The 55985-nt window shown below is 73.4% G+C and carries 57 protein-coding genes and 1 riboswitch (2 of these 58 running past the window's edge); of the genes, 17 read left to right on the forward strand and 40 right to left on the reverse strand.

What is annotated here, in order from left to right:
* Positions 1-580, reverse strand: the 5' portion of a protein-coding gene (locus ACGFX4_RS25140; protein ID WP_393078473.1) for a winged helix-turn-helix transcriptional regulator. The gene continues 320 nt to the left of window position 1, outside the view; the window shows 580 of its 900 coding nt (coding positions 1-580); it begins with the start codon at positions 578-580; the stop codon falls past the left edge of the window.
* 99 nt (positions 581-679) lie between these two features.
* Between ACGFX4_RS25140 and ACGFX4_RS25145 the strand changes: the two genes are divergently transcribed.
* Positions 680-1909: an MFS transporter gene (locus tag ACGFX4_RS25145; protein WP_393078476.1), complete on the forward strand. Its 1230-nt coding sequence runs from the start codon at positions 680-682 to the stop codon at positions 1907-1909.
* A 24-nt stretch (positions 1910-1933) separates the two neighbouring features.
* Positions 1934-2098 (forward strand): 50S ribosomal protein L33, encoded by a 165-nt coding sequence (gene rpmG, locus ACGFX4_RS25150; RefSeq protein WP_393078478.1) that lies wholly within the window; start codon positions 1934-1936, stop codon positions 2096-2098.
* Between the two features lie 10 nt (positions 2099-2108).
* Here the strand turns inward: rpmG and ACGFX4_RS25155 are convergent, their stop codons facing one another.
* Together ACGFX4_RS25155 and ACGFX4_RS25160 are read right to left on the reverse strand one after the other, a co-directional pair.
* On the reverse strand, positions 2109-2759 hold the full coding sequence (locus tag ACGFX4_RS25155) for a LamG domain-containing protein (protein ID WP_393078481.1): 651 nt from the start codon (positions 2757-2759) through the stop codon (positions 2109-2111).
* 94 nt (positions 2760-2853) lie between these two features.
* Positions 2854-3426 carry an XRE family transcriptional regulator gene (locus ACGFX4_RS25160; RefSeq protein ID WP_393078483.1) on the reverse strand — a complete coding sequence of 191 codons (573 nt, stop codon included), beginning with the start codon at positions 3424-3426 and terminating at the stop codon, positions 2854-2856.
* A 133-nt stretch (positions 3427-3559) separates the two neighbouring features.
* Between ACGFX4_RS25160 and ACGFX4_RS25165 the strand changes: the two genes are divergently transcribed.
* Both ACGFX4_RS25165 and ACGFX4_RS25170 read left to right on the forward strand, forming a co-directional pair.
* The gene (locus ACGFX4_RS25165; protein ID WP_393078485.1) at positions 3560-4411 is read left to right on the forward strand and encodes an EamA family transporter; all 852 of its coding nucleotides are present in this window, start codon (positions 3560-3562) and stop codon (positions 4409-4411) included.
* A gap of 94 nt (positions 4412-4505) precedes the next feature.
* Positions 4506-4922 (forward strand): YciI family protein, encoded by a 417-nt coding sequence (locus tag ACGFX4_RS25170; RefSeq protein WP_393078488.1) that lies wholly within the window; start codon positions 4506-4508, stop codon positions 4920-4922.
* Positions 4923-5013: 91 nt separating this feature from the next.
* Here the strand turns inward: ACGFX4_RS25170 and ACGFX4_RS25175 are convergent, their stop codons facing one another.
* Entirely contained in the window at positions 5014-6117 is a 1104-nt protein-coding gene (locus tag ACGFX4_RS25175; RefSeq protein ID WP_393078491.1) for a HoxN/HupN/NixA family nickel/cobalt transporter, read from the reverse strand.
* Between the two features lie 31 nt (positions 6118-6148).
* A riboswitch (cobalamin riboswitch) is annotated at positions 6149-6341 on the reverse strand.
* A gap of 80 nt (positions 6342-6421) precedes the next feature.
* Between ACGFX4_RS25175 and ACGFX4_RS25180 the strand changes: the two genes are divergently transcribed.
* The 3 genes from ACGFX4_RS25180 (at position 6422) to ACGFX4_RS25190 (ending at position 8819) form a co-directional block, all read left to right on the forward strand.
* Positions 6422-6784 carry an ArsR/SmtB family transcription factor gene (locus ACGFX4_RS25180; protein WP_393078494.1) on the forward strand — a complete coding sequence of 121 codons (363 nt, stop codon included), beginning with the start codon at positions 6422-6424 and terminating at the stop codon, positions 6782-6784.
* Between the two features lie 138 nt (positions 6785-6922).
* Positions 6923-7972, forward strand: a complete 1050-nt coding sequence (locus tag ACGFX4_RS25185; RefSeq protein ID WP_393078497.1) for a phosphatidylinositol-specific phospholipase C domain-containing protein — start codon at positions 6923-6925, stop codon at positions 7970-7972.
* Between the two features lie 151 nt (positions 7973-8123).
* Positions 8124-8819 (forward strand): N-acyl homoserine lactonase family protein, encoded by a 696-nt coding sequence (locus ACGFX4_RS25190; protein ID WP_393078500.1) that lies wholly within the window; start codon positions 8124-8126, stop codon positions 8817-8819.
* Positions 8820-8837: 18 nt separating this feature from the next.
* Here the strand turns inward: ACGFX4_RS25190 and ACGFX4_RS25195 are convergent, their stop codons facing one another.
* The 5 genes from ACGFX4_RS25195 to ACGFX4_RS25215 form a co-directional block, all read right to left on the reverse strand.
* Positions 8838-9683: a hypothetical protein gene (locus tag ACGFX4_RS25195; RefSeq protein ID WP_393078503.1), complete on the reverse strand. Its 846-nt coding sequence runs from the start codon at positions 9681-9683 to the stop codon at positions 8838-8840.
* 36 nt (positions 9684-9719) lie between these two features.
* Entirely contained in the window at positions 9720-10406 is a 687-nt protein-coding gene (locus ACGFX4_RS25200) for a DUF6445 family protein (protein WP_393078506.1), read from the reverse strand.
* A gap of 68 nt (positions 10407-10474) precedes the next feature.
* On the reverse strand, positions 10475-12133 hold the full coding sequence (locus ACGFX4_RS25205; RefSeq protein WP_393078509.1) for a peptide-N4-asparagine amidase: 1659 nt from the start codon (positions 12131-12133) through the stop codon (positions 10475-10477).
* A 74-nt stretch (positions 12134-12207) separates the two neighbouring features.
* Complete coding sequence (locus ACGFX4_RS25210; RefSeq protein WP_393078512.1) at positions 12208-12672, reverse strand: hypothetical protein; 465 nt, start codon at positions 12670-12672, stop codon at positions 12208-12210.
* Entirely contained in the window at positions 12669-13175 is a 507-nt protein-coding gene (locus ACGFX4_RS25215; protein WP_393078514.1) for an RNA polymerase sigma factor, read from the reverse strand. Before ACGFX4_RS25215 ends, ACGFX4_RS25210 begins: the two co-directional genes overlap by 4 nt.
* A gap of 147 nt (positions 13176-13322) precedes the next feature.
* Between ACGFX4_RS25215 and ACGFX4_RS25220 the strand changes: the two genes are divergently transcribed.
* Positions 13323-13751, forward strand: a complete 429-nt coding sequence (locus tag ACGFX4_RS25220) for a DUF3995 domain-containing protein (RefSeq protein ID WP_393078517.1) — start codon at positions 13323-13325, stop codon at positions 13749-13751.
* Positions 13752-13887: 136 nt separating this feature from the next.
* Here ACGFX4_RS25220 and ACGFX4_RS25225 read toward each other — a convergent pair whose 3' ends face one another.
* The gene (locus ACGFX4_RS25225) at positions 13888-14694 is read right to left on the reverse strand and encodes an Fpg/Nei family DNA glycosylase (RefSeq protein WP_393078520.1); all 807 of its coding nucleotides are present in this window, start codon (positions 14692-14694) and stop codon (positions 13888-13890) included.
* A 5-nt stretch (positions 14695-14699) separates the two neighbouring features.
* A complete protein-coding gene (locus tag ACGFX4_RS25230) occupies positions 14700-15332 on the reverse strand; it encodes a CGNR zinc finger domain-containing protein (protein ID WP_393078523.1) in 633 nt (210 codons plus the stop codon).
* 101 nt (positions 15333-15433) lie between these two features.
* On the opposite strand from ACGFX4_RS25230, the gene ACGFX4_RS25235 reads away from it, so the two are divergent.
* Together ACGFX4_RS25235 and ACGFX4_RS25240 are read left to right on the forward strand one after the other, a co-directional pair.
* A complete protein-coding gene (locus ACGFX4_RS25235) occupies positions 15434-16171 on the forward strand; it encodes a metallophosphoesterase (protein ID WP_393078526.1) in 738 nt (245 codons plus the stop codon).
* The gene (locus ACGFX4_RS25240) at positions 16168-16761 is read left to right on the forward strand and encodes a LysE family translocator (protein ID WP_393078529.1); all 594 of its coding nucleotides are present in this window, start codon (positions 16168-16170) and stop codon (positions 16759-16761) included. Before ACGFX4_RS25235 ends, ACGFX4_RS25240 begins: the two co-directional genes overlap by 4 nt.
* A gap of 24 nt (positions 16762-16785) precedes the next feature.
* On the opposite strand, the gene ACGFX4_RS25245 is transcribed toward ACGFX4_RS25240, so the two are convergent.
* The 13 genes from ACGFX4_RS25245 to ACGFX4_RS25305 form a co-directional block, all read right to left on the reverse strand.
* Positions 16786-17586 carry an AAA family ATPase gene (locus tag ACGFX4_RS25245; protein ID WP_393078531.1) on the reverse strand — a complete coding sequence of 267 codons (801 nt, stop codon included), beginning with the start codon at positions 17584-17586 and terminating at the stop codon, positions 16786-16788.
* Positions 17587-17660: 74 nt separating this feature from the next.
* Entirely contained in the window at positions 17661-18104 is a 444-nt protein-coding gene (aroQ, locus tag ACGFX4_RS25250) for a type II 3-dehydroquinate dehydratase (protein ID WP_393078534.1), read from the reverse strand.
* The gene (aroB, locus tag ACGFX4_RS25255; protein WP_393078537.1) at positions 18101-19192 is read right to left on the reverse strand and encodes a 3-dehydroquinate synthase; all 1092 of its coding nucleotides are present in this window, start codon (positions 19190-19192) and stop codon (positions 18101-18103) included. The genes aroQ and aroB overlap by 4 nt, the downstream gene beginning before the upstream one ends.
* Positions 19189-19704 (reverse strand): shikimate kinase, encoded by a 516-nt coding sequence (locus ACGFX4_RS25260; protein WP_393078539.1) that lies wholly within the window; start codon positions 19702-19704, stop codon positions 19189-19191. Before ACGFX4_RS25260 ends, aroB begins: the two co-directional genes overlap by 4 nt.
* A complete protein-coding gene (aroC, locus tag ACGFX4_RS25265) occupies positions 19701-20885 on the reverse strand; it encodes a chorismate synthase (protein WP_345700274.1) in 1185 nt (394 codons plus the stop codon). Before aroC ends, ACGFX4_RS25260 begins: the two co-directional genes overlap by 4 nt.
* 178 nt (positions 20886-21063) lie before the next feature.
* Positions 21064-21894: a shikimate dehydrogenase gene (locus ACGFX4_RS25270; protein WP_393078542.1), complete on the reverse strand. Its 831-nt coding sequence runs from the start codon at positions 21892-21894 to the stop codon at positions 21064-21066.
* A gap of 150 nt (positions 21895-22044) precedes the next feature.
* On the reverse strand, positions 22045-22833 hold the full coding sequence (locus ACGFX4_RS25275; RefSeq protein WP_393078545.1) for an ABC transporter ATP-binding protein: 789 nt from the start codon (positions 22831-22833) through the stop codon (positions 22045-22047).
* Positions 22824-24515: an endolytic transglycosylase MltG gene (gene mltG / locus ACGFX4_RS25280; protein WP_393078548.1), complete on the reverse strand. Its 1692-nt coding sequence runs from the start codon at positions 24513-24515 to the stop codon at positions 22824-22826. Before mltG (ACGFX4_RS25280) ends, ACGFX4_RS25275 begins: the two co-directional genes overlap by 10 nt.
* Positions 24516-24623: 108 nt before the next feature.
* Positions 24624-25799 carry an endolytic transglycosylase MltG gene (gene mltG / locus ACGFX4_RS25285; RefSeq protein WP_393078551.1) on the reverse strand — a complete coding sequence of 392 codons (1176 nt, stop codon included), beginning with the start codon at positions 25797-25799 and terminating at the stop codon, positions 24624-24626.
* A gap of 85 nt (positions 25800-25884) precedes the next feature.
* The gene (ruvX, locus tag ACGFX4_RS25290) at positions 25885-26370 is read right to left on the reverse strand and encodes a Holliday junction resolvase RuvX (protein WP_393078554.1); all 486 of its coding nucleotides are present in this window, start codon (positions 26368-26370) and stop codon (positions 25885-25887) included.
* A complete protein-coding gene (alaS, locus tag ACGFX4_RS25295; RefSeq protein ID WP_393078557.1) occupies positions 26370-29039 on the reverse strand; it encodes an alanine--tRNA ligase in 2670 nt (889 codons plus the stop codon). Before alaS ends, ruvX begins: the two co-directional genes overlap by 1 nt.
* Positions 29039-29458 (reverse strand): DUF6167 family protein, encoded by a 420-nt coding sequence (locus ACGFX4_RS25300; protein WP_393078560.1) that lies wholly within the window; start codon positions 29456-29458, stop codon positions 29039-29041. The genes alaS and ACGFX4_RS25300 overlap by 1 nt, the downstream gene beginning before the upstream one ends.
* A 5-nt stretch (positions 29459-29463) precedes the next feature.
* Positions 29464-29943 carry a DUF948 domain-containing protein gene (locus tag ACGFX4_RS25305; protein ID WP_393078563.1) on the reverse strand — a complete coding sequence of 160 codons (480 nt, stop codon included), beginning with the start codon at positions 29941-29943 and terminating at the stop codon, positions 29464-29466.
* 201 nt (positions 29944-30144) lie between these two features.
* On the opposite strand from ACGFX4_RS25305, the gene ACGFX4_RS25310 reads away from it, so the two are divergent.
* Positions 30145-32310: an ATP-binding protein gene (locus tag ACGFX4_RS25310; protein WP_393078566.1), complete on the forward strand. Its 2166-nt coding sequence runs from the start codon at positions 30145-30147 to the stop codon at positions 32308-32310.
* Between the two features lie 64 nt (positions 32311-32374).
* Here the strand turns inward: ACGFX4_RS25310 and rpsD are convergent, their stop codons facing one another.
* Together rpsD and ACGFX4_RS25320 are read right to left on the reverse strand one after the other, a co-directional pair.
* Entirely contained in the window at positions 32375-32989 is a 615-nt protein-coding gene (rpsD, locus tag ACGFX4_RS25315) for a 30S ribosomal protein S4 (protein ID WP_035860039.1), read from the reverse strand.
* 314 nt (positions 32990-33303) lie between these two features.
* Positions 33304-34653 (reverse strand): replication-associated recombination protein A, encoded by a 1350-nt coding sequence (locus ACGFX4_RS25320; RefSeq protein WP_393078569.1) that lies wholly within the window; start codon positions 34651-34653, stop codon positions 33304-33306.
* Between the two features lie 73 nt (positions 34654-34726).
* Here ACGFX4_RS25320 and ACGFX4_RS25325 point away from each other — a divergent pair, with 73 nt between their 5' ends.
* Positions 34727-35227 carry a VOC family protein gene (locus tag ACGFX4_RS25325; protein ID WP_393078572.1) on the forward strand — a complete coding sequence of 167 codons (501 nt, stop codon included), beginning with the start codon at positions 34727-34729 and terminating at the stop codon, positions 35225-35227.
* Between the two features lie 49 nt (positions 35228-35276).
* Here the strand turns inward: ACGFX4_RS25325 and ACGFX4_RS25330 are convergent, their stop codons facing one another.
* Both ACGFX4_RS25330 and ppk2 read right to left on the reverse strand, forming a co-directional pair.
* Positions 35277-35882 carry a hypothetical protein gene (locus ACGFX4_RS25330; protein WP_393078575.1) on the reverse strand — a complete coding sequence of 202 codons (606 nt, stop codon included), beginning with the start codon at positions 35880-35882 and terminating at the stop codon, positions 35277-35279.
* Between the two features lie 52 nt (positions 35883-35934).
* A complete protein-coding gene (gene ppk2 / locus ACGFX4_RS25335) occupies positions 35935-36756 on the reverse strand; it encodes a polyphosphate kinase 2 (protein WP_393078577.1) in 822 nt (273 codons plus the stop codon).
* A gap of 200 nt (positions 36757-36956) precedes the next feature.
* Here ppk2 and ACGFX4_RS25340 point away from each other — a divergent pair, with 200 nt between their 5' ends.
* Positions 36957-37892, forward strand: coding sequence for a LysR family transcriptional regulator (locus ACGFX4_RS25340; protein WP_393078579.1), 936 nt, complete (start codon positions 36957-36959; stop codon positions 37890-37892).
* Here the strand turns inward: ACGFX4_RS25340 and ACGFX4_RS25345 are convergent.
* The 4 genes from ACGFX4_RS25345 to ACGFX4_RS25360 all read right to left on the reverse strand — a co-directional run bounded on the left by ACGFX4_RS25345 (position 37865) and on the right by ACGFX4_RS25360 (position 42275).
* Positions 37865-38371 (reverse strand): GNAT family N-acetyltransferase, encoded by a 507-nt coding sequence (locus ACGFX4_RS25345; RefSeq protein WP_393078582.1) that lies wholly within the window; start codon positions 38369-38371, stop codon positions 37865-37867. The genes ACGFX4_RS25340 and ACGFX4_RS25345 overlap by 28 nt on opposite strands.
* A gap of 129 nt (positions 38372-38500) precedes the next feature.
* On the reverse strand, positions 38501-40297 hold the full coding sequence (aspS, locus tag ACGFX4_RS25350; RefSeq protein WP_393078585.1) for an aspartate--tRNA ligase: 1797 nt from the start codon (positions 40295-40297) through the stop codon (positions 38501-38503).
* Positions 40294-41556 carry a histidine--tRNA ligase gene (gene hisS, locus ACGFX4_RS25355; RefSeq protein ID WP_393078587.1) on the reverse strand — a complete coding sequence of 421 codons (1263 nt, stop codon included), beginning with the start codon at positions 41554-41556 and terminating at the stop codon, positions 40294-40296. The genes aspS and hisS overlap by 4 nt, the downstream gene beginning before the upstream one ends.
* Positions 41557-41567: 11 nt before the next feature.
* The gene (locus ACGFX4_RS25360) at positions 41568-42275 is read right to left on the reverse strand and encodes an MBL fold metallo-hydrolase (protein WP_393078590.1); all 708 of its coding nucleotides are present in this window, start codon (positions 42273-42275) and stop codon (positions 41568-41570) included.
* 219 nt (positions 42276-42494) lie between these two features.
* On the opposite strand from ACGFX4_RS25360, the gene ACGFX4_RS25365 reads away from it, so the two are divergent.
* Both ACGFX4_RS25365 and ACGFX4_RS25370 read left to right on the forward strand, forming a co-directional pair.
* On the forward strand, positions 42495-43286 hold the full coding sequence (locus ACGFX4_RS25365) for a peptidylprolyl isomerase (RefSeq protein WP_393078593.1): 792 nt from the start codon (positions 42495-42497) through the stop codon (positions 43284-43286).
* A 223-nt stretch (positions 43287-43509) separates the two neighbouring features.
* On the forward strand, positions 43510-44739 hold the full coding sequence (locus ACGFX4_RS25370) for a DUF349 domain-containing protein (protein ID WP_393078596.1): 1230 nt from the start codon (positions 43510-43512) through the stop codon (positions 44737-44739).
* Between the two features lie 67 nt (positions 44740-44806).
* Here ACGFX4_RS25370 and ACGFX4_RS25375 read toward each other — a convergent pair whose 3' ends face one another.
* Positions 44807-46081, reverse strand: coding sequence for a tannase/feruloyl esterase family alpha/beta hydrolase (locus ACGFX4_RS25375; RefSeq protein WP_393078599.1), 1275 nt, complete (start codon positions 46079-46081; stop codon positions 44807-44809).
* Positions 46082-46281: 200 nt separating this feature from the next.
* On the opposite strand from ACGFX4_RS25375, the gene ACGFX4_RS25380 reads away from it, so the two are divergent.
* Positions 46282-47406, forward strand: coding sequence for a sensor histidine kinase (locus ACGFX4_RS25380; protein ID WP_393078602.1), 1125 nt, complete (start codon positions 46282-46284; stop codon positions 47404-47406).
* Positions 47403-48026 (forward strand): response regulator, encoded by a 624-nt coding sequence (locus ACGFX4_RS25385; protein ID WP_393078605.1) that lies wholly within the window; start codon positions 47403-47405, stop codon positions 48024-48026. The genes ACGFX4_RS25380 and ACGFX4_RS25385 overlap by 4 nt, the downstream gene beginning before the upstream one ends.
* A 33-nt stretch (positions 48027-48059) precedes the next feature.
* Here the strand turns inward: ACGFX4_RS25385 and ACGFX4_RS25390 are convergent, their stop codons facing one another.
* The 7 genes from ACGFX4_RS25390 to ruvB all read right to left on the reverse strand — a co-directional run.
* On the reverse strand, positions 48060-48836 hold the full coding sequence (locus tag ACGFX4_RS25390) for a hypothetical protein (protein WP_393078608.1): 777 nt from the start codon (positions 48834-48836) through the stop codon (positions 48060-48062).
* Between the two features lie 76 nt (positions 48837-48912).
* Positions 48913-51333 carry a RelA/SpoT family protein gene (locus tag ACGFX4_RS25395; RefSeq protein ID WP_393078660.1) on the reverse strand — a complete coding sequence of 807 codons (2421 nt, stop codon included), beginning with the start codon at positions 51331-51333 and terminating at the stop codon, positions 48913-48915.
* Positions 51334-51349: 16 nt separating this feature from the next.
* A complete protein-coding gene (locus ACGFX4_RS25400) occupies positions 51350-51901 on the reverse strand; it encodes an adenine phosphoribosyltransferase (protein WP_393078610.1) in 552 nt (183 codons plus the stop codon).
* A 25-nt stretch (positions 51902-51926) separates the two neighbouring features.
* On the reverse strand, positions 51927-53039 hold the full coding sequence (gene secF / locus ACGFX4_RS25405; RefSeq protein ID WP_393078613.1) for a protein translocase subunit SecF: 1113 nt from the start codon (positions 53037-53039) through the stop codon (positions 51927-51929).
* A gap of 3 nt (positions 53040-53042) precedes the next feature.
* Positions 53043-54857 (reverse strand): protein translocase subunit SecD, encoded by a 1815-nt coding sequence (gene secD, locus ACGFX4_RS25410; protein ID WP_393078615.1) that lies wholly within the window; start codon positions 54855-54857, stop codon positions 53043-53045.
* Between the two features lie 150 nt (positions 54858-55007).
* A complete protein-coding gene (yajC, locus tag ACGFX4_RS25415; protein ID WP_393078618.1) occupies positions 55008-55412 on the reverse strand; it encodes a preprotein translocase subunit YajC in 405 nt (134 codons plus the stop codon).
* A 167-nt stretch (positions 55413-55579) separates the two neighbouring features.
* Positions 55580-55985 carry the final stretch of a Holliday junction branch migration DNA helicase RuvB gene (gene ruvB / locus ACGFX4_RS25420; protein ID WP_393078620.1) on the reverse strand. 674 nt of this gene lie beyond the right edge of the window, so only the last 406 of its 1080 coding nucleotides appear in the window; its start codon lies beyond the right edge, outside the window — the gene reads right to left on this strand; its stop codon occupies positions 55580-55582.

A 55985-nucleotide genomic window follows, 5' to 3' on the forward strand; every position in this document is an offset into this window, starting at 1 on the left:
GGAAGGTGCGCGCCTCCAGGGTGCAGCCGGGCGCCCCCGGCACCGCACCCCAGCCCGGCGGGTACGCGTCGGGGCGGACGAACGCGCCGGGGAAGCAGTACAGGACGGTCCAGGCCCCGGCCGCCAGCGGGTCGCCGGGCGCCGCCCCCGGGTCCGTCGAGTCCGCGAGGGCCAGCGCCGGCAGCCGGGTGCTGCGCAGGGCGTGCACCCGGGCCGCCTCCCGGGAGTCCTCGGCGGCGGTGGCACTCGCCTCCCCGTCGCCCAGCACCCAGGTGTCGCCCCAGTCCTGCAGCGCCACCAGCACCGGCAGCAGCGCCCGGCCGCGGGCGGTCAGCCGGTAGTCGTGGCGCACCGGCCGGTCCTGGTACGGCTCGCGGACCAGCACCCCGTCGTCCACCAGCAGCCGCAGGCGCTCGGCGAGCACCTTGCGGGACAGGCCCAGCTCGGCCTGGAAGCCGTCGAAGCGGCTCACCCCGCGCGCCGCGTCGCGGACGATCAGCAGCGTCCACGGGTCGCCCACCACGTCCAGCGCCCGGGCGATCGCGCAGTCCGCGTCACCCGCCTCGCCCCGCCTGACCATCCGCTCACCCCGGGGTGTGTGTCTCGGATCCCTGTTGACCCCAGTCCTACCAGGTTGGCATAGTCAGTTCCCCAAAGGAACTTACTCAGGGGGCAAGCGGTGCGCACCGTGCCACGGCCGGTCTGGCTGCTGTCGGCGGGCAGCTTCGTCAACATGCTGGTGACCTTCACCTTCGTCTACCTCTTCGTCTACCTGACCGAAGGACGCGGACTGCCGGTCACCACCGCCGGCACCATCGCCGGGATCGGCGGCATCGGCCTGGTCGCGGGCAACTTCACCGGCGGCTGGTTCGGCGACCGCTACGGCCACCGGCGCACCCTGCTGGCCGGCTCGGCACTCTCCGGCGCCGGCCTGCTCCTGCTGCCCGAGCTGCCCACCCCGGTCCTGCCCGCGCTGCTCGCCCTCGCCCAGTACGCCGCCGGCGCGGCCCGCGCCGCCAACAGCGCACTGGTCGCGGTCGCCATGCCGCCCGGCGCCCGCCGCCAGGGCGTGGCCGTGATGCGCTTCGCCGCCAACGCCGGATTCACCCTCGGCCCGCTGCTCGGAGCGCTGATCGCCGCGCACTGGTCGTACGAGCTGCTCTTCCGCCTCGACGGCGCCGGCACCCTGCTGTTCGCCGCCTACGCCGCGCGCGTGCTCGGCGCCGACCCGCCGCGCCGCGCCCCCGCCGCCGGGCCGCAACGGGCGGGCGGGCCCGGGCCGGGCCTGTGGGCGATGCTGCGCCGCCGGCCGGCCCTGCTGGCGCTGCTGCCCGCGATCGTCGTGGTCGACACCGCCTACCGCCAGCAGTACTCCACCCTGCCGGTCTTCCTCGCCGACCACGGCCACTCCACCGGCGTGTACGGCGCGCTGCTCGCCGTCAACGGCGGCGCGATCCTCTGCCTGGAGATCCCCGCCGCCCTCGCGCTGCGCCGGATCGCCCCGCTGCGGATCATCGGCACCGGGCTGCTGCTCGTCGGCGCCGGCTTCTCGGTCCTGGCCGGAGCCGCCTCGGTGGCCGCCGCCGCGGCCATGATGCTGCTGGTCACCCTCGGCGAGATCCTCTACAAGACCCCGGCCACCGCGTACGTCGCCGACTGCGCGCCCGAGGGCTACCAGGGCCGCTTCCAGAGCCTGTACGCCGGCGCCTCGATCAGCGGCAGCGTGCTCGCCCCGCCGCTCGGCGCCGCGCTGTACGACCACGCGCCCGGCCTGCTGTGGCCGGTCTGCGGCGCGCTGGCCGCGCTGGCGGGCATCGCCGTGCTCGGCGCCGGGCGGCTGCGGGCCGGCGGGAATGCCCAGGCCGACCCGGCGGTTGAGGCGAAGGTGGAAACGGTTCCCGTTTCCTGAAACACCGCGAACGAGGAGGACCCCATGGCCGCCAGCGACCTGCGCCCCGTCGTCAAGCTCCGCTCCACCGCCGGGACGGGCTACACCTACGTCACCCGCAAGAGCCGCCGCAACGACCCCGACCGGCTCACCCTCCGCAAGTACGACCCGGTCGCCGGCCGGCACGTCGACTTCCGCGAGGAGCGCTGACGCCGCACAACTACACCAGCCAGTCCGCCGTGGCGGGGAAGCCGGGGCCGCCCTGGGCCTTGATCCGGGCGGCCTCGGCCGCGGACACCGCGCGGTCGAAGACCTGCACGTGCCCGACCGCCCCGGCCCACGGCTCGGCCCAGGCACCCCCGCGCCGGCCCCGGCCGAGCTCCAGCGGCCCGCCGCCGGTCGGCCCGGCCGCCAGCTTGGCCGAACCCGCCGCCGTACCGTTCACGTACAACGTGACCGTGCGCTGCCCCGCGTCGTACGCCGCCGTCAGCAGCGTGAACTCCCCCGTGACGGCGGCGCCCGGTACGGCCGCCCGCGCCGTCGCGGCGTCCGCCGCCCCCGGCCCGGTCTGCACCCGGAAGACCCACGCCTTCTGACCGCCCGCGTCCTCCCGGCCCAGCGCGAACACCGAGGCGGCGCCGTCGCCCTGGCTGACCGCGGTCCGCGACCCCGACGCGGCGTCGTTCACCACCCACGCGGAGACGGTGAAGCTCCGCGAGGTGTCCACCACCGCGCCCAGCGCCTGCGCGTACGAGCCGGCCGTGCCCCGGCCGCCGAACACCCAGCCGCCCGGCACCTGCTTCACCGTGGCGTCCGGGCCCAGCGTCAGGTTGCTCCCGCCGGTGTGATCGACGATCAGCCGAGGCCGCACCGGACGCCTCCAGGGCCGGCGCCACGTCCAGCGCCGACGACCCGTCGATCAACAGTCCCCCACCCGAACATCCGAACCCACCGGTGGTCGGCGGTCAGGCCGGGGGCGGGACGAGCACGACCAGGGTGAGGCGGACCGGGTCGGTGCCGGTGTTGCGGTAGGCGTGGGCGGTGCCGGCCTCGTAGGAGGCGGTGGAGCCGGCCGGGACGAGGTGGTCGCGGCCGTCGAGGGTGAGGGTAAGGACGCCCTCGTCGACCCGGGCGATCTCGACGGTGCCGGGCGGGTGGGGGTCGGAGGTGTGGCCCTCGCCGGGGTTGAGGCGCCAGGTCCAGAGTTCGAGCGGGCCGGGGGCCTCGATGCCGTTGAGCAGGGTGCCACTGCCGCCGTCGGGGCCGGTCCAGAGCTGGACGGCGTCCTCGGCGGGGACGATCCGCACGGTGGAGGTCTCGTCGTAGTCGAGCAGCCGGGCGATGGAGACCCCGAGCGCGTCGGCGAGCCGGACGACGGTGCCGACGCTCGGGTTGGTGCGGGCCTGTTCGATCTGGACGACCATGCCGCGGCTGACGCCGGAGCGGGCGGCGAGCGCGTCCAGGGTGTGGCCGCGCTCGGTGCGCAGGCGCTTGAGGTTACGGGCGAGGGCCTGGGTGACGAGGTCGGGGTCCGGCACGGCGCAGTATCAGCCTCAGTTCAAAATATTGGCTCGGAAAGTTCAGCAGAGTGAACTACCCTTGCCCTTGCAAGCAGAGTCCACCTGACTGTACTGCGGAGTCCACCATGCTGTCCCGAATCGTCGCGCACCCGTGAGCGCCGCCCTCGCCCTCACCGCCAGCCTGCTCTGGGGTGTGGCCGACTACGGCGGCGGCGCACTGACCAGGCGCCTGCCGGCCCTCACCGTGGTGGTGGTCTCGCAGACGGCCGCCGCGGTCCTCCTCACGGGCGCCGTCCTCGCCACCGGCGGCCTCACCGACCTCTCGCCCAAGCTGTGGTTCGCCGTCGCCGCGGGCGTGATCGGCCCGTTCGCACTGCTCGCCTTCTACCGGGCACTGGCCCTCGGCCCGATGGGCGTGGTCTCGCCGCTGGCCACCATCGGCGTGGCGGTGCCGATCGGCGTCGGGCTGTTCCTCGGCGAGCGCCCGGGCGCGGTCCAGGCGGCGGGCATCGCGGTGGCGCTGGCCGGCGTGGCCCTGGCCGGCGGACCGCAGCGCGGCGGCGGAGGCATCGGCCGGGAGGCGCTGCTGCTCACCCTGGGCGCGGCGATGGCCTTCGGCGCCGTGCTGGCGCTGATCGCGCACGGCTCCAGCGGCGGCGGGCTGCTGCTGACACTGTGCGTGCAGCGGCTGTGCAACGCCGCGGTCGGGGCCGGGATGCTGGCGTACGCGGCCCGGCGGCGACGCGAGCCGCTCGGGCTGGCGGACGCCCGGCGCAGCCTGGCGGCACTGACCGCGGTGGGCCTCGCGGACGTGGCGGCGAACGGCGCGTTCTCGGCCGCCTCGCACCGCGGTTCGGCGGCGGTGGCGGCGGTCCTCGCCTCGCTGTACCCGGTGGTGACCGCGCTGATGGCGCGCGGCCTGCTGAAGGAGCGGCTGCGCCGGGTGCAGGTGGTCGGCGCCGGCCTGGCGGTCGCCGGGACGCTGCTGCTCGCCGCGGGTTGACGCGCGCCCGGGAGCCGCCGCTGGAAGGATTCTGCGGAGCGGGACCACTCCTACGCGACCACTCCTGCGCGACCGCTCCTGCGAGGTGAGTCCGATGCCGAAGTTCCTGATCATGGTCCATGCGACCCAGGCCGACTACGACGCGATGACCGGCAGTCCGACCCCCGGGTACCCGGCCTGGGACCGGGAGACGCTGACCGCGACGGTCGAGCACATGGACGGGATCAACCGGGAGCTGTCCGAGGCCGGCGAGCTGGTGGACGCCCGGGGCCTGGCCGAGCCGGCCCGCGCGGTCGTGGTCACCGCCGGTCCGGACGGGTCACCGGCCGTCTCCGACCGCCCCTACGGCGTGGACCGGCCGGTGCTCGCCGGCTACTGGGTGATCGAGTGCGCGGGCCCCGACCGCGCGGTGGAGATCGCCCGGCGCGCGTACGCCGCCCCGATGCCCGAGGGCAGCACGCCGACCGACGTGGTGGTCTGCCCGATCGAGGACGAGCCGCCGGGGATGTGACCGCCCGCGGGGCGGGCCGGGAGACGGACCGGCGCCGGGCCCTCCCCCCACGGGAGCCCGGCGCCGGAGACTGTGCGCGGCCGACGGTCCGTCAGCCGCGGGCCGTCCAGCGCTGTTCCACCCGGGCGAGGCGCCAGTAGCCGATCGCCGCCGCCCAGACCACCACGAACAGGCCGACGATCGCGAAGCCCACGTTGTCCAGGCTCAGTCCGGCGATCCAGCCGGTCACCGGGTCGGTCAGGTCCAGCTTCTCGTGCAGCACCGCGACCAGTTCGATGGTGCCGATCACGAACGCCACCGCGATCGACAGGCCGGTGATGGTCAGGTTGTAGAACACCTTGCGGACCGGGTTGGAGAACGCCCACTGGTAGGCGAAGTTCATGAAGGTGCCGTCCAGGGTGTCGAACAGGCTCATCCCGGCGGCGAACAGCAGCGGCAGGCAGACGATCGCGTACCAGGGCAGGCCGGCCGCCGCGCCCGAGCCCGCCATCACCATCAGCGTCACCTCGGTGGCGGTGTCGAAGCCCAGGCCCAGCACCATGCCGACCGGAAACATCTGCCCCGGGCGGGTGATCGAGCGGGTCGCCCGGCCGAGGATCCGGTTCATCAGGCCGCGCGACTCCAGGTGCTTCTCCAGCTCCTTCTCGTCGTACGTGCCCTCGCGCATCTTCCGGAACACCCGCAGGATGCCGGTCAGCGCGGCCAGGTTCAGCGCGGCGATCAGGTACAGGAAGACGCCCGACGCGGTGGTGCCGACGGTGCCCAGCACCTGGTGGGTGGTGGACTCGTCGTCCATCAGCACGCCCGCGAGCTGGGCGCCGCCGGCCACCAGGGCCGCCATGAGCACCACCATCGAGGAGTGCCCGAGGGCGAACCAGAAGCCCACCGACACCGGCCGCTTGCCGTCCGCCATCAGCTTGCGGGTGGTGTTGTCGATCACCGCGATGTGGTCCGCGTCGAAGGCGTGCCGCATGCCCAGGGTGTACGCGGTGATGCCGAGGCCCACCCCGAACACCTGGGTGCCGACCTCGTAGCGCTCCGGCACCACCAGCAGGAACAGGGTGCCGAAGGCCGCCAGGTGCATCAGCACGATGACGGCCATCAGACCGGCCGTGCGGACGGTGTCCTCGCGGCGCCAGCGGAAGGACGGAAGGGCACCGGCCGCGGCGGGCACGGCGGTTTCGGGCAGGCTCATCTGCGGGTCACGCTCCAGCACCTCGTGGAATCACTTCGTGAGCTGCCGTGGCCGGTCTCCTGGCTGACGGGGTGCTGAGCGCCCGTACCCCGCCTTCCCAGGCGCGGTGCGCCCAGTGGCAGATGAGGGGTACGGACATTCCCCGATCACAGTGGCGAGGGCCGCTCCGGTCTTGCACCGGTCTTCCCGAACACCACGGCTGGACCACCCTAGAGCTGACGGTTCGACGGCTGCAAGCCTGCACAGCTGCGCAGGTGTGACGGGTGGCGAAGATCACCACCGGGCCGCCTGCGAGAATGCCCCCATGCACCTCGTACCGGCCGACCGCGCCGCCCACCGGCCCATCGACGGCCACCGGGTGTGCGAGGCGATCGCCGCGATCGGCGACGCCGAGCACGTCCGGTCCTGGGCCGAGCGCTTCTCCCTGCTCGCCGACCCCGGGCGGCTCTCGCTGCTGCTCGCCCTGCACGAGACCGGCCCGCTCGCCGTCACCGACCTCGCCATCGCCACCGGCATGCGCGACCCGGCGGTCTCCCAGGCGCTGCGGCTGCTGCGGGCCGCCGGGATGGTCGTCGGCGAGCGGGACGGGCGGGTGGTGCGCTACCGGCTGGTCGACCTCGCCGTCGCCGAGGTGCTCGCGCACGGCGTCCTGGGCGAACGGGACTGATCTCTACTCCCGAGTAGCTGTATTCGGACAGTCTTTCTTGTCATGTCATCAGAAGGACGCCCGGATCCCCCATGCTCTCCTCGGCGGTTGCCCGGCGGAAAACCCCGCCACCGCCCGGTACCTGACGAGGAGACACCCGTGACCGTACGCCGCGCCATCGCCGCCGGACTGCTCACCGCAACCGCCCTCGCCCTCACCCTGGTCCCCGGCACCACCGCCGAGGCCGCCGGGACCGGCGACCTGCCGTTCGGCTCCGCGACCACGGTCGGCCTGCACAACACCTACGACCCCGCCGCCTTCCCGTACCTCGCCCAGGGCCTCGACACCGGCACCGGCATGATCGAGCTCGACGCCTGGACCGACACCGTCACCACCGAGTGGAAGGTCAGCCACTCCAACCCGCTCGGCAACGCCAACAACTGCGTCACCGCCACCACGCCCGCCCAGCTCTACACCGGCGGCGCCAACAAGAACCTGGAGACCTGCCTCGACGACGTCCGGGTCTGGCTCGGCGCCCACCCCACCGGCGGCCCCCTCGTCATCAAGCTCGAACTCAAGGGCGGATTCGCCGCCAACCGCGGCATGGGCCCCGCCCAGCTGGACTCGCTGATCGCCGCCCACCTCGGCTCCACCGCCTTCCGCCCCGCCGACCTGCTCGCCAAGCCCGGCGGCGGCGCCTACGCCACCCTCGACGACGCCGCCCGGGCCGGCAACTGGCCCAGCCGCACCGCCCTCGCCGGCCGCGCCCTGGTCTACGTCATCCCGGGCTCTTTCGAGGAGGGCAACCCCTTCGACACCCTGCACACCGACGTCGAGTACGGCCGCCACCTGCGCGACCTCTCGGCCGCCGGAAAGATCGGCCAGGCCCAGGTCTTCCCCGCCTACCACGGCGCCACCGGCGGCGACCCGCGCTCGGTCTACGAGGCCAACGTCCGCCCGTGGTTCGTCGTCTTCGACGGCGACGCCGCCGCGTACACCGCCATCGACACCTCCTGGTACGACACCCGGCACTACCTGCTCACCATGACCGACGCGCAGAACGTCGCCCCCGCCATCAGCGGCACCACCCCCACCGCCGACCAGGCCACCGCCCGCACCCGGCAGCTCGCCGGCGCCCACGCCTCCATCGTCTCCAGCGACTGGCGCTCGCTGCCGACCGTCCAGTCCCTGGTCCTGCCCCGCGGCTGACCCCGCGTCACCGGGGTCCTGGGGGGGGGGGGGGGGGGGGGGGGGGGGGGGGGGGGGGGCGCCGCCGCCGCCCCCCGCCCCCGGGGGGGGGGGGGGCCCGCGGGGGGCCCCCCCCCCCCGGGACCGGCCGTACCCGGACGACGATGGCGGGATGGACCAGAGCATCCGGATACACCGCCTCGACCTCGGGTACTTCGTCCGCCCCTCCTCCGAGACCGGCGGCCCGCACCCCCGCGTCGAGCCCGCGCTCGGCTACGCCGTCCGCCACCCCGACGGCGTCGTCCTCTTCGACACCGGCATCGGCGACGCCGGCCCGGAGACCGACGCCCACTACCGCCCCCGCCGCCGCCCGCTCGACACCGCCCTCGCGGACGCCGGCCTCACCCGCGACGACATCACCCTGATCGTCAACTGCCACCTGCACTTCGACCACTGCGGCGGCAACCCGCTCTTCCCCGGCGTCCCGATCCTCGTCCAAGCCGTCGAACTGGCCACCGCCCGCCGCGGCGGCTACACCGCCGACCACCTCGTCGACTTCCCCGGCGCCACCTACCGCGAGCTCCACGGCGAGGCCGAACCCCTCCCCGGCCTGCGCGTCCTCCCCACCCCCGGCCACACCGACGGCCACCAGTCCCTCGCCGTCACCACCCCCGCCGGCACCCACGTCCTCGCCGGCCAGGCCCACGACACCGCCACCGAGTACGCCGCCGCCCACCTCGCCCGCCGGGCCGCCCTGGCCGGCCTCGAACCGCCCCTCCCGCCCCACCCCGCCTGGCACGACCGGCTCGCCGAACTCGCACCGCAACGCGTCCACTTCGCCCACGACCACTGCGTCTGGGAGCCCTGAGCCCGACGGCAGACCGTCTCAGCCGCGGCGGACCTGCGCGGGGCGGTGGGTGTAGTGCGGGGCGCCGCGTTCCAGCCAGATACCGGTGAGAGCGGGGTTGTCGACCAGGGGGTGCAGGTCGCCGTCGGCGACGGTGCTGGATCCGGTGACGGCAACCTCGCGGAGGCTCGGGTGGCCGACGAGGGGCGCCAGGGTGGGGAGCGGGCCGCAGTTCTCGAGGGTGAGGTCGGCGAGAGCCGGAAGGCCCGCGACGAAACCGAGGTCGGCGGGCTTGGCGCCGATCAGGCTGAGCTCGGTCAGCTCGTGGAGCGCGGTCAGCCGGGAGGTGTCGGAGAGCCGACCGTCGTAGATCCACATCCGGCGGACCGCCGGCATGGCCTCGGCGCCCGCGAGCGAGAGCGTGCCGTTGCGGCGGCACTCGATCCGGAGGAACTCCAGCCGCGGCTTGGCGCCGAGGAGTTCGAGGCTGCCGCTGCGCCAACCGGGGACGTACAGCTCGCGCAGCTCCCGCAGGTCGGCGACCGTCTCGATGCCGACCTGCGGCGGGGCCTGCAGGTCGGTGAGGCCGGTGAGGCGGGAGAAGTCGACCCGGCCGCGCTGGTCGAGGCCGATCTGGACCCGGGTGAGCCCGGGGCAGTCGCCGATCGGCCCGGGGTCGGCGATGCCGAGGCCCAGGCGGACGGAGCGCAGGCCCGGCACGTCGCGGACGAACCCGATGTCGACCGTGCCGCGGCCCGGCCCGGCGGTGCCGAGCAGGAGGCCCTCGCAGTCACCGGCGGCGAAGCGGTCGGCGTACGCCGCGTCCCACTCCTCGCCGTCGAGCTGCATCTCGCGCAGGCCGGGGGCCACTGTCCTGATCTTCACCCGCCCAGTGTGCCTGCCAGGTCGGACAGCGCGCGGCTACGCCATCCAGAAGAAGACGGCGGTCATCCGCTTGTCCTCCAGGGTGCTGCCCCAGTAGCCGGTGGCGGTGTGCATCAGGTTGGCGCTGTAGAGGAGCAGCCGGTTGTAGCGGTGCGGGACGGCGAAGTCCTCGGTGAAGGAGTCGGCGGGGACGTACCGGGTGCCGAGCGCCTCGACCAGGTTGTTGTGCGGCGGCAGGACGACGTTGCCGCCGAGGCGGCCGCCGGGGAGGCTCTGCCGGTAGAAGCTGGTGCCGGCCTGCTTGGGGACGCCGGGGTTGAGGTAGAGGACCGCGGCGTAGCGGCACAGGGCGCGGGAGTCGGTGTGCGGGCGGGGTTCGCTCTCGCCCTCGCCGACGACCTGCACGCAGTTGTGGTTGAAGGTGCCGCCCTCGGCCTGCCCGAGGGCCCAGACCCGGTCGACGCCGACGGTGCGGGCGACCAGGGCCTCGACGTGGGCGAGTTCGTCGGGTTCGAGGGCGGGCATGGCGCGCATGCCGGGCCAGGCCTCGGGCTTGTGCGGGTAGCCGAGGTCCCAGTCCTGCTTGGCCAGGCAGCGGGCGCGGATCTCGTCGACGTTGGGGAGGACGTCGTCGAGGACCCAGTAGTCGCGGCCGCGGGTGGGCTTGCGGTACGGCAGGACGGGCAGCGCGGGCCCGGGCGGCCGCCGGAGCTGTGGGGGCATGCGGCGAGGTTAGGAGCCGCATGCCCCACGACTCTCCCCCGATCCGGTCAACGCTCGGTCAAATTGTCCTAGGTCAGCCAGCCGTCGAGGGTGGTGATGGTGCGGCGGTACGGGCCCTCCGGGCCGGTCGAGCGGTAGTCCTCGTACGAGGATCCGGTGCGGACGGTGGCCGCTCCGTCGGCGCGGTGGGCGCTGGGGCGCAGCACGTGGTCGACGGTGGCGCGGGTCAGCACGTGCGCGCCGGTGGCCTCGGTGGTGTCGCGGTGGTAGCCGAGCTCCATGGCGGTGCGCTGGTCGCTGCCGCCGGCGGCGTCGTGGGCGTAGCGGTAGGTGACGTCGAGCGGTTCGCTCTCGTGCACGGTGGTGGTGCGCCGGGGGCCGCCGCCCCAGGTGGCGACGGTGTGGGTGAGGTCGGCGGTGTTGTGCAGGACGAGGTCGTTGCCGCTGTCGCGCAGGGTCTGCCGGGAGGTGAAGGCGAGGTCCTCGCGGACCTCGGTGGTGATCCGGCCGTGCGAGGTCTGCACCCAGCCGCGGGCGAGGTCGTGCCGGGCGGCGGTGACCTGCCAGTCTCCGCTGCCGCCGCCGTGGTCGGTGAGGGCGGTGGAGACGGCGGCCCGGTCGGCGACCGCGTGCTCGGTGAGCGCGCCGGTGGTGCGGGCGCTGCCCCGGTCGAGGCCGGCCAGCAGGTTGACCTGACCGGTCCACAGGTCGTTGGACTGGCTCTCGGCCGCGTTGACCTCGATGCCGATCCGGTGCGGGCGGCCGTCGGTGAGCAGGCCGACGTACGGGGTGAGGTCGAGGCGGTAGGCGGGCAGCTCGAAGGCGAAGATGCCCTGGGTGGGCCGCCACAGCAGCGGATCCCAGCCGCCGGTGTAGATCACCGGGTAGGGCTGGACGGCGCCGGCGGTGCGGCCGTCGACGGAGAGCCGCAGTTCGCGGAACGGGCCCTTGCCGCACCAGCCGAGGCCGGGATTGGCCCGGACGAACTCGTCGGGGGCGGAGGCGTACGCGAACTCCTCGCAGGCGCCGCCGCCGCGGGCGTACACCTCCGCGGTCAGCCGTTCCAGGTTGGGCGGGAACACCAGGTCGGAGGAGCTCGCCGGGGCGGCCTGGGTCAGGCCGAACGGCGCGGTGGTGAGCACCCGGTCGGCGGTGCGGGCGGCGGGGTGCGCGGCCGAGGCGGTGGAGAAGGTGAGGGTGGCGGTGATCGTGAAGACGCCGGTGTAGGTGTCGTCGACGACGTTGGCCAGGTCGAAGGCGAACGGCTGCGGGCCGTCCAGGAGCGCGGCGTACCGGGTGAGGTCGTGCTCGGTGTGCCACTCGATGCCGTCCTTGGACGGCTCGGGGGTGGAGGAGAGCAGGACCTCGACGCCGCCGATCCGGACGGTGAACAGCCGGTCGAACTGACGGCCCGCCACCGAGCCGCGCAGGTCGAGGACGACCATCGACCACGGCCCGGGGCAGTCGGCGGGCGGGCCGACGGTGGCGGTGTACGGGGTGTCCGGCGGGCTGCCGTAGCCGCTGCGGAACGGCCGGTCGTGCATCGCCTCGACCGTGCAGGACCGGGTGTCCGGCCTGGTCAGCGGCTTGGCCGCGGTGACGGGGTCGTGGTAGTCGGTGCCGAAGTCGGCGTGGGCGGGTGCCGCGCCGCCCAGGGCGGCGGCGAGGGCGAGTGCGGCGGTCACGAGGACGCGGCCGGCGCGCTGGGCGAGGGTCGGTAATGCCACGACGGGCCTTCCTGGCTGGGGACGGTCGCGGCATCCTCCCGCCGATGGCATGGCAGCGTCAACGGCCTCGGGGGTCAGCGCCGCTCACCGACCAGGGCCTCGAAGCGGCGCAGCGAACGGACCCCGAGCGGGCGGAGGGCGGGGGCGAGCAGCCCGGCCGCGGGCAGCCGCAGGGTGCCCAGGAAGGCGAAGCGGGTGCCCTCGCCGTCGGGGCGGGCGGCCATCCCGCCGAGCACGAAACGGCTCTGCATCAGGCACCAACCGGGCTCCAGCCGGACGTCGAACCGGGCCCGCAGGCGCGAGTGGCCGACGATCAGCGCCTCGGTGGCATCGGCGTTGGCGCGCACGGTGCGGATGTCCGGCAGCCAGCGCGGCAGGGCGCCCTCCAGGTCCGCGGCCACCTCCCAGACCCGCTCGAACGGCTCCGCCAGCACCGCCTCGTGGAGGCTCGCACCGGGTACGGTCGCCGCCAGCACGCGCAGCCGCCGCACCGGGTCGAAGTCGGCGACCGGCCAGTCGGGGTGCATCGGTTCGGTCACTGCTGCCACGCCCTTCGGAAGCTCAGCCGGGCCCGGGAGAGCCGCGACTTCACGGTGCCGGCCGCCACGCCGAGCAGGTCGGCGGTCTGCCGCTCGTCCAGACCCTCCAGGTCGCGCAGGACCAGCACCGCCCGGTGCTCGGGGGTCAGCCGGTCCAGGACGTCCCGGATGTCGGCGGCGAGCTGCGGGTCCCCCGGCGCGGGCACCTCCGCCAGCTCGCTGGGGACGCTGCGCGCGGTACGCCGGACGTGCCGGACCGCCTCGCGCACCGCGATCACCCGGACCCAGCCGAACAGTGCGGCCGGGTCGTCGAGCTGGCGCAGCTTGCGGAAGACCGCGATCAGCGCCTCCTGGGTGGCGTCCGGGCCGTCGTCCAGCGCGATCGGGCCGCACAGCCGGCGCACGTACGGAGTGACCAGCTCCAGCAGCTCCGCCAGCGCCAGCCGGTCGCCCCGCTGCGCGGCGCGCACCAGCTCGGCGGTGCGAGCGGGCGTCGGTTCCACGGCAGCCTCCTTCCGGTTCTCCCAGGGGAGGCCGGTGACGGGCCGGAGGTTCCCCCCGGATTTCGTGACGCTGATCACAGGAACGGACCGGGGCGGCCACGGCTCCTGGGTGTGTCGGATCGTCAGAACACCGGAGGGGAGCCTCGGATGAGGAAGAGTCGGATCGCACTGGGACTGGCGGCAGTGCTCGGCGCGGACAGCGCGGCGCACCTGTACTGGACCACCGGCGCGACCTGGCCCGCCGCCGACGTGGCGGGCCTGTCGCAGGCGGTGCTGGGCGCGGACGTGCCGTTCACCCCGCCCGTGCTGGTGCCGCTCGCGACGGTGCTGGCGGGCGGGGCGGCGCTGGTGCTCGCGCAGGGCGGGCTGGTGCGGCTGCCCGGGCCCGCGGCGCTGCCGCGGTGGGCGACGCGCGCGGTCGCCGCGGGGCTGGCCCTGCGGGCAGCCGCGGGGCTGGTCTGGGCGACCGGGATCGGCACGGACACCGGGTCGGCGTTCTACGCGCTCAACGTCGCGCTGTACACGCCCCTCTGCCTGGCCGCGGCCGCGGCGGCCTGGCACCTGAGCCGGGCCTGACCACGCAATCGGCGCACCGCCGGGGGCGCGTGGGGGTACCTCCCGGCCGAAGGCCGGGGGAGAACTGCGCGAAGGGGGACGTGACCGCCCGTCGCCTCCCGCCTCGCGCAGCTCCCCGCACCCCCGGCGGTTGCCCCTAGGCGGCCTGGCAGCTCGCGCACCAGAAGAGGTTGCGGGAGGCGTGCTCCTCCGTGCTGACCGGGGTCTCGCAGACCAGGCAGGGCTGCCCGGTGCGGCGGTAGACGTACACCTCGCCGCCGTGGTCGTCGACGCGCGGGGGGCGGCCCATCGCCTCGGGGGTGTGCTCGGGTCGGACGGTGTCGATCCGGCCGGCGGCGACGCCCTCGTGCATCAGGGCGACGAGGTCGGCCCAGATCGCGTCCCACTCGGCGCGGCGGAGCCGGCGGCCGGGGCGGTGCGGCCGGATCCCGTGGCGGAACAGCACCTCGGCGCGGTAGACGTTGCCGACGCCGGCGAGGACCTTCTGGTCCATCAGCAGGGCGGCGACCGTGGTGGAGCTGCTGGAGACCCGCCGCCAGGCGGTGTCGGGGTCGGCGTCGGCGCGCAGCGGGTCGGGCCCGAGGCGGCGCTGGACGGCGGCCTTCTCGCCGGGGGTGAGCAGCTCGCAGGTGTTCGGCCCGCGCAGGTCGGCGTAGCCGTCCTCGCTCTCCAGGCGGAGCCGGATCAGGCCGACCGGCTCGGGGGCGGGGCCGGTGCCAAAGGTGAAGCCGCCGTAGAGGCCGAGGTGGATGTGCAGCCAGGCGTCGCCGAAGCCGAGGAAGAGGTGCTTCCCGTGGGCCTCCGCCGCGTCCAGCACCCGGCCGTCGATCAGGGCGGCGCCCTCGGCGAAGCGGCCCTGCGGGCTGGTGACCCGGACCGGGCGGTCGCCGAAGGCGGCGTGGTTCTGGCCGGCCAGGCGGTGGATGATGTGGCCCTCGGGCACGGGCGTCAGCTCCTCGGGAGTTCCGTTGCGATGTCCCCAGTCTCCCAGTCGGCACTGACAGCCTTCTGCCGCCGGTAGTGCCGGGCGACCCGGGCGCGGTTGGAGCAGGAGGGCTTGCAGTACTCCTGGCGGCCGTGGCCCTTGAGGAAGTACCGGACGCAGCGCGGGGCGGTGCAGGCCCGCAGCTGTTCGCGCCCGGGGCCGGCGAGGAACTCGGCGGTGGCCCGGGCGAGGGCGGCGGTGATCCGGGTGAGCGGGTCGGCGGCGGCGCCGAACTGCACGAGCGCCGGCGGCGCGTCCTCGACCCACTCCAGGCGGGGGGCGACGGGCCGGCGGGCGGCGGCGGTGTTGATCCGTTCCAGGGCCAGGTCGAGCGGGAGCAGGCGGTGGGCGTCGGCGGGGCTGGGCGGGGCGGGGCTGACGGCGCGGGCGAACAGCGCCCGGACGGCCTCGCGCAGGGCGCGCACCTCGGCCAGCGCGGCCTCGTCCGCCGCGAAGCCCTCGGCGTCCAGCGCGTCGGCCCGGTCGCGGACCCAGGTGTCCAGCTCGGCGGGCGTGGTGAGGTCGTCGGCGACGCCGCCGTGCCCGTCGTGGCGGACGGTGCTCGCCAGCTCCAGCGCCAGGACCCGTTCGGTCACGCGTTCCTCCCGTCTCTCACAACCCACTTGATCGATTACCGAGCCATACTCTACCGTCCTAACGCATCCAACCGTAACAACCGTTAGGACGGATCACCGCCATGGTTCTGCTCGCCCAGCTCAGCGACCTCCATCTGGACGGCACCGCACGCACCGCCGACCGGGCCTCCCGGGCCGTCGAGCACCTGCGCGCCCTGCCCACCCCGCCGGACGCGCTGCTGGTCACCGGCGACATCGCCGACCACGGGGCGCTCGCCGAGTACGAGCTCGCCGCCCGGCTGCTCGACCTGCCGTTCCCGGTGCTCACCTGCCCGGGCAACCACGACGTGCGCGCCGCCTTCCGCCAGGGCCTGCTCGGCGAGGCCCCGTCCGACGGGCCGATCAACCGGCTGCACCTGGTCGGCGGGCTCGCGGTGCTGATGTGCGACGTCACCGTGCCCGGCCGGGACGAGGGCGTGCTGTCCGAGGAGACCCGGGAGTGGATCGACGAGGCCCTCGGCGGCCTCGCCCCCGGCACCCCGTCGGTGCTGGCCTTCCACCAGCCGCCGGTCCCGATGCACCACCCGCTGCCCGACGAGGGCCGCCTGCGCGAGCCGGAGCGGCTCGCCGCACTGGTCGAGCGGCACCCCGACGTGGTCGCGGTGATCACCGGCCACGCGCACACCGCGGCGGCGGCGCACTTCGCCGGCCGCCCGCTGATCGTCGGCCCGGCCACCACCTGGACGCTGCGCCTGCCCTGGGAGGGCCCGGACGCCGCCGACCGCGACCAGCCGCCCGCGCTCGCCTACCACGTGGTCGAGGACGGGGAGCTCACCACGCACTTCCGCGTCCTGCCGTGACCGCCCGGATCGCCGGCTTCCTGCTGGCCGTCCTGCCGCTGGTCGCCGTCCCGGGCGCCAGTCTGACCCTGCTGGTCTCGCAGGTCGCGGCGGGCGGACGGCGGCGGGCCGTCCCGGTGGTCGCGGGGACGGTCTGCGGGCTGGCCGTGCACGCCGCCCTCGCGCTGGCCGGGCTGTCCGCCGCGGTGATGCACTCCGCCGAGGCGTTCACCGCGGTCCGGCTGGCGGGCGCCGCCTACCTGCTGGGCCTGGGCCTGTGGACGCTCCGCCCGCCCCGGGCCGCCCGGCCGCGCCGGGCCCGCGGCTCGGCGTTCACCCAGGCACTGCTCGGCAACGTGCTCAACCCCAAGGCGGCGTCGATCTTCCTGACCGTGCTGCCGCAGTTCCTCGACCCCGCCCGCCCGGTGGCGCCGCAGGTCGCCGTGCTCGCGGGCGCCCAGGCGCTGCTGGTGGCCGGCTGGCTGCTCGGCTGGACGGCCCTGCTCGCCACCGCCGAGCGCGCCCTGCGCGACCCGGCGGTGCGCCGCCGCGCCGGGCAGCTCGGCGGCGCCGTGCTGATCGCCCTCGGCGTGCGGGCCGCCCTCGCCTGACGGCGGCTCAGTGCCGGCGCGGGCTCAGCGGCCGGTCAGCCGGGACATCACCGCGTGGTCCAGCGCGGCGGCCGTCTCCTCCACGGTGAGCTGCGAGTTGTCGATGATCGGCAGGCCCGAGGTGCGCCAGCCGGCCATCCGGCCGTGGATCCGGGCCACTTCCTCGTCGCTGAGCCGCCGGTTGCCGCTGCGTTCGGCGTTGCGGGTGAGCACCCGGTCGAGGCCGGGCAGCAGGACGACGGGCAGCATGCCGGGGCCGATGTGCCGCTTCCAGCCGCCGAGGCCGATGGCCGGGCGGTCGGGGAAGACGGCGTCGTCGATGATGCAGGAGATGCCGTTGGCGAGGTAGTTGCGGCAGGCGAAGCCGCAGGTGCGGCGGGCCAGCCGGTACTGCGCCTCGGAGGCGGTGTTCCAGCCGGACTGCGGGTTGGCGAAGCCGGACTGCACCCACTCGCGGACGTCGTCCAGGCTGATGTGCGCGGTCGGCGTCGGGCGGCGCTCCGCCCAGTAGCGGGCGACGGTGGTCTTGCCGGCGCCCGCGGGGCCGATCAGCAGCACGGCGACCGGCGGGCTCGGCAGGGGCTGCTGCGGCGGGTACGCGGGCAGCTGCACGGGCGCTCCGGCGGGAAGCATGAAGTGTCCGGTCGCCCCTGCGGGCACCGGGGGCACGGCCTTGAGCGGCACGGTCGGCCGGTCCCGGCGGACCGGCTGCGGCTGGTACCCGGGCTGCGGCACGCCCGCTCTGGCGGGCTGCCCGCCGGTCGGGTACGGCGGCGCGAGCGGCCGCGGCGGCACCGCCCCTCCTGCTGCGAACTGCTGCGACACGGTCACCTCCCGACGTGAATCTACACGTCGACCCGGTGGCAGGCACAGCCCACCACCGGGTCGTTGACCTGCCGTCAGCGCGTGGTGAGCTGCTCGGCGAGGGCGCGCAGGGCCAGTTCGTACGAGCCGATGCCGAATCCGGCGATGGTGCCGGAGGCCACCGCGGCGATCACCGAGGTGTGCCGGAAGGTCTCCCGCGCGTACGGGTTGGAGATGTGCACCTCGATCAGCGGCGCGGTCCGCTGGGCGGCCGCGTCCCGCATGGCGTACGAGTAGTGCGTGAACGCACCGGGGTTGATCACCACCGGGACCTGTCCGTCCGCCGCCTCGTGCAGCCACTGCACCATCTGCAGTTCGGAGTTGGTCTCGTGCACCTCGACGTCCAGGCCGAGCTCGGCGCCGAGCCTGGTGCAGCGGTCGACCAGCCCGGCGTACGAGGTGGCGCCGTAGACGTCCGGCTCGCGGCTGCCGAGCCGGCCGAGGTTGGGGCCGTTGAGCACCATCACCCGGGTGGTCATCCGGAGACCTCCGCGTACGCGGCGACCAGCAGGGACGGGTCCGGGCCCTCCAGGATGGAGGTCTTGGCGAGGCCGTCCAGGACGACGAAGCGCAGCAGGTCGCCGCGGGACTTCTTGTCGATCTTCATGGCGTCCAGCAGCTTGGGCCAGGCGTCCGCCCGGTAGGTGAGCGGCAGGCCCACCGAGCCGAGCACCGCCTTGTGCCGGTCGGCGGTCTCGTCGTCCAGCCGGCCGGCGAGCCGGCCCAGCTCGGCGGCGAACACCATGCCGATGGAGATCGCCGCGCCGTGCCGCCACTTGTAGCGCTCGTTGCGCTCGATGGCGTGGCCCAGGGTGTGCCCGTAGTTGAGGATCTCCCGCTTGCCGGCCTCCTTGAGGTCGCCGGAGACCACGTCCGCCTTGACCTGGATGGCCCGCCGGATCAGCTCCAGCGTGTGCGGGCCGGCCGGCGTGGTGGCGGCCTCCGGGTCGGACTCGATCAGGTCGAGGATCACCGGGTCGGCGATGAAACCGGCCTTGATCACCTCGGCCAGGCCGGAGACGTAGTCGTGCTTGCCCAGCGTCTCCAGGGTGCCCAGGTCGGCCAGCACGCCCGCGGGCGGGTGGAAGGCGCCGACCATGTTCTTGCCCTCGGCGATGTTGATGCCGGTCTTGCCGCCGACCGCCGCGTCCACCATGCCGAGCAGGGTGGTCGGCATGGAGATCCAGCGCACCCCGCGCAGCCAGGTGGCCGCGACGAAGCCCGCCAGGTCGGTGGTGGCGCCGCCGCCGAGGCCGACGATCACGTCGGAGCGGGTGAACCCGGTCTGGCCGAGCACCGACCAGCAGTACGCGGCCACCTCGGCGCTCTTCGCCTCCTCGGCGTTCGGCACCTGCAGGGCGATCGCCTCGTAGCCCTCGGCGGCCAGGTCCTCGCGGATCGCCTCACCGGTGGCCTCCAGCGCCTCCGGGTGGATGATCGCGACGCGCTTGGCCTTCGTGCCGATCAGCGGCGCCAGCTCACCGAGCAGCTGGTGCCCGATCAGCACGTCGTAGGGGTCGTGTCCGGCGCTGCCGCCGACGTGGATCCGGACGATGTCAGTGGTCATGACTGCTTGAGCTCCAGTGCTTCCAGTACGGCGTCCGCGACCTGCTCGGGGGTGCGGCCCTCGGTGTCGACCACGGCGGTCGCCACCTCCAGGTAGAGGGGGCGGCGGGCCTCCATCAGCTCGCGCCAGCGGGCCCGCGGGTTGATCGCCAGCAGCGGGCGCGGCGCGTCCAGGCCGACCCGCTTCACGGCGTCGCCCAGCGCGACCTCCAGGAACACCACCGGCAGCTCGCGCAGCAGTTCGCGGGTGGCGTCCGCCATCACCGCGCCGCCGCCGAGCGCCAGCACCCCGGCGTGGCCGGTGACGGCGTCGCGGACGGCCCGCACCTCCAGCTCGCGGAAGTGCGGCTCGCCCTCGTCGACGAAGATCTCCGGGATCGGCTTCCCGGCCAGCTGCTCGATGTCCGCGTCGGTGTCCCGGAAACCGACGCCCAGGCGCTCGGCGAGGACCCGCCCGACGGTGGACTTGCCACTGCCGGGCGGGCCGACCAGCACGACGACCGGCTGCGTCATCGGACGATCAGGTTGTCGAGGTAGCTCTGCACGTTGCGGCGGGTCTCGGAGACGTTGTCGCCGCCGAACTTCTCCGCCACCGCGTCCGCCAGCACCAGCGCGACCATCGCCTCGGCGACGATGCCGGCCGCCGGCACGGCGCAGACGTCCGAGCGCTGGTGGTGCGCCTTGGCCTCCTCGCCGGTGCGGGTGTCGATGGTCCGCAGGGCGCGCGGGACGGTCGCGATCGGCTTCATCGCGGCGCGCACCCGCAGCAGCTCGCCGGTGGACAGGCCGCCCTCGGTACCGCCCGAACGGCCCGAGGTGCGCTTGACGCCCTCCGGGCTCGGGACGATCTCGTCGTGCGCCTGCGAGCCCGGCACCCGGGCCAGGTCGAAGCCGTCGCCGACCTCGACGCCCTTGATCGCCTGGATGCCCATCAGCGCGGCGGCGAGCCGCGCGTCCAGCCGACGGTCCCAGTGCACGTGCGAGCCGAGGCCCACCGGCACGCCGTACGCCAGCACCTCGACGACACCGCCGAGGGTGTCGCCGTCCTTGTGCGCCTGGTCGATCTCGGCGACCATCCGCTTCGACGCGTCCGCGTCCAGGCAGCGCACCGGGTCCTCGTCGAGGCGGGCCTCGTCCGCGGGCAGCGGCAGCACGCCGGCCGGGGCCTTGGCGGCGGCCAGCTCGACCACGTGGCTGACGATCTCGATCCCGCAGGTCTCCTTGAGGTACGAGCGGGCGACCACGCCGAGCGCGACCCGGGCCGCGGTCTCGCGGGCGCTGGCGCGCTCCAGGATCGGGCGGGCCTCGTCGATCGAGTACTTCTGCATGCCCGCGAGGTCCGCGTGGCCCGGCCGCGGCCGGGTCAGCGGCTCGTTGCGGGCCAGGCCGGCCAGCACCTCGGGGTCGATGGGGTCGGCCGACATGACCTGCTCCCACTTCGGCCACTCGGTGTTACCGACCATGATCGCCACCGGCGAGCCCATGGACAGACCGTGGCGGACACCGCCGAGGAAGGTCACCTCGTCCTGCTCGAACTTCATCCGCGCGCCGCGGCCATAGCCGAGCCGGCGGCGGGCCAGCGCGTCGGCCACCATCTCGGTGGTGACCGGCACACCGGCCGGCAGGCCCTCCAGCGTCGCGACCAGAGCGGGGCCGTGCGACTCCCCCGCCGTCAGCCAGCGCAACCTACCCAACGGAGCTCCTTCGTCAGCGGTCCGGTCCCGCGCAGGCGGGCCGGGCCGAGCGTCTCAACTGCTCCGATCCTTTCACGTCCGACCCGCACGAGGCGGCACGGTCCGCGTTGCGGACAGCAACCGTCCGTGAAAACGGCGGCAGTCTGTCAGGTGGGACGGGCCGCGGACGGCCGGGCGGTCACTCCCCCGCCAGCGCCGCCTCGCCGGCCGCCCGCATCGCCGCCAGCGGCCCGGAGGCGACCCCGGTGAACTGCTCGAACTGCAGCACCGCCTGGTGCACCAGCAGGTCCAGCCCGCCCAGGACCGGCGCGCCCGCCCGCGCCACCGCCGCCGCCAGCGCGGTCGGCCACGGGTGGTACAGCACGTCGAACAGCGCGCCCGGCGCCGCGGGCAGCTCCTCGGCGAACGCGTCTGTGGCGCCGACCGGCGTGGTCGAGACGGTCAGCGGGCCCGCCAGTGCCTCGGCGCCGCGCTCCCACGCCGCCACCCTCAGCTCCAGACCGAGGCGCTCGCCCAGCTCGCGCATCTCCGCCGCCCGCTCGGCGCTGCGCACGTACACCGTCACCGGGCCCTCGCACACCACCGCGAGCGCCGCCAGCGCGGACGACGCGGTCGCGCCGGCACCCAGCACCGCCGCCTCGGCGACCCGCTCGACACCGCGCTCGCGCAGCGCGTTCACCAGGCCCGGGACGTCGGTGTTGTCGCCGCGCAGGCCACCCTCCGGGGTGAACACCACGGTGTTGACCGCGTCGACGGAGCGGGCGGTGTCGGTCACCGCGTCCAGCAGCGGGAGGATCGCCCGCTTCAGCGGCATGGTCAGCGACAGGCCCGCCCACTCGGCGCGGTCCAGGCCCGCGACGAAGCCCGGCAGCCCGGCCTCGTCCACCTCGAACCGGTCGTAGCGCCACGCGTCCAGCCCGAGCGCGGCGTACCCGGCCCGGTGCAGGGTCGGCGACAGCGAGTGGGCGATCGGCGAGCCGAGCACGGCGGCCCGGTGGACGGTGGTCACAGGTGGCACCTCTCCTGGGGCGCCCGACAGGGGCGCGTGGCACTGCCCGACGTGCGGCTCCGCCGCTGGGCGCGAATCGGAAGGGAGCCTACCGGGCGGCCGCGGACGGACCCGGGCCCGTCCGACGGGCGGTCGGCGCCGCGCGGAAGGTCAGCGCTGCGTGCGGGCCGCCCAGCGGCCGTCCTCGCGGGTGATCCGGATCGGGTGCCGGAAAGCGTCGCTCACCGGCCCGCTGCGCAGCACCTCGTCGGCCGTGCCGCAGGCCACCGCCTCGCCGTCGCGCAGCAGCAGCGCGTGCGTGGTGGAGGCCGGCAGCTCCTCCAGGTGGTGGGTGACCAGCACGCTCGCCAGCTCCGGGTAGCGGCCCCGCAGGTCGTCCAGCGCCCCGAGCAGCTGCTCGCGGGCGGTGAGGTCCAGCCCGGTCGCGGGTTCGTCGAGCAGCAGCAGCCGCGGCAGCGGCATCAGCGCCCGCGCGATCAGCACCCGCCCGCGCTCCCCCTGCGACAGCGTGGGCCAGGCCGCCTCGGCCCGGTGCGCGACGCCGAGGGTGTCGATCAGCTCCTCCGCGTGCGCCAGCTGCTCGGCCGACGGCTTGCGGAACGGGTCGGGCTCGATCGTGCCGGTGGCGCCGGTGAGGACGACCTGCCGCGCGCTGAGCGGCGAGCGCAGCGGGTGCCGCGGGTCGACGTGGCCCAGGTGCGCGCGCAGGTCCCGGATGTCGACCCGGCCGAGTTGCCGGCCGAGCACCTTCACCGTGCCCCGGGTGGGGTGGTTGACGGCGCCGAGCAGGCCGAGCAGCGTGCTCTTGCCCGCGCCGTTGGCGCCGAGCACGGCCCAGTGCTGCCCGGCCTCGACGGCGAGCGTGATCCCGCGCAGCAGGTACCTGCCGTCGCGGACCACGTCGACCCCGTCCGCTTCGAGCAGCCTCACTACTTGCACTGACCGGCCTTCTGGTCGAAGCCCTTGCCCTGGCCGGTGCACCACTCCTGGACGTTCTTCAGGTGCTCGTCCCAGGTGCCGGCGAAGCGGGTCTCCTGCGGGTTCATCGCGATCCAGTAGATCCAGTTGCCCGGTGTCGGGTTCAGGACGGCCTTGATCGCGTCGTCGCCGGGGTTGGCGATCGGGGTCGGCGGCAGGCCCTTCCGCTTGTACGTGTTGTACGGGGTGTCCCGGTCGTGCTCCGCCGCCGTGAAGTTGGCGCGCCCCAGCTCGTACTGCAGGGTCGTGTCCAGCTCGAGCCGGCCCCACGTCCCGCTGGGCGGACCGGCGTTGGTGTTGAGGCGGTTGGACATCGCCCGGGCCATCTTGCCGAAGTCCGCCGAGTTGTTGCCCTCGGCCTGGAGGATGCTGGCCTCGACGATGACCTCGTAGCCGCTCTTCAGGCCGATCTTCTGGGCGCCCTCGTCGAGCTTGAGCTCCGCGTAGTGCTGCGTGGCGTTGGCCACCATCTGCTTGAGCAGGTCCTCGGGCTTCATCCCCTCGGTGATCGAGTACCGGGTGGGCCACAGGAAGCCCTCGGGGTTGCCGTTGGCGTACGCGGGCAGGCCGAGCGAGGCGACCTGGTCCTTGGCGACGGTGGCGGTGGTGCCCTTGGCCAGCTTCAGCTTGGTGTCGATGGTGGCGAAGATGTCGGCGGCCTTGCGGCCCTCCGAGATGATCAGCACGTTGCCGCCGTTGGACTCCACCAGCCGCTGCACGGCGTCCGTGCCGGACATCTGGTGCTGCATCGTGTAGATGCCCGGCTGGATGGTGCCGGCCTTCGGGTTCTTGCCGAACGCGGCGGTGAACGCCTCGACGCTCTTGACCACGCCGGCGTTCTTCAGCGTGAGACCCATCTGGGTACCGGTGCCGGCCTTGATCTCGACGTTGACCGAGCCGTTGCCGGCGCCCACGTAGTCCGGCGGCGGACCGAAGTGGTCCTGGTAGAAGCCGTAGCCCCACCAGCCCGCGCCGGCGACCCCGCCCATCAGCACCAGGGCGACGACCAGGCAGGCACCGCTGTTGCGGCGTCCGGACTTCTTGCCCTTCTCCTTGCGCTTGCGCTCGGCCTCGCGCGAGTTGTCCTGCTCGCCGCCGAAGAAGGAGTCGTCGTCCGAGGCCTCGTCGGCCTCGTCCTCCCAGTCCTCCGGCTCGGGCTCGGCCTCGCGGGCGGGCGCCGGGGCGTCCAGCGCGGCGGCCTCGGCCTCCCAGTCGATCCCGTCCGGGCCGGGCCCGGACGGCGGCGCCGGCCGCCGGACCTGCTGCGGCGGCTGCGGCCGCTGCTGCATCGGCTGCTGCTGGGGAGACTGCTGCTGCGCGGGCTGCTGCTGGCCGTACTGCGGCTGCGGCACGCCCTGCTGCTGCTGGTACGGCTGCTGGGGCATCGGCTGCTGCTGCTGGGGGTAGCCCTGCTGCCCGTACTGCGGCTGCTGCTGCATCGGCTGCTGCCCGTACGGGTCGCCGTACTGCGGGTACTGCTGCTGCGGGTAGCCCTGCTGCCCGTACTGCGGCTGCTGCTGGCCGTACGGGTCGCTGTACTGCTGGGCCTGCTGCGGCTGCTGCGGATAGCCCTGCTGTTGCTGCTGCTGGGGGTACCACGGCTGGTCGCCCTGGGCCGCGAAGCGCCCGCTCTGATCAGTCATCGAACCCCTTACAGCGTTCCGGCACCTGTCGAACCGGCGTGCTACCGCAGCACTCGGTGGGAGACGTTACCGTACCGCAGAAGGGCAAAAAGCCCAGCGCACTCGGGGTCAGTGGCCCGCTGCGGGGGGTGAGGAACCCTGCTGCGCCTGGTAGGCGTTGAACTCTGCGACGTTCTTCGCGTGCTGGTCGGCGCTGTCGGTGAAACGGGTGTCTCCGGGTTTCACCGTGACGAAGTAGAGCCAGTCACCCTCCGCCGGGTCCAGGGCGGCGCGCAGCGCGTCCCGCCCCGGGTTGCCGATCGGGGTGGGCGGCAGCCCGGGGTGCAGGTAGGTGTTGAACGGCGAGTCGAGCTTGGTGTCGGCCTCCGTGGTGGTGAGGGTCGACCGGCCGAGCGCGTAGTTGATGGTCGAGTCGAGCTGCAGCGGCATGTTGCGGTGCAGCCGGTTGTAGACGACCCGGGCGACCCGGGCCATGTCCTCGGGGTTGTCGGCCTCGGCCTGGGCGAGGCTGGCGACGGTGACGAGGCCTTCCGGGGTGGTGCCGTTGTTCTTGGCGGCGGCCTCGACCTGGCCGTACCGGGTGACGGCTTCCTTGACCATCTGCTGGAGCAGGCCGAGCGGGGTGGTGTCGCCGGTGACCGGGTAGGTGGCGGGGAAGAGGTAGCCCTCGACGTGGCCGCCGGCCGCGGCGGGCAGGCCGAGCCGGTCGAGCTGCTGCTCGGCGGCGGCCTTGGTGGTGCCGGGCTGGGCCTTCAGCCGCTCGTCGACGGCGGCGTAGATCCGGTCGGCGCGCCAGCCCTCGGGGATGGTCAGGGCGTTGGCGTTGGCCGGGTCGAGCAGCACGTTGAGCGCCGAGGCGGCGGACATCTTCTGCTTGAGGGTGTAGGTGCCGGGCTGGATCCGGTCGCCGGCCGGGCTCTTGGCGGCCGCCTCGGTGAAGGCCCGGGTGGAGGCGACCACGCCGCCGTCGACCAGGGCCTGGCCGATCTGGGTGAGGCTGGCGCCGCGGGCGACCGAGACCTGGGCCTGGCCGTTGCCGTTGCCGGGGAAGTCGGCGGCCGGGGGCCTGCCCTCGGGCCAGAGGAACAGCACGACGAGGGCGGCGGCGCCGAGCACGGCGAACAGGCCGGCGAAGGCCAGGCAGCAGGCGGCGCCGGTGCGCAGCCGCCGCGGGTCGGGCGGTTCGACTCCGTACGGCTGCCCGGGCGGCGCACCCTCCGGTTCGGGCGCGGGGGCGCCCAGGTGGCCGGGGGTGAGTCCGGGTGCGGCGTACGGGTCGGTCAAGGCAGCCCTTCCAGCGGGGACAACAGTCGGGGGCCCGTGCGGACGCGTCCGCACGGGCCCCCAAAAGGAAGGTATGCCAGGTCGATCAGATGACCGGCTCGACACTCTCACCGGGTGCGCGGCCGCTCACCCGTTCGGTCTCAAGCGCGTTCTGCAGGATCACCACGGCGGCCGCCTGGTCGATCACCGAACGGCCCTTCTTCGACGAGCGGCCGGAGGCCCGCAGGCCCGCCGCCGCCGTCACCGTGGTCATCCGCTCGTCGACCAGCCGGACGCCGACCGGGTAGAGCCGGCCGGCCAGCCGCCCGGCGTACTCCCGGACCTTGGCGGCCGCCGGGCCCTCCTTGCCGCTCAGCGAGCGGGGAAGGCCGACGATCACCTCGATCGCGTCGTACTCCTCGACGATCGCCTGGAGCCGGGCCTGGGAGCGGCCCCCGGCGGGCACGGTCTCCACCGGCGTGGCGATCAGCCCGTCGGGGTCGCAGGACGCGACCCCGATCCGGGCGTCCCCCACGTCGACGGCGATCCGCCGGCCCCGCCGGAAGACCTTCTCCTCGGGCTGCTCGTCCATCAGGAGGCGCGCTCCGCGACCAGGGCACGCACGGCCTCGATCGCCTCGGCGACCGCGGCCGGGTTGGTGCCGCCGCCCTGGGCGACGTCGTCCTTGCCGCCACCGCCGCCGCCGAGGGTCTTGGCCGCGACGCGGACCAGCTCGCCGGCCTTCACACCACGGCCGCGGGCGTCCTCGTTGGTGGCGATCACGGTCAGCGGGCGGTCGTTCGCGACGGTGAACGCGGCGACCACGGCCGGGCGGGCGCCCAGCCGGCCGCGCACGTCCAGCACCAGCTTGCGCAGCTCGTCCGCGCCCACGCCGTCGGCGACCCGGGCGGCGACCACGGCCACGCCGCGGACGTCCTCGGCACCCTCGGCCAGGCCGGCGGCCGCCGCGAGGATCTTCTCGGCGCGGAAGCGCTCGATCTCCTTCTCGGCGTCCTTGAGCTTGGTGAGCATGCCGGCGATCTTCTCCGGCAGCTCCTCCGGGCGGCCCTTGACCAGCTCGGTGAGCTGCGAGACCACGGTGTGCTCGCGGGCCAGGAACTTGTACGCGTCGACGCCGACCAGCGCCTCGACGCGGCGCACGCCGGAGCCGATCGAGGACTCGCCGAGCAGCTTCACCAGGCCCAGCTGGGCGGTGTTGCCGACGTGGGTGCCACCGCACAGCTCCTTGGAGAAGTCGCCGATGGTGACCACGCGGACCGCGTCGCCGTACTTCTCGCCGAACATGGCGATCGCGCCCTGCTTGCGGGCCTCGTCCATGGTCATGACCTCGGCGGTGACGTCCAGCTCGCGGACCAGCACCTCGTTGATCTTCTGCTCGACGTCGACCAGCACCGAGCCGGGGACGGCGGTCGGCGAACCGAAGTCGAAGCGGAAGCGGCCCGGCGCGTTCTCGGAGCCGGCCTGGGCGGCCGTCGGGCCGAGCGCGTCGCGCAGCGCCTGGTGGGTCAGGTGGGTCGCCGAGTGGGCGCGGGAGACCGCGCGGCGTCGGTCGATGTCGATCGTGGCGTACGCGGACGCGCCCAGCACGACCTCGCCGAACAGCACGCCGCCGGAGTGCACGGTGACACCCGGGACCGGCTGCTGCACGTCGCGGATCTCGACGACCGCGCCGGAGTCCAGCCGGATCCGGCCGTGGTCGGCGAGCTGGCCACCGCCCTCGGCGTAGAACGGGGTGCGGTCGAGGATGATCTCGACCTCGTCGCCCTCGGTGGCGGCCGGCGCCGGGGCGCCGTTCACCAGCAGGCCGACCACGGTGGCCTCGCCCTCGGTGGCGGTGTAGCCGGTGAAGACGGACGCGCCGGACTTGTCGGCGACCTCGCGGTACGCGGCGACGTCGGCGTGGCCCATCTTCTTCTTCTTGGCGTCCGCCTTGGCGCGGTCCCGCTGCTCCTGCATCAGGCGGCGGAAGCCGGCCTCGTCGACCTGGAGGCCCTGCTCCTCGGCCATCTCCAGGGTCAGGTCGATCGGGAAGCCGTAGGTGTCGTGCAGCTTGAACGCCTGGTCGCCGGAGAGCACCGCGCCACCGGACTGCTTGGTCTCGGTGACCGCGGCGTCCAGCAGGCTGGTGCCGGACTTCAGGGTCTGCAGGAAGGCGTTCTCCTCGGCGACCACGACCGTCTCGATGCGCTTGCGGTCGGCCTCCAGCTCCGCGTACTGCGGGGCCATCGCCTTGATCGAGATGTCGATGAGCTCCTTGGCGACCGGCTCGGTGGCGCCCAGCAGGCGCATGTTGCGGATCGCGCGGCGCAGGATGCGGCGCAGCACGTAGCCGCGGCCCTCGTTGCCGGGGGTGACGCCGTCGCCGACCAGCATCAGCGCGGTGCGGAAGTGGTCGGTGACCACGCGCAGCGAGACGTCCGACTTGTGGTCGGCGCCGTAGGTGTGGCCGGTGAGCTCGGCGGCGCGGTCGAGGATCATCCGGCTGGTGTCGATCTCGAAGAGGTTGTCGACGTCCTGCAGGATGGCGGCGAGGCGCTCCAGGCCGAGGCCGGTGTCGATGTTCTTGCTCGGCAGGTCGCCGAGGATCTCGAAGCCGTCCTTGCCGTCGCCGTGGCCGCGCTCGTACTGCATGAAGACCAGGTTCCAGATCTCCAGGTAGCGCTCGCCGTTGACGGCCGGGCCGCCCTCCTCGCCGTACGCGGGGCCGCGGTCGTAGTTGATCTCCGAGCACGGGCCGCACGGGCCGGGGACGCCCATCGACCAGAAGTTGTCCTTCATGCCGAGGCGCTGGATGCGGTCGGGCGAGACGCCGATGACGTCACGCCAGATCTGCTCGGCCTCGTCGTCGTCCTTGTAGACGGTGATCCAGAGCTTGTCCTTCTCCAGGCCGTAGCCACCGTCCGCGACGGGCGTGGTGAGCAGCTCCCACGCGAACTTGATGGCTCCTTCCTTGAAGTAGTCGCCGAAGGAGAAGTTGCCGCACATCTGGAAGAACGAGCCGTGCCGGGTGGTCTTGCCGACCTCCTCGATGTCGAGGGTGCGCACGCACTTCTGCACGCTGGTGGCGCGCTGGAACTGCGGCTTGATCTCGCCGAGGAAGTAGGGCTTGAAGGGCACCATGCCGGCGTTGACCAGCAGGAGGGTCGGGTCGTCGGCGACCAGCGAGGCCGACGGTACGACGGTGTGGCCGCGCTCCTCGAAGAAGCGCAGCCAGCGGCGGCGGATCTCTGCCGACTCCATCAGAGGTGGTCCTTCCGGTTGTTCGCGCCGCCCGGCAGCGCCTGGCGCTGTGCGGACGTCGCATCAATGGCTTGGGGGGTCTTGCGCGTCTGGGGGAGGGCGACGCCCGGGGAGCCGGGGGCCGCCGAGATAGCTCGGTACGTGGGCTCGCCACGCAGAGCTCGGCGGGCGCGCGGCGGCTCGACCACTGCGGTGCCGTCCAGGCCGAGGTCGGCGCGCAGCTCGGCCTCGCGCTCGGCCATGCCGGCGCGGACGTCGGCCGCGAAGCGCTTGGCGGCGTCGCCGAGGTGCAGCGCGCCGCGCGCGGCGGTGCCGGACAGGCTGTCAGGGGTGAGCCGGTGGACGGCCTCGTTGGCCTTGTTCATGGCCCAGACGGTCGCGCCCGCGCCGACCGCCATCCAGAAGATGCGTCGTACCACTGCGTTCAGCCCCTCACCGCGCGGCGCACCCGGGAGAGCAGGCCGGTGCCGCGCGGCGCGGTGGCGGCCCGGACCTCGGCGCGGATCATCCTGGCCAGCGCGTCGCGCTCGGCGCTCTGCTGGGGGACCGTCACCGCGGCCTGCTGCTTGCTGACGGCCTTGCGGACGCCGTAGCTGAACGCGGCCATCTTGACCAGCGGCCCGCCCAGGGTGGCGGCGACGGTGGAGGAGAGCGCGTTGGCGTTGGCGGCGGCGTCCTGCACGTTGGCGGTGATCTCGTCCACCCGCTCCAGCTGCTCGTTGGCGCTGCGCACGGCGGCGGAGGCGTCGGTGAGCAGCGGCACGGCCTGCTCGGTGACGGCGGAGACCAGGACGGTGGCCTCGCGCAGCACCTTGGAGAGCCGCACCAGCACCACGGCGAGCAGGGTCACCAGTACCGCCCAGAAGACGGCGACCAGCAGACCGGCCAGCTCTCCCACGGACACCTTGCGCGCTCCCTCGCTGTTCGTTCCTCGAAACAGAACCCTAGCGGATGCGACCCCCGCCCCAGGTGGGACATTGCCGGTGGCGGCTCGGCCCTGTGTGCGAACACCCTGCGTAACCTACCGAGCGGTCACCTCGTTGGGCCCGATGGCCCGCGGATCGCGGGCGACACGTTTCGGGTTCCCAGAGACGGGGGCGTCAGGTTGTCCAGCGGATCGGCACCGGTGCAGCGGCACGGCAGGCTGCCCGCCGAGCTCACCAGCTTCATCGGCCGGGAGGCCGAACTCCGGTCGGTGGCGGAGTTGTTGAAGGTGTCACGGCTGGTCACCGTGACCGGCCCCGGCGGGGTCGGCAAGACCCGGCTGGCGCTGCGCGCGGCCGCGGCGGCGGCCGCGGACCATCCGGACGGCGCACACCTCGCCGAGGTCGGCCCGGTGCAGGACCCGCTGCTGCTCGGCCACGCGGTGCTGGAGGCCCTGCGGCTCACCGACCACACCGCCCGCCCGCCGCAGGACGTGCTGGTCGAGCAGCTCGCCGACCGCCGGCTGCTGCTGGTGCTGGACGGCTGCGAGCACCTGGTCGACGCCTGCGCCGAGCTGGTGGACGAGCTGCTGCGCGCGGTGCCGGGCCTGTCGGTGCTGGCCACCAGCCGTCAGTCGCTGCGGGTGGACGGCGAGCACCTGGTGCCGCTGGCGCCGCTGCCCGCCGAGCCGGCCTTCCCCGGCGCGGAGGCCGAGGCGGTGACGCTGTTCGCCGACCGGGCCGCCGCGGTGGTGCCGGGCTGGCGGCTGTCGGCGGCCAACCGGGCCGAGGTCGCGCTGCTCTGCCGCCGCCTCGACGGCATCCCGCTGGCCGTCGAGCTGGCCGCCGGCCGGCTGCGCGCGCTGTCGGTGGAGCAGATCGCCGCCCGGCTGGACGACCGCTTCCGGGTGCTCACCGGGGGCTCGCGCTCCGCTCCCCCGCGCCACCACACGCTGCGCACCACGATCGGGTGGAGTCACGAGCTCTGCACGATGCAGGAACGTTTACTCTGGGCCCGCCTCTCCGTCTTCGCGGGCGGCTTCGACCTGGACGCCGCCGAGTACGTGTGCGCCGGCGACGGCCTGGAGGCCGACGAGGTCCTGGAGCTGCTCGACTCGCTGGTCGACAAGTCGGTCCTGCTGCGGATCGACGACCCCGGCGGCATCCGGTTCCGGATGCTCGACACCCTGCGCGAGTACGGCGGCCAGTGGCTGCGGGCCGGCGGCGAGGACCACCGGCTGCTGTGCCGGCACCGCGACTGGTACCTGGGCGTCGCCACCTGGGGCGAGGTCGAGTGGTTCGGCCCGCGCCAGGCCGAGACCGCCGAGCGCACCCGGCTCGCCCACTCCAACCTGCGCGCCGCGCTGGAGTTCTGCCTGGCCGAACCGGGCGAGGAGCAGCTCGCCCTGGTGCTGGCCGGCACGCTCTGGTTCTACTGGGTCGGCTCCGGCCACCTCGGCGAGGGCCGGCACTGGCTGGACCGGGCACTGGCGCTCGCCCCGGAGCCCACCGAGGCCCGGGCCAAGGCGCTCTGGGTGACCGGCTACATGGCCACCCTGCAGGGCGACCTGACCCGGGCCCGCCCGGCCCTGGAGGAGTGCCGGCGGCAGGCGCTGGACACCGGCGACGACCGGGCGCTGGCGTACGCGGTGCACCGGCAGGGCTGCGCGGCGCTGATCGGCGACGAACCGCAGCGCGCCGCCGAGCTGTTCGAGGAGGCGCTGTGGCACTACAACACCATCGGCGAGCTGAACAGCAACGTGCTGATGGCAATGTTCGAGCTGGGCGTGGCCTACCTGTTCCTCGGTGACACCGACAGCGGCGACGCCTGGATCGAGCGGGTCCGGGAGATCTGCGAGGAGCACGGCGAGCAGTGGGCGTACGCCTACGGCCTCTACGCCATGGCCTACTCGAAGTGGACCAGCGGCGAGATCCGCCTGGCCCGGGCCTTCGCCCGGGAGTGCGTGCGGCTCAACCACCTCTTCCGCGACCTGCTGGGCATCGTGCTGGCGATGGACGTGCTCGCCCTGCTGGAGACCGAGGGGCCGGACACCGACCTGGTCGAGGCCCGGGTGCTGCAGGGCGCCGCGCACCGGCTCTGGCAGGCGGTCGGCACGCCGTTCTTCGGCTCGCGGACCTTCGGCGGCCCGCACCGCGAGTGCGAGCAGCGGGCCCGCGCCGGGCTGACCGACCAGGAGTTCACCGAGGCCTTCCGGCTCGGCAACGGCCTCGACCTGGACGCGGCGGTCCGCCGGGCGCTCGGCGGCGAGCTGTCCGGCCCGCCCGGCGGCGAGGGCCGCTCCGGCCCCCGCCCGCCCGTCCGGCCCTTCCCCGTCCCGGCCCGCTGAGGCCCGGGGAACGGGAAAAGCCCCCGTCCGGTCCGAGGACCGTACGGGGGCTTCCGCTCGCGGGTCAGCGCGAGTAGTACTCGACGACGAGCTGCTCGTCGCAGACGACCGGAACCTCGCGGCGCTGCGGCGCGCGGTCCAGACGGAAGGCCAGGGCCTTCAGGTTGACCTCGAGGTACTTCGGGGTCTGGCCCTCGCCGGCGTTGCCACCCTCGCGAGCCACCTGGAAGGGGACCTTCTCCTTGGACTTTTCCTTCACCGTGACGACGTAGCCCGGCTTCATCTGGAACGACGGCTTGTTGACCTTCGAGCCGTTGACCTCGATGTGACCGTGCACGACCATCTGGCGAGCCTGGTAGATGGTGCGGGCGATGCCCGAACGCAGGACCAGGGCGTCGAGGCGGACCTCCAGCAGGGCGACGAGCGCCTCACCGGTCTTGCCCTCGACCTTCTTGGCGGCCTCGAAGGCACGCGCCATCTGCTTCTCGCTGAGGTCGTACTGCGCGCGCAGACGCTGCTTCTCGGTCAGACGGACCTTGTAGTCAGAGTTCTGCTTGCGGCCACGGCCGTGCTGGCCGGGCGGGTACGGGCGGGCCTCGAAGTACTTGACGGACTTCGGGGTCAGCGGGACGCCAAGCGCGCGAGCGATCTTGACCTTGGGGCGCTTCTGGTTCGCCATGGAACCAATACCTCTTTCGGTTTTGCGAATACGGCTGTCACCAGGTGTTGACGGAGGACGCTTCTCGCGGTCCGGAGAAAAAACCGTCCGTCGCCGGATGGTCAGCCGCTCTCCGCGACCGGGCACTATGTGCTTGCACACAAGCGGCCCACCGACCGGGAAGGTGGTGGGCTGCCCGCGACACCGAAGACCGGTGCGCGCCGCTCCCGGGGAACCCCCTCGCGGAGGACCCCATTCGCTGCCCCGCTGGTGCGGTCGGTGGCTCCTCGCGGAACCCCGGACCCGGGACACACTCCCCGCAGTCTACAGGGCGATCACTCCCCCTTGAGCCGACCCCTGGTCCACTCCACGATGTCCGCGTACCGCGCCTCCCCGCCCCGCCGGGTCGGCCGGTAGTACTCCTTGCCGTGCACCGTGTCCGGCGCGTACTGCTGCGCGGCGATGCCCTCCGGCAGGTCGTGCGGGTACTGGTACCCCTTGCCGTGGCCCAGCTTGCCCGCGCCGCCGTAGTGCGCGTCCCGCAGGTGCGGCGGCACCGCCCCGGCCAGGCCCTGCCGGACGTCCGCCAGGGCCGCGTCGATCGCCAGGTACGCGGCGTTGGACTTCGGCGCCAGCGCCAGCGCGATCGCCGCCTGGGACAGGATGATCCGCGCCTCCGGGAAGCCGATCAGCGCCACCGCCTGGGCCGCCGCCACCGCCGTCTGCAGCGCGGTCGGGTCGGCCAGCCCGACGTCCTCGCTGGCCGAGATCATCAGCCGCCGGGCGATGAACCGCGGGTCCTCCCCCGCCTCGATCATCCGCGCCAGGTAGTGCAGCGTGGCGTCCACGTCGCTGCCGCGGATCGACTTGATCAGCGCGCTCGCCACGTCGTAGTGCTGGTCGCCGTCCTTGTCGTAGCGCACCGCCGCCTGGTTGACCGCCGTCTCCGTGGTCGCCAGGGTGAGCTCCGCCTCGCCCTTCTCCAGCGCCGCGCCCGCCGCCGCCTCCAGCGTGGTCAGCGCCCGGCGCGCGTCACCGCCCGCGAGCCGCACCAGGTGGTCCTCCGCCTCCTGGGTCAGCTCCACGCTCCCCGCGAGCCCCCGCTCGTCCGTGACCGCCCGGCGCAGCAGCGCGCGGACGTCCTCGTCGGTCAGCGACTCCAGGGTCAGCAGCAGCGAGCGGGAGAGCAGCGGCGAGATCACCGAGAAGTACGGGTTCTCCGTGGTCGCCGCGATCAGGGTCACCCAGCGGTTCTCCACGGCGGGCAGCAGCGAGTCCTGCTGGGCCTTGGAGAAGCGGTGGATCTCGTCCAGGAACAGGACCGTCTCGCGGCCGCTCATCCCGACCGCCCGGCGGGCGCCCTCGATGACCGCGCGGACCTCCTTCACGCCGTGGGTGATCGCCGACAGCTCCACGAAACGGCCCTCGACCGCCTGGCTGATCACGTGCGCCAGCGTCGTCTTCCCCGTCCCCGGCGGGCCCCAGAGGATCACCGAACTGGTCGCCGCCGGCCCCCGGGAGCCGGCCACCAGGCGGCGCAGCGGCGAGCCGTCCTTGAGCAGCTGGCGCTGGCCCGCGACCTCGTCCAGCGTGCGCGGCCGCATCCGCACGGCGAGCGGGGCGCGGCCCGGCTCGGAGGTCTGGCGTTCCTCGGCGGCGGCGGTGAAGAGGTCGGGTTCGTCCACGGGGGAAGCCTATGCGAGGGGGACGACACCACCGGTAGTTCGAATTTGAACCTGAACCGCGTACGCTGGGGACATGTCTGTACGCCGCCTCAACCACGCAGTGCTCTGGATCCGCGACCTCGACCGGTCGGTGGAGTTCTACCGCGACGTCTTCCGCTTCCAGGTCGACCACCTGATCCCGGGACGGGCCGCGTTCCTCTCCGCCCCCGGCAGCCTCAACGACCACGACCTCGGGCTCTTCGCCATCGGCGCCGGCGCCCCCGGCCCCGAGCAGGGCCGGGTCGGCCTCTACCACCTCGCCTGGGAGGTCGGCACCCTCGCCGAACTCGCCGAGCTCGGCGCGGAGCTCGCCGAACGCGGCGCGCTGGTCGGCTCCAGCGACCACCTCGTCTCCAAGTCCTTCTACGCGAAGGACCCCGACGGCAACGAGTTCGAGCTCATGTGGCGCGTCCCCCGCGAGGACTGGCCCCCGGCCGACAGCGACCTCCGCCCCGGCCCCCTCGACCTCGCCGGGTCCATCGACCGCTGGGGCCCCGACCTCGCCACCGGCTCCGCGGCAGGCTCCGCAACCTGATTCCCAGGGGCTCGTGGAGGCACCCCCCCGAGCCCCTGAAAGCAGTCCCCTACGGCCGGTGCAGCAGGGCTACGTCGAACTCCTCGATGCTCCGCACCCGCACGCCGGCCGCCTCCGCGGCCTTCGCCCGGAGCAGCGCCTGCGGCCCGCGCGAGGCGTCGAGCGCCGCCCGGTCGCGGAAGATCACGCCGACGGTTCCGACGCCCTTCTCACGGTCGATCAGCAGCGCCCCGCCGATGAACCCGTCGAGCGCCTCCAGCCCCTTCACCGCCGTCGCCTCGAACGTGCTCACCAGCCGGTCCGCCCCGCTCCCCGGCTCGAACTCGAGCCGGACCAGCCGGAACGCCGCGCCCTCGACGGGGTCGCCGCGCCGGGCGACGGCCGCCTCCCAGACGTCGACGGTCGCCGTGCCGCCGAACGCGCCGAGGACGTCCTCCCGCCAGCCCTTCATCGCCGTCAGGCTGGCCTGCTCGGCCTCCCGGGTCTCCCACCAGGAGCCGAGCAGGATCGTGCCGACCGTCCGGTCCACGAAGATGCTGGCGCCCCGGTACCCGTCCTGCTCGGTCAGCAGGCCGACGGCGTCGTCCTTGATCCGCTCGACGGTCCGGTCGACGCGTGCCGGATCGCCGGTCAGGTAGATGGTGCGGACATACATGATGTGGCCTCCCGTCCTGCCACTTCCATGGCACGCCCGCCCCGCCCGCCGGTCAACCGCTGAGCGTCGCCGCGTGGTCGGGGACGTACTTCTGCTGGTCGCGCGGGGGTCGCTGGTAGCCCCTGGACGGCGGCCGGGCCGGCAGTTCCACCTCGGGCCGGGCGATCTCCCGGTACGGCACCGAGGCGAGCAGGTGGGCGATCATGTTGATCCGGGAGCGCCGCTTGTCGTCGCTCTCCACCACGTTCCACGGCGCCTCGGGGATGTCGGTGTAGACGAACATCTCGTCCTTGGCCCGCGAGTAGTCCTCCCAGCGGGAGATCGACTCGACGTCCATCGGGGAGAGCTTCCACTGCCGCATCGGGTCGCCCAGCCGGTCGCGGAAACGCTTCTCCTGCTCGACGTCGCTGACCGAGAACCAGTACTTGCGGACCAGGATCCCGGCCTCGATCAGCATCCGCTCGAAGGTGGGGCACTGGTGCAGGAACTGCCAGTACTCCTCGTCCGTGCAGAAGCCCATCACCTTCTCCACCCCGGCCCGGTTGTACCAGGAGCGGTCGAACAGCACGATCTCGCCGCGGGCGGGCAGCTGCTCGACGTACCGCTGGAAGTACCACTGGCCGCGCTGGCGTTCGGTGGGGGCGGGGAGGGCTGCGATCCGGGCGACGCGCGGGTTCAGGTACTCCGTCACCCGCTTGATGGCGCCGCCCTTCCCGGCCGCGTCCCGGCCCTCGAAGACCACCACCAGCCGGACGCCCTCGGCCCTGACCCACTCCTGGAGCTTCACCAGCTCGTACTGCAGCCTGAGCAGTTCGCGCTCGTACGGCTTCTTGGCCAACCTCGCCGGCCGCCGCTTCTTCCCCGGATCCGCCACCCGTCACCCTCCGATCGACAAGCCGCTGACGATCACTCAGGCTACGTCCGGGGCGGCCGTACCGCAGGCCGGACACGCGTGCGGGGCCGGCACCGGCAGCCCCCCGTACCGCCGGTGCCGGTCACTCCCCCGGGTTGGCTGAGCAACTCTGGTACAGCCCCGCCCTCCGGGTCCAATTACCCCTTCCATAGCCTTGGGGCATGGACATGGACACCCGGCTGCTGCGGTACTTCGCCGCGGTCTGCGAGGAGGGGCAGCTGACCGCCGCGGCCGCCCGGCTGCGGATAGCCCAGCCCACCCTGACCAAGCAGATCCGCCGCCTGGAGGAGCAGCTCGGGGTGCAGCTGTTCCGGCGCTCCCGGGCGGGCATGGTGCCCACGCCGGCGGGCCAGGTGCTGGCCGGACGGGCCGGCTTCCTGCTGGCCGGCTGGGACGAGGCGCTGCGTGCCACCCGGGAGGCGGCGAACCGGGCCGGCGGGGTGCTGCGGGTCGGGTTCGAGGGGGCGACCATCAACCTGGTCGGCCGGGCCATCGTCGAGGAGTTCGCCCTCCGGATGCCGGGCTGGCAGGTGCAGATGCGGCAGAACAACTGGTTCGACGAGACGTCGGGGCTGCTCACCGGGGACATCGACCTGGCGCTGTGGCACGCCCCGCCGAGCATCACCGACCGGTACGGCTGCGCCGATCTGGGGACGGAGGAGCGCTGGGCGGCCCTCGCCGCCGACCATCCGCTGGCGGCCCGCGCGGAGCTGGACTTCGCCGAGCTGCTGGACGAGGAGTTCGTGGCGATCCCGCAGGAGGCGGGCCACTGGCGGGACTACTGGCTGGGCGTCGAGGAGCGGCGCGGCCACCCGGTGCGGATCGGCGCGGTGGCGCACAACGCGGACGAGTGGCTGGCGGCGGTGGCGTGCGGGCAGGGCATCGGGTTCGCCCCGCAGTCGATGAGCCGGCTGGCGGCCCGACCGGACGTGGTCCACCGTCCGGTGCGCGGGCTGAGCGCGAGCCGGGTGGGCCTGTACTGGCCGCTGGACCGGCCGCTGACCCCGGCGATGGCGGCGTTCGCGCGCTGCTGCCAGGGGCACATCGAGGTCCAGCACCGGCCGTCGGATCAGACGGCGGCGAACGGGGTCGGGTAGCGGCAGACACCCTTGGGCGTGCCGTCGTACCCGGGGAGCTGCAGGGTCTGGAAGTATGCCCCGTCGACCGGGAACGGGCCGCTGACCCCGTGCCGGGCGGCCGGGCCGAAGCCGAACCGGGCGTAGTACGCGGGGTCGCCGAGCACCACCACCAGCTTCTCGCCGGCCTGTTCGGCGGCGTCCAGCGCGGCCCGGACCACCAGGGTGCCGATGCCCTTGCGCTGCCACTCCGGCGCGACCGCGACCGGCGCCAGCGCCAGGCCCCGGCCGTTGCCGATCTTCAGCCGGGTGAGCAGCGCGTGGCCGATCACCACGCCCCGGGCGTCCACCGCGACCACCGAGAGGTCCGGCAGGAAGGCCGGGTCGCGGCGGAGCGCGTCCACCAGGTCGGCCTCCTCCGGCCCGGGGAAGGCCGCCATGTGCACCCGCCTGGTCTCGGCGGTGTCCGACGGAAGTTCAACTCTGGTTCGTACGGTCATCGTTCGACCCCTCTTACGGTCTGCACGGCACTGTGCAGCACGCCGGCCCCGGGCGGTGCGAGCCTACCGTGAAGCAGGTCACACCGGCCGGGGCCGGGGAAATCGTGGCGGGCAAATCGTTACCCGGGGTCAGCTCTCGCCGGCCTCGGCCTTGGCGGCCTCCTTGGGCTCCTTGGCCTTCGGCTGGGCGTCCACACCGGCCTCCCGGCGCTGCGCCGGGGTGATCGGGGTGGGCGCGCCGGTCAGCGGGTCGCCACCGGTGGACGTCTTCGGGAAGGCGATGACGTCGCGGATGGTGTCGTAGCCGCCCAGCAGGGTGACCACGCGGTCCAGGCCGAGGGCGATGCCGCCGTGCGGCGGCGGGCCGTAGTTGAAGGCGTCCAGCAGGAAGCCGAACTGCGAGGCCGCCTCCTCCTCGGAGAGGCCGATCGCGTCGAAGGCCCGCTTCTGCACGTCCCGCTGGTGGATACGGATCGAACCGCCGCCCAGCTCCGAGCCGTTGAGGACCAGGTCGTAGGCGTTCGACAGGGCGGAGCCCGGGTCGGTGTCGAAGGTGGCCAGCGACTCGGCGGTCGGCGCGGTGAACGGGTGGTGCACCGCGTGCCAGCCCTGGAACTCGCCCTTGTCGTCCTCGATCGGCTCGAACATCGGGAAGTCGACCACCCAGAGGAAGGCCCACTGCGACTCGTCGATCAGGTTGCAGCGGCGGCCGATCTCCAGGCGGGCGGCGCCGAGCAGCTCCTGCGAGGGGGTCTTCTTGCCGGCCGCGAAGAACACCGCGTCGCCCGGCTTGGCACCCGCGGCGGCGGCGAGGCCGGCCAGGTGCTCCTCGGAGAGGTTCTTGGCGACCGGGCCGCGCAGCTCGCCGGTCTCGGCGTCCACCAGGACGTACGCCAGGCCGCGGGCGCCGCGCGCCTTGGCCCAGTCCTGCCAGGCGTCCAGCTGCTTGCGCGGCTGCGAGGCGCCGCCCGGCATGACCACGGCGCCGACGTACGGGGCCTGGAACACGCGGAACTCGGTGCCCTTGAAGTACTCGGTGAGGTCGGTCAGCTCCTGGCCGAAGCGGACGTCCGGCTTGTCCGAGCCGTAGCGCGACATCGCGTCGGCGTAGGACAGGCGCGGCAGCGGGTTCGGGACCTCGTAGCCGTGCGTCTCCTTCCAGATCCGCGCGACGATCTTCTCGCCGAGGGCCAGGATGTCCTCCTGGTCGACGAAGGAGGCCTCGATGTCCAGCTGGGTGAACTCCGGCTGCCGGTCGGCGCGGAAGTCCTCGTCGCGGAAGCAGCGGGCGATCTGGTAGTAGCGCTCCATGCCGGCCACCATCAGCAGCTGCTTGAACAGCTGCGGCGACTGCGGCAGGGCGTACCAGTGGCCCGGCTGCAGGCGGACCGGCACCAGGAAGTCGCGCGCGCCCTCGGGGGTCGAGCGGGTCAGGTACGGGGTCTCGATGTCGAGGTAGTCGTTCTCCTCCATCACCGTGCGGATGATGTGGTTGACCTTGGAGCGCAGGCGCAGCGCGCGGGCCGGGCCCTCACGGCGGAGGTCCAGGTAGCGGTAGCGCAGGCGCACCTCCTCGTTGACCGAGCCGGGCTCGTACTCGGCGACCTGGAACGGCAGCGCGGCCGCCTCGGAGAGCACCTCGATGGACTCGACCACGACCTCGACCGAGCCGGTCGGGATGTCGGGGTTCTCGTTGCCCTCGGGGCGGACCCGCACGTCACCGACGACCTTGACGCAGTACTCGGAGCGCAGCCCGTGCACCGACTCCAGGTCGCGGACCACGATCTGCACGGTGCCGGAGGCGTCGCGCAGATCGATGAAGGCCACACCGCCGTGGTCACGGCGGCGGGCGACCCAGCCGGCCAGGGTGACGGTGGTGCCGGCGTGCTCCGCGCGGAGCGTGCCCGCGTCGTGCGTGCGGATCACAGCTGCTTCTCCTTCAGGGTGGGTACGAGCGCCTCGAGGGCGACGGGGGTCTGCTCGCCGGACTCCATGTCCTTGAGCTGGACCACGCCTTCGGCGAGGTCCCGGTCGCCGGCGACGACGGCGAACCGTGCGCCGGACCGGTCGGCGGACTTCATGGCGTTCTTGATGCTCTTGACGCCGAACGCCAGGTCGGTGGCGACGCCGGCCCGGCGCAGCTCGACGACCTTGGCGAACAGGACGTTCTTCGCCTCCTCGCCGAGCGCGACGGCGTACACCGCGGTGGCGGCGGGCAGGTCGAGGGCGACGCCCTCGGCCTCCATCGCCAGGAAGGTGCGGTCGACGCCGAGCGCCCAGCCGACCGACGGCAGTGCCGGTCCGCCGATCATCTCGGACAGGCCGTCGTACCGGCCGCCACCACCGATCGCGGACTGCGCGCCGAGGCCGCCGTGCACGAACTCGAAGGTGGTGCGGGTGTAGTAGTCGAGGCCGCGGACCAGCTTCGGGTCGTCGGTGAAGGCCACCCCGGCGAGGGTCAGCAGCTCGCGGACCTTCTCGTCGTACGCCTTGCACTCCTCGCAGAGGAAGTCGCGCAGCATCGGGGCGTCGGTGAGCTGGGCCTGCACCGACTCGCGCTTGTCGTCGAGGACCCGCAGCGGGTTGATCTCGGCGCGGCGGCGGGTGTCCTCGTCCAGGTCGAGGCCGGACAGGAAGTCGATCAGCGCGGCGCGGTAGACCGGGCGGCACTGCTTGTCGCCGAGGCTGTTGAGCAGCAGCGAGTAGTTCGACAGCCCGAGCGAGCGGAAGGCGTCGTCGGCCAGGATGATCAGCTCGGCGTCCAGCGCCGGGTCCTCGGCGCCGATCGCCTCCGCGCCGACCTGCGAGAACTGGCGGTAGCGGCCCTTCTGGGCGCGCTCGTAGCGGTAGTACGAGCCGGAGTACCAGAGCTTGACCGGCAGGTTGCCCTGCTTGTGCAGGTTGGCCTGGAGGGCGGCGCGCAGCACCGAGGCGGTGCCCTCGGGGCGCAGCGCGAGCTCGTCGCCGCCGCGCGTGGTCAGGTTGTACATCTCCTTGGTGACGATGTCCGTGGACTCGCCGACACCGCGGGAGAACAGCTTCACGTCCTCGAAGACCGGGGTCTCGATGTAGCCGTAGCCGGCCCGGCGCGCGGGCGCGGAGATCGCCTCGCGGATCGCCAGGAACGTCGCCGAGCTGGGCGGCAGCAGGTCGTAGGTGCCCTTGGGGGCGGTGAAGGTGTTCAACTTCTCTTCCGTCACATTCCTCGTCGCGGGAAGGCCGGAGCGCTCTGCGCTCCCGCCGCCTGCTTGAGGTAGGGGTTGGAGGCGCGCTCTCGGCCGATGGTGGTCTGGGAGCCGTGGCCGGAGAGGACCACGGTCGCGTCGTCGAGGGGCAGGCACACCCGGGCCAGCGACCGCATGATCGCCGCGCTGTCCCCGCCCGGGAGGTCCGTGCGCCCGATGGAGCCGGCGAACAGCAGGTCGCCCGAGAACAGCACCGGTGGGATGTCGTTCTGCGAAGGCGTCCGGAAGGTCACCGACCCCTTGGTATGGCCGGGCGCGTGGTCGACGGTGAGCTCCAGGCCGGCGAGCTCCAGGACGCTGCCGTCCTTCAGCTCGCGGACGTCGTCCGGCTCGCCGACCGTGATCGAGCCCATGATCTGCTGGCCGAGCGAGCGCCCGAGGCCGCGGGCCGGGTCGGCCATCATGTAGCGGTCCTCGGGGTGGATCCACGCCGGGACGTTCCGCGCGCCGCAGACCGGCACGACCGAGGCGATGTGGTCGATGTGCCCGTGGGTGAGCAGCACCGCGACCGGCTTCAGCCGGTGCTCGCGGATCAGCTCCTCGACGCCCTCGGCCGCCTCGTGGCCCGGGTCGACGATCACGCACTCCTCGCCGGCGGCGGGCGCAACCAGGTAGCAGTTGGTGCCCCAGGCCCCGGCAGGGAATCCGGCGACGAACACGGCGGGTCCTCGTATCGATTCGGTAGCGGTCGGTGTGGTCTCCCCGCAGCCTACCGGCGGGACGGCGCCGGTAGCGAACCAGATGTCGGTGCGCCAGTCAGGGGATTCTCATTCACGGCTGATCTCGTACTTACGCACGGGATCCCTACACTTGGCCGCCGATGGGTGCGATGATCCGCACCGCAAGGATTTTCGTCAGCTATGTAGGAGACACGGCCGGTGGTCACCAGCGAACAGCGGCGGCGGCAGCTCGCCCGCGAGAAGTACGAGCGCCAGACGGAGCGCCGGGCGCAGGCCGCGAAGCAGCGCAAGCAGCGCAGCGCGATCACCGGCGGCGTGCTCGCCCTCGTGGTCGTCGCGGGCGTCACCGCCGTGGCGACGGGCGCCTTCTCCTCGGACGACAAGAAGGACTCGGGCGCGCAGGCCGCCCCGACCGCGGCGGTCACCCCGGTCAAGGGCTGCTCCGCCCCGGCCGCCGGCCAGCCGAACGGCAAGCAGTGGCAGACCGAGCCGGCGATGTCGGTCGACGCCAAGGCGACCTACACCGCGACGCTGGACACCAGCTGCGGCAAGATCACCGTCCAGCTGGACGCCGCCAAGGCCCCGCACACGGTCAACAGCTTCGCCTTCCTCTCCGGCGAGCAGTACTTCGACCACACCAAGTGCCACCGCCTGACCACCGAGGGCATCTACGTCCTGCAGTGCGGCGACCCGCAGGGCACCGGCATGGGCTCCCCCGGCTACAAGTTCGCCGACGAGAACCTGACCGGCGCGACCTACCCGGCCGGCACCCTGGCGATGGCCAACTCGGGCCCGGGCACCAACGGCAGCCAGTTCTTCCTGGTCTACAAGGACACCCAGCTGCCGCCCAGCTACACCCCGTTCGGCAAGATCACCGGCGGCATGGACGTGCTGCAGAACATCGCCGCCGGCGGTGTCCAGGGCGGTGGCGGCGACGGCGCCCCGGTCGCCAACGTGGCGCTCAACGCGGTCACCACCGCCAAGGGCTGAGCCACCGGCTCAGCGCCGCGCGAAATTCGACCAGCGCCGGATGCGGACAGCACCGGCGCTGGTCGCCTATGTTGCTGTTGTATAGGGTGCCCAGACCGTCGGCCGTCACCCTCGGCACAACAACCACGACGGCTCGGACGGCGGGCTCCATCGGTCCGCCGCACATCAACTGTGGACGACGTCCGCGATCCCGCGGGACCGGACGTCATGTGGAGGAGGCGCTGTGAGCAGCGATCCGTGGGGCCGTGTCGACGAGCAGGGGAACGTCTACGTCAGGACGGCCGAGGGCGAACGCCTCGTCGGCTCCTGGCAGGCCGGCTCGCCCGAGGAGGCCCTCGCCTACTTCGAGCGCAAGTACCAGGGCCTGGAGGCCGAGATCGGCCTGCTGGAGCACCGGGTCCGCAAGACGGACCTGGCCGCCAAGGAGGCGCACACCGCGCTCGAGCACCTGCGCGCGCAGGTGGTCGAGGCCCACGCGGTCGGCGACCTGGACGCGCTCGCCAAGCGCCTCGACACCCTGAACGGCGAGATCGACTCCCGTCAGAACGAGCGCAAGGCCGCCCGCGCCAAGGCCCAGGAGGAGACCCGCGCCGCGAAGGAGGCGCTGGTCGCCGAGGCCGAGCAGCTGGCCGAGTCCCAGCAGTGGCGGGAGGCCGGCGACCGGCTGCGCGCCCTGGTGGACAGCTGGAAGGCCATGCCGCGGCTGGACCGCAAGAGCGACGACGAGCTGTGGCACCGCTTCTCGCACGCCCGCTCGGTGTTCTCCAAGCACCGCAAGGCGCACTTCGCCGCGCTCGACTCCGAGCGCGACCAGGCCCGCGCGGTCAAGGAGAAGCTGGTCGCCGAGGCCGAGGCGCTCTCCGACTCGACCGACTGGGGCAACACCGCCGCCGAGTACCGCGACCTGATGACGCAGTGGAAGGCCGCCGGCCGCGCCCAGCGCGACGCCGAGGAAGAGCTGTGGGCCCGCTTCCGCGGCGCCCAGGACGTCTTCTTCCAGGCCCGTTCCGCCGCGTTCAGCGAGCGCGACGCCGAGCAGGGCGAGAACCAGAAGGCCAAGGAGGCCCTGCTGGTCGAGGCCGAGGCGCTGCTGCCGATCTCCGACCTGAAGGCCGCCAAGGCCGCGCTGCGCGAGATCAACGAGCGCTGGGAGGCGATCGGCCACGTCCCGCGCGACGCCCGGCCGAAGCTGGACGGGCGGCTCAACACCGTCGAGCGCGCGATCCGCGAGGCCGAGGACGCCGAGTGGCAGCGCACCAACCCCGAGGCCAAGGCCCGCGCCGCCGGCATGACCGGCCTGCTCCAGGCCGCCGTGGACAAGCTCCAGGGCGACCTCGACAAGGCCCGCGCGGCCGGCAACGCGAGCAAGGTCGCCAAGCTGGAGTCCGAGCTGGCGGGCCGCAAGGCCCTGCTCGACCAGGCGCAGAAGTCCCTCGAGGAGTTCTCCGGCTGACAGCGGTCGCGGCCCGCGAGGGGCGCGGGGGGACCGTCCGGTCCCCCCGCGCCCCTCGCGCGTTCCGCTAGCGGGTCCAGGCCACCAGTTCGTCGAAGGCCGCGACGAAGTCCTGCTGCATCGGCCGGGTTCCGGCCGGGTCCAGCGCGACCAGCCCGTCGGTGTGGGTGCCGCCCTCGATCCGGTGGTACCGATGCAGCGGCCCGCGGCCCGCGTCGCGGACCATCGCGTCGTAGACGTCCCCGCTCCGGGTGATCGGCACCAGCGCGTCCAGCGTCCCCTGGATCGAGACCAGCGGCCGTCCGATCCGCCCGGTCAGCGACACCCGCGCGACCGCGTCGTGCACCCGCTCGGGCCGGGCCGCGTAGTCGTAGTCGGTGTCGCAGCCGGCCCCGGTGCCCTCCGGGCAGAACGGCGTGCCGGCCTCGGCGGCGCCGTCGTACTCGGGGTCGAGCTCCTCGCGGACGGTCCGCTGCAGCGAGTCCCACAGGACGTTCCAGTGGTAGCCCCACAGTTTCTCGCTGCCCACCGGGATCCCGGCGGCGTACATCGCCTCCTGCGCGCCGGGCTCGTGCCGGGCGTAGCGGGGGTAGGCGCGCAGCACGGGCGGCAGGTCGGCCAGCAGGCTGGGCGACTCGCGGGTGAAGAGCAGCGCGTTCCAGTCCACCCCGCCGGTGTACAGCTGCGGGTAGTGCTCCAGCTGCCAGCGCACCAGGTACCCGGCGGCCGACAGACCGGCCGCGTAGGTGCGGGCGGGCGGCCTGCCGTAGTGCCGGGCGGCCACCGCCTTCGCGGCGACGGTCAGTTGGGCGACCCGCCGGTGCCACTCCAGGATCGCGTCACCCGGCCGCTCGCCGTCCCGGTACAGCTCGGGGCCGTTGTTGCCCTTGTCGGTGGAGGCGTAGGCGAAGCCCTTGGCGAGCACCTGGTCGCCGATGATCCGGTCACTGGCGTACTGCTTGCGGGTGCCGGGCGGCCCCGCGACCACCAGGCCGCCGTTCCAGTGCGCGGGGAGCCGGATCACGAACTGGCTGTCGTGGTTCCAGCCGTGGTCGGTGTTCATGGTGGAGCTGTCCGGGAAGTAGCCGTCCAGCTGGACGCCGGGCACCCCCGACGGGTCGACCGTGCCGGGCAGTTGCAGGCCCGCCCAGTCGGCCGGGTCGGTGTGGCCGCCGGCCACCGTACCGGCGGTGGTGAGGTCGTCCAGGCAGGCGCCGACCACCCGCTCCGCGCCGGGCACCCGCAACCGGTCCGCCCGGCAGCCCTGCGCCGCCTCACCCACCGCCGGAGCCAGGCCCACGCACACCACCGCGGCCACCACCACCGCATACCTACGCCACATCACGACCTCCACGGGTCCGGGTCTCGGGAACGGCACCGACGCTAGGCGGCGGCGCCCGGCGGTCACGAGTGCCGGCCGGTCAGTCCCCGTACGCCGGAGGGCACATGACCTTCGGCCAGACCTCCGCCGGCCCCGGTTCCCCTGCTCCCCGGGCCGCGTAGGGTGTCCGGGACCGCACGCCGCGAGGACGGGGAGACCGGATGGACCCGCACGCCCGCCCCGTCCCCTGGGTGCCGCCGGTGCTGTACGCGGCAGTCCTGGTCGGCGGCGGCTACCACGCGGTGCTCGCCGGGCGGCCGCTGCTCGCCGCCGGCCCGGCCGGGTTCGCCGCCGGGCTGCTCCTGCTCGCCGCGCTCGACCTGCTGGAACGCCGGCCGGCCGCGCCCCGGGCCGCGCTGCTCGCGGCCCGCTTCCTGGCCTGCGCCGGGGTCGCCGCGCTGGACCCGTCGGGGGTCTCCCGGGCGCTGTTCGTCCTGGTCCCGTTCTCCGCGTACTTCGCTTTCGGCCGCACCGTCGCCCTCGCCACCGCCGGGCTCTGCCTGGCCGCCCTGCTGACCGGCTTCACGCTCGCCGTGCCGCACTGGTGGGAGCAACCCGCGTACGTCTCCGACCTGCTGATGTCCGTGCTGGGCCTGGCGCTGGCGCTCTCCATGGCGGGCGCGACCGTCGCCGCCCGCCGCTCCCGTGCCCGGCTGGCCCGGTACGCGGCCCGGGTCGCGGAGCTGTCCGCCGCCGAGGAGCGGGTCCGGGTCGCCCGGGAGATCCACGACAGCGTCGGCCACCATCTCACCGCCGCGGCGATCCAGTTGGAGAAGGCCGAGGCGTTCCGGCCGCTCGACCCGGCCGTGGCGGACCGGGCGGTGGCGGACGCCCGGCGGTCCGCCGGCCGCGCGCTGGAGGAGGTCCGCGCCTCGGTGAGCGCGCTGCGCGAGGCCCGCCCGTTCTCGCTCGCCGCCGCGCTCGGCGAACTGGCCGCGGCCGATCCCGCCGTCGACCTCGACCTGACCGGCGACGAGGACGGCTGGGACGGCCACGCCCTGACCGCCCTGCACCGCGCCGCGCAGGAGGCGGTCACCAACGCCCGCCGGCACGCCGGGGCCGACCGGATCGGGATCCGGATCGCCCTGGACCGTACCCGGGCCCGGCTGACCGTCACCGACAACGGCCCCGGCCTGCGGGCCGCCGCCCCCGGCAACGGCCTGCGCGGCATGCGCGAGCGGGTGGAGGCCCTCGGCGGCACCCTGCGGCTGGCCGACCGCCCGGCCCCCGGCCCGAGCGGCGCCGTGGTCACCGTGGTGCTGCCCGCCGCGGGGGCCGCCCGGTGACCGCCGCGGTACGCGTCCTGGTGGTCGACGACCAGGAGCTGGTCCGCGAGGGCATCGCCTCGCTGCTCGGCCTCCAGCCGGGCATCGCCGTGGTCGGCACCGCCCCGGACGGCGACCGGGCCGTCGAGCTCGCCGTCGAACACCGGCCCGACGTCGCCCTGGTGGACGTCCGGATGCCCGGCCCGGACGGCATCGCCACCGCGGCCGCCCTCGCCGCCCGGGTGCCGGGCTGCCGGGTCGTCATGCTGACCACCTTCGACGACCGGGCGTACGTGGCGGGCGCGCTGCGCGCCGGCGCCGTCGGCTACCTGCTGAAGAACCTCCCGGCCGCCGAGCTCGCCCGCGCCGTCCGGCTGGCCCACGCCGGGGTCGCCCAGCTCGACGCCGGCGTCCTGGCCGGGCTGGCCGAGGCCCCGACCGCCGCCCCCGCCGAGCTGACCGGCCGCGAACGCGAGGTCCTGCGGATGGTCTCCTCCGGCGCGACCAACCGCGAGATCGCCGCCCGGCTGTACGTCAGCGAGGGCACGGTGAAGAACCACGTCTCGCGGATCCTCGACCGGCTGGGCCTGCGCGACCGCACCCAGGCCGCGCTGTACGCCCGCGACCACGGCCTGCTCTGAGGCCGGGCGGCCGGTCAGACGGCGTGGGGCCGGTCAGACCGTCGTGGGGCCGCCGCCCGAGCCGGTCTTCCGCCGCAGCTCGTCCAGGTCGACCGACCGGTCCGGCGGCGGGGCGGTGGCCGGGACCGGCACGCCGAAGTCGGTGAAGTCGATGCCGCCCACCTCCGGGCCGGTGGCCTTCTCCAGCCGCAGCGGGTACGGACGGCCCTCGGTGGCGACGTACAGGGTGCCGGGCTCGCCCTCGTTGCGGCCGGTCACGGTGACCGCGGGGATGCCGCGCAGCGTGGTGCGCGGGCCCTTGGCGACGTCGACGGCGTTGCGGCCGATCGAGTCGGCGAGGTCGTCGAGGTCGCAGAGCGAGGCGACGTCGGCGAAGTCGGCGTCGTCGGCGGTGGTCCTCAGGTAGCGGTCGCCGACCAGGTCGGAGACGGCGGAGCCGCCGTGGGTGGCCCAGAACGCCGCGTCCGGCTTGATCCACAGGTCGTTGCCGATCTTGACCAGGGTGAAGCCGCCGTCCGAACCGAGGGTCATGGTGCCGGCGCAGTTGGCGCCGGTGTCCAGCGCCAGGTCGAGGCCGATCTGCTCGCCGTCGCTGGTGAGCGCCCCGGCCGCGCGGGCCGAGCGGCCCTCCTTGAGCGCCTGGACGGACCGGCCGACCAGCTGCTGCGCCGAGAGTTCGGCGACCCCGTTCTCACCGGTCGGGGTCGGGGCGGGGGCGGCCGCCTGTTCGGTGCTCTCCCCGCATCCGGCGGCGCCCAGCAGCGCGCAGCCCGCCAGTGCGAGGGTGCCCAGTATCCTGCCGCTGCCCACGGAACCTCCTCGGTGTGCCCCCGCCCCCGTCCGGCCAGTGTCGGCGGGACGGGGGCGGGGCGCACTCCGGGCTGGGCTACTTGCGGGCGGAGGTCACCCGGTACACGTCGTAGACGCCCTCGACGCCGCGGACGGCCTTGAGCACGTGACCGAGGTGCTTGGGGTCGCCCATCTCGAAGGTGAAGCGGCTCATCGCCACCCGGTCGCGCGAGGTCTGCACGGCCGCCGAGAGGATGTTGACGTGCTGGTCGGACAGCACCCGGGTGACGTCCGAGAGCAGCCGGGAGCGGTCCAGCGCCTCGACCTGGATGGCGACCAGGAAGACCGAGGACTGGGTGGCCGCCCACTCGACCTCGATCATGCGCTCCGGCTGCTCCTTCAGGGACTCCACGTTGACGCAGTCGGCGCGGTGCACCGAGACGCCGTTGCCGCGGGTGACGAAGCCGACGATCGGGTCGCCGGGCACCGGGGTGCAGCAGCGCGAGAGCTTGACCCAGAGGTCGTCCACGCCCTTGACGATCACGCCCGGGTCGCCCTTGGCCCGGCGCCGCATGGCGCGCGGCTGGTGCGGCGGGGTGGCCGTCTCGGCGAGGTCCTCGACCGCGCCCTCCTCGCCGCCCATGGCCTGGACGAGCTTCTGGACGATGTGCTGCGCGGCGACGTGGCCCTCGCCGATCGCCGCGTAGAGCGAGGAGATGTCCGGGTAGCGCATCTCGTGCGCCAGGGTGACCAGGGAGTCGCCGGTGAGGATCCGCTGGATCGGCAGGCCCTGCTTGCGCATCGCCCGGGCGATGGCCTCCTTGCCCTGCTCGATCGCCTCCTCGCGACGCTCCTTGGAGAACCAGGCGCGGATCTTGTTGCGGGCGCGCGGCGACTTGACGAAGGTGAGCCAGTCCCGGGAGGGGCCGGCGTTCTCCGCCTTGGACGTGAAGACCTCGACCGTGTCGCCGTTCTCCAGGGTCGACTCCAGCGGCACCAGGCGGCCGTTGACCCGGGCCCCTATGCAGCGGTAGCCGACCTCGGTGTGCACCGCGAAGGCGAAGTCCACCGGGGTGGCCTGCGCGGGCAGGGCTATCACGTCGCCCTTGGGCGTGAAGACGAAGACCTCGTTGGTGGAGAGGTCGAAGCGCAGCGACTCGAGGAACTCGCTCGGGTCCTCGGTCTCCTTCTGCCAGTCGAGCAGCTGGCGCAGCCAGGCCATCTCGTTGACCGCGTCGGCCTTGTCGTGCTTGCGGCTGGCCGCCGGGCTGTCGGTGCGGACCTTGGAGGCGCCCGCGACGGCCCGCTGCTTGTACTTCCAGTGCGCGGCGATGCCGTACTCGGCGCGGCGGTGCATGTCGAAGGTGCGGATCTGCAGCTCGACGGGCTTGCCACCGGGGCCGATCACCGTGGTGTGCAGCGACTGGTACATGTTGAACTTGGGCATCGCGATGTAGTCCTTGAACCGCCCCGGCACCGGGTTCCACCGCGCGTGGATGGTGCCCAGCGCCGCGTAGCAGTCGCGGACGGTGTCGACCAGGACCCGGATGCCCACCAGGTCGTAGATCTCGGCGAAGTCGCGGCCCCGCACGATCATCTTCTGGTAGACCGAGTAGTAGTGCTTCGGCCGACCGGTGACCTGCGCCGTGATCCGGGCGCCCCGCAGGTCGCCCTGGACCTGGTCGATCACGGTGGCCAGGTACTCGTCGCGCTTGGGGGCGCGCTCGGCGACCAGCCGGACGATCTCGTCGTACATCTTGGGGTAGAGGATCGCGAAGGCGAGGTCCTCCAGCTCCCACTTGATGGTGTTCATACCCAGCCGGTGCGCCAGCGGGGCGTAGATCTCCAGGGTCTCGCGGGCCTTCTTCTCCTGCTTCTCCCGCTTGAGGTAGCGCATGGTGCGCATGTTGTGCAGGCGGTCGGCCAGCTTGATCACCAGGACGCGCGGGTCCTTGGCCATCGCGACGACCATCTTGCGGACGGTCTCGGCCTGCGCGGCCTCACCGAACTTGACCCGGTCGAGCTTGGTGACGCCGTCCACCAGCAGGGCGACCGAGTCGCCGAAGTCCTGGCGGAGCGTCTCCAGGCCGTAGTCGGTGTCCTCGACGGTGTCGTGCAGCAGGCCCGCCATCAGCGTCGGGGCGTCCATGCCCAGCTCGGCGAGGATGGTGGCCACGGCGAGCGGGTGGGTGATGTACGGGTCGCCGCTCTTGCGCTTCTGGCCGCGGTGCCACTTCTCGGCGACCGCGTAGGCCTTCTCGATCTCCTTGAGCAGCGCGGGGTCTGCCTTGGGGTCGTTCGCCCGGATGGTGCGGAACAGCGGCTCCAGCACCGGATTGACCGTGGTGGAGCGCTGGCCGCCGAGTCGCGCCAGTCGGGCGCGCATGCCACCCGGCGAGGGGCGCGGCGCGGTGGTCGGCGTGGGCACAACCTCGTCCGGCAAGAACACTCCTAGAGAGAAGGGTGAACCTTCATGGTACCGACTGGTCGGCCCACCCCGCGCTCGGCACCCGCGCAGCGGCGGGCCGGTCGGTTCAGACCGTGATCAGGGTCTCCAGGGGCGCGCCGCCCAGGTGCGGCACCAGGCGCTCGCGGCCGGGCAGGAAGCCGAGCTCCATCAGCACGACCACGCCGACCAGCTCGGCGCCGGCCTCCTGGACCAGGTCCAGCGAGGCGGCGATGGTGCCGCCGGTGGCCAGCACGTCGTCGACGACCAGCACCTTCTCACCGGGGGCGAAGGCGTCGCACTGCACCTCGAGGGTGGCCGAGCCGTACTCCAGGTCGTACGAGCGGGCAAAGACCGCGCCGGGCAGCTTGCCCTTCTTGCGGATCGGCACGAAGCCGAGCCCGGCGGCGAACGCCGCCGGGGCCGCGAGCACGAACCCCCGCGCCTCCAGACCGACCACCTTGGTCGCACCCAGTGCCACGGCCCGGTCGGCGAGCGCCCGGGTCAGGGCCCCGAAAGCCTCGGCGTCCGCCAGCAGCGGAGCGATGTCCTTGAACAGGACGCCGGGCTTCGGGTAGTCGGGTACGTCCTTGATCCGGCTGTTGAGCAGCTCGGTCAGGGCGGTGTCGGTGGAGGTCACGGGGGTTCCTAGCGTCGGGGCGGGGTCAGCGCTTGCCGGACGGGCGGCCCTTGGCACGGGACCGGCTGACCGGCTGGTTACGCTGACCGACCATACCCGCCGGCAGCTCCTCGTCCTCGAACTCCTCGCCGTCGGGGACGTCGCCCCGCTCGGCGGCCTCGGCCGCGGCCTTGGCGTCGGAGGCGCGGCGCAGCGCGACCTTCTTGGCCAGCGCCTTCATGTCCGGCTGCATCTCCTTGAGCTGCGCGAGCAGCGGGGTGGCGACGCAGATCGAGGAGTAGGCACCGGCCGCGAGGCCGATGAACAGCGCGAGCGAGATGTCGTTCAGGGTGCCGGCACCGAGCAGGCCGCCACCGATGAACAGCAGCGCGGCGACCGGGAGCAGAGCGACGACCGTGGTGTTGATGGAGCGCACCAGGGTCTGGTTGAGGCCGTGGTTGGCGGCCTCGGAGTAGGTCAGCTTGCTCTGCTTGGTCAGGCCCCGGGTGTTCTCCTTCACGGTGTCGAAGACGACGACCGTGTCGTAGAGCGAGTAGCCGAGGATGGTCAGGAAGCCGATCACGGTGCCCGGGGTGACCTCGAAGCCCACCAGGGCGTACACGCCGATGGTGATCAGGAGGTCGTGGATCAGGGCGACCAGGGCGGCCAGTGCCATCCGCCACTCGAAGGCGATGGCCAGGTAGATGGTGACCAGCACCATGAAGATCACCAGGCCGAGCAGGGCCTTCTTGGAGATCTCGTCACCCCAGCTGGGGCCGATCACCTGGGCGCTGATCTGGTCCTGCGGCACGCCGAGGTCCTTGGACAGCTCCGTGGTGAAGGTGCTCGCCTCGATCGAGTTCTCGGCACTCACCTGGATCCGGACGTCGCCCTTGTCGGTCGACTGGACCAGCGGGGTGGTCGAGTTGGTGATCTTGTTGGCGGCGTCCTGGGCCTGCGAGACCGTCAGGCCGGGCTTGTGCACGGTGTAGACCGAGCCGCCCTTGAACTCGATGCCCAGGTGCAGGCCCATGGCCAGGCCGATGGCCGCGACCAGGACGATCACGCCGGAGATCGAGTACCAGATCTTGCGCTTGCCGACGAAGTCGAAGCTGACCTCGCCCTGGTAGAGCCGGTGACCGATGTTGCGCAGAGACATGGGTCAGGCCTCCTTGGCGGCGGCGGGACGGCGACGGCCGCCGCGGATCGGCGGACGGGCGCCGAGGCGCTTCGGGTCCAGGCCGGACCACGGGTGGCCACTGGCGAAGAACTTGGTACGGGCGAGCAGGGTGATCAGCGGCTTGGTGAACAGGAAGATCACCACGACGTCGAGCAGGGTGGTCAGGCCCAGGGTGAAGGCGAAGCCCTGCACCTTGCCGACCGAGACCAGGTACAGCACCGCGGCACACAGGAAGGACACGAAGTCCGAGACCAGGATGGTGCGGCGGGCGCGCGGCCAGGCGCGCTGCACGGCGGACTTCAGCGGAGCGCCCTCGCGGACCTCGTCGCGGATGCGCTCGAAGTACACGATGAAGGAGTCCGCGGTGATGCCGATCGCGACGATGGCGCCGCAGACCGCGGGCAGGTTGAGCGCGAAGCCGATGCCGGCGCCCAGCAGGCTCATGATCGAGTAGGTCAGCGCCGCCGAGACGACCAGACCGGCGATCGAGACCAGGCCGAGGCCGCGGTAGTAGACCAGCGAGTAGGCGACCACCAGGATCATGCCGATCAGGCCGGCGATCAGGCCCGCCTTCAGCTGCTCGCCGCCGAGCTGCGGGGAGACGGTGGTGACGTCGCTCTTCACGAAGTCCAGCGGGAGGGCGCCGAAGCTCAGCACGTTGGCGAGCGACTTGGCCTCCTCCTGGCTGAACGAGCCGGAGATCTGCGCGGAGCCGCCGGTGATCGCGGTCTGCACGTACGGGTGGGAGACCACCTTGCCGTCGAGCACGATCGCGAACTGGTTGGCCGGGGTGGCCTGGGCGGCGAGCTTGCCCGTGGTGTCGGCGAACGCCTTGGAACCGGCGTCGTCGAAGTTCAGCAGGACCTGCCAGCCGCCGGCGCTCTGGGTGTCGAAGGCGGCCTGCGCCTTGGAGACGTCCTGGCCGTTCACGGCGACGCCGCCGAGCGCGAACTTGTACCAGAGGCCGCTCTCGGCGTCGTACGAGCAGGCGACCGTGTTGGCGGCGGTGTCGTTCGACTTCTGGTAGTTCAGGCGCTGCGCGGGGACGGAGCAGTCCAGCGCGGCGAACTGCTGCTGCAGCTCCGGCGGGACGGTGCCCTGGGTCATCGCGGCCGACAGGTCGGCGGCGGACGGCGCGGAGGCGGCGGCGCTCGGGGATCCGGCGGCGGCACTCGGCGAGGCGGCACCGGAGGCGCTCGCGGAACCCGACGCGGTCGGGTCGGCCATCAGCGCGCCGGAGACGGCGCGGCCGGCCTTGGAGGCGCTGGCGCTCGGGGAGGCGGCCTTCGAGGCGCTCGCGCTCGGGGAGCCGGCGGCCGCCGAGGCGGACGCGGAGGCGCTCGGGGAGGCGGCAGCACCGGAGGCGGTGGCCGACGGCGACGGGGAGGCCTGGGCCTGGACACCGGTCGGGGCCAGCGCCAGCACCGGACGGAAGTAGAGCTTGGCGGTCTCGCCGACCTGCTCCACCGACGCCTGCGTGTTACCACCGTCGGGGATGTTGACGATGATGTTGCTGTCGCCCTGGGTCTGGACCTCCGCCTCGGAGACACCCATGCCGTTGACGCGCTTCTGGATGATCCCGACCGCGATGTCCATGTTGGACTTGTTGATGGCGGAGGGATCGTCCGACTTCGCGGTCAGCGTCACGCTGGTACCACCGGCGAGGTCGATTCCGAGACGCGGCGTCTTGTGACCCGTCCCGAACATGAGGGCGACCAGCCCGACGGTCACCACCAGGATGAGCGCCAGCGCCCGTCCCGGGTAGCCGTCGCGCGGGCGCGACTTGGGTGTTGCCACCTTGCTCGTTTCTCCCTGTCCATGCCGCCGCGCATCGCGCCCTCCTCCCCCTCGCGGAGGGCGGACGGGCGGGACCGGCGCGCGGCGGCCCTGAGGTCCTGTGGGCTTGCGGCGGATGCCGCAGTGGTCGGGGTTGCGCCCCGAACCGTACTACTTGCTCTCGGGAGCCTCACCGTTGGCGGTGGCCTCGTCCGAATCGCCGGTCTTGTCGCCGTCCTTGTCGAGGCTCAGCGGCTTCTCGGCGGCGTCGTCCGCCTCCGGCTCGCTCTCCTCGAGCGGGCGGCCGTTGATGATCGCGTCGTACTCGAGGGGCTCCAGGACGGCCGCGATGGCGCCCTTGATGTAGTGGGCCACCACACCCGGGGCGATCTCGAGCTCGACGGTCTCCTCGTTGACCGCCTTCACCATGGCGTACATGCCGCCGATGGTGCGCACGCCCGATCCCGGCTGCAGCGCGGTCTGCATCTGCTGCTGCTGGGACTGGCGCTTCTTCTGAGAGCGGAACATCAGGAAGATCGCCACGAGCGGGAGGAGGAAGATAAGAAGGTTAGCCACAGCCAGGGTCCTTTACGGGCCGCCTGCCGGGCGGCCAGTGCGTGTACGTCGGCCCGTCGGGTGAGAGGGGCGGTCCGGCGGAGTCTAGGCGACCCGCACTGATCGGACAACGCCAAGCATGCCAGTGTGCCGCCGAAAGTGGCGACCCTTGGCATGCACGGTTTCTCTCAGCGCTCCTCCGCGGATCCCCACAGTTCGGCCTGGGCGGGCACCGCGCCCCGCCCCTGCTGCAGCGGCGGGGTCAGCCCCAGGTGCCGCCAGGCCGCCGCGGTCGCGATCCGGCCCCGCGGCGTCCGCGCCAGCAGGCCCTCCCGGACCAGGAACGGCTCGGCCACCTCCTCGACCGTCTCCGACTCCTCGCCCACCGCCACCGCCAGCGTCGACAGGCCCACCGGACCGCCGCCGAACAGCTTCAGCAGCGCCTCCAGCACCGCACGGTCCAACCGGTCCAGACCACGGGCGTCCACCTCGTACACGTCCAGCGCCCGGGCGGCGATCTCCACGGTCACCACACCGTCGTGCCGCACCTGGGCGAAGTCCCGCACCCGACGCAGCAGGCGGTTGGCGATGCGC

The sequence above is a fragment of the Kitasatospora sp. NPDC048365 genome (assembly GCF_043200835.1).
GTDB classification, from domain to species: domain Bacteria; phylum Actinomycetota; class Actinomycetes; order Streptomycetales; family Streptomycetaceae; genus Kitasatospora; species Kitasatospora terrestris.

Coding starts and splice junctions, on each gene's coding strand:
- ACGFX4_RS25180 (WP_393078494.1), top strand. CDS start 6,422: ATGCACCTCGTACCGGCCGACCGCGCCGCCCACCGGCCCATCGACGGC.
- aroQ (WP_393078534.1), bottom strand. CDS start 18,104: ATGACCACCCGGGTGATGGTGCTCAACGGCCCCAACCTCGGCCGGCTC.
- ACGFX4_RS25175 (WP_393078491.1), bottom strand. CDS start 6,117: ATGAGCCTGCCCGAAACCGCCGTGCCCGCCGCGGCCGGTGCCCTTCCG.
- ACGFX4_RS25330 (WP_393078575.1), bottom strand. CDS start 35,882: ATGTATGTCCGCACCATCTACCTGACCGGCGATCCGGCACGCGTCGAC.
- ACGFX4_RS25220 (WP_393078517.1), top strand. CDS start 13,323: ATGAGGAAGAGTCGGATCGCACTGGGACTGGCGGCAGTGCTCGGCGCG.
- ACGFX4_RS25260 (WP_393078539.1), bottom strand. CDS start 19,704: ATGACGCAGCCGGTCGTCGTGCTGGTCGGCCCGCCCGGCAGTGGCAAG.
- ACGFX4_RS25345 (WP_393078582.1), bottom strand. CDS start 38,371: ATGACCGTACGAACCAGAGTTGAACTTCCGTCGGACACCGCCGAGACC.
- ACGFX4_RS25380 (WP_393078602.1), top strand. CDS start 46,282: ATGGACCCGCACGCCCGCCCCGTCCCCTGGGTGCCGCCGGTGCTGTAC.
- ACGFX4_RS25190 (WP_393078500.1), top strand. CDS start 8,124: ATGGACCAGAGCATCCGGATACACCGCCTCGACCTCGGGTACTTCGTC.
- aroB (WP_393078537.1), bottom strand. CDS start 19,192: ATGACCACTGACATCGTCCGGATCCACGTCGGCGGCAGCGCCGGACAC.
- ACGFX4_RS25340 (WP_393078579.1), top strand. CDS start 36,957: ATGGACATGGACACCCGGCTGCTGCGGTACTTCGCCGCGGTCTGCGAG.
- ACGFX4_RS25375 (WP_393078599.1), bottom strand. CDS start 46,081: ATGTGGCGTAGGTATGCGGTGGTGGTGGCCGCGGTGGTGTGCGTGGGC.
- ruvX (WP_393078554.1), bottom strand. CDS start 26,370: ATGGACGAGCAGCCCGAGGAGAAGGTCTTCCGGCGGGGCCGGCGGATC.
- alaS (WP_393078557.1), bottom strand. CDS start 29,039: ATGGAGTCGGCAGAGATCCGCCGCCGCTGGCTGCGCTTCTTCGAGGAG.
- ACGFX4_RS25325 (WP_393078572.1), top strand. CDS start 34,727: ATGTCTGTACGCCGCCTCAACCACGCAGTGCTCTGGATCCGCGACCTC.
- rpmG (WP_393078478.1), top strand. CDS start 1,934: ATGGCCGCCAGCGACCTGCGCCCCGTCGTCAAGCTCCGCTCCACCGCC.
- ACGFX4_RS25235 (WP_393078526.1), top strand. CDS start 15,434: ATGGTTCTGCTCGCCCAGCTCAGCGACCTCCATCTGGACGGCACCGCA.
- mltG (WP_393078548.1), bottom strand. CDS start 24,515: ATGACTGATCAGAGCGGGCGCTTCGCGGCCCAGGGCGACCAGCCGTGG.
- ACGFX4_RS25170 (WP_393078488.1), top strand. CDS start 4,506: ATGCCGAAGTTCCTGATCATGGTCCATGCGACCCAGGCCGACTACGAC.
- secF (WP_393078613.1), bottom strand. CDS start 53,039: ATGTCTCTGCGCAACATCGGTCACCGGCTCTACCAGGGCGAGGTCAGC.
- rpsD (WP_035860039.1), bottom strand. CDS start 32,989: ATGGCGAACCAGAAGCGCCCCAAGGTCAAGATCGCTCGCGCGCTTGGC.
- ACGFX4_RS25200 (WP_393078506.1), bottom strand. CDS start 10,406: ATGCCCCCACAGCTCCGGCGGCCGCCCGGGCCCGCGCTGCCCGTCCTG.